Origin of the sequence: Coleofasciculus sp. G2-EDA-02 (genome assembly GCF_040226375.1) — a bacterium.
Classification (GTDB): domain Bacteria; phylum Cyanobacteriota; class Cyanobacteriia; order Cyanobacteriales; family Coleofasciculaceae; genus Coleofasciculus.
On sequence record NZ_JAVKEW010000130.1, the window covers coordinates 1 to 57,671 of the forward strand.

Annotated in this window: 39 protein-coding genes and 6 pseudogenes (1 of these 45 running past the window's edge); 20 read left to right on the forward strand and 25 right to left on the reverse strand. The window is 45.1% G+C overall.

Features of this window, described 5'->3' with window-relative positions; genetic code table 11:
- Window positions 1–707: 707 nt before the first annotated feature.
- From RLO19_RS14850 to RLO19_RS14860, 3 genes are all read right to left on the reverse strand, one after another.
- A complete protein-coding gene (locus RLO19_RS14850; RefSeq protein WP_446338456.1) occupies window positions 708–965 on the reverse strand; it encodes a type II toxin-antitoxin system ParD family antitoxin in 258 nt (85 codons plus the stop codon).
- A gap of 155 nt (window positions 966–1,120) precedes the next feature.
- A complete protein-coding gene (locus RLO19_RS14855) occupies window positions 1,121–2,164 on the reverse strand; it encodes a DNA cytosine methyltransferase (protein WP_446357552.1) in 1,044 nt (347 codons plus the stop codon).
- A gap of 486 nt (window positions 2,165–2,650) precedes the next feature.
- Window positions 2,651–3,760: an S-(hydroxymethyl)glutathione dehydrogenase/class III alcohol dehydrogenase gene (locus RLO19_RS14860; RefSeq protein WP_446357554.1), complete on the reverse strand. Its 1,110-nt coding sequence runs from the start codon at window positions 3,758–3,760 to the stop codon at window positions 2,651–2,653.
- A gap of 751 nt (window positions 3,761–4,511) precedes the next feature.
- Here RLO19_RS14860 and RLO19_RS14865 point away from each other — a divergent pair.
- The 8 genes and pseudogenes from RLO19_RS14865 to RLO19_RS14900 all read left to right on the forward strand — a co-directional run bounded on the left by RLO19_RS14865 (window position 4,512) and on the right by RLO19_RS14900 (window position 10,740).
- Window positions 4,512–7,052 (forward strand): CHAT domain-containing protein, encoded by a 2,541-nt coding sequence (locus RLO19_RS14865; RefSeq protein WP_446357556.1) that lies wholly within the window; start codon window positions 4,512–4,514, stop codon window positions 7,050–7,052.
- Window positions 7,053–7,107: 55 nt separating this feature from the next.
- The gene (locus RLO19_RS14870; RefSeq protein WP_446357558.1) at window positions 7,108–7,695 is read left to right on the forward strand and encodes a Uma2 family endonuclease; all 588 of its coding nucleotides are present in this window, start codon (window positions 7,108–7,110) and stop codon (window positions 7,693–7,695) included.
- Window positions 7,696–7,863: 168 nt separating this feature from the next.
- Window positions 7,864–8,172: pseudogene (locus RLO19_RS14875) on the forward strand (SDR family oxidoreductase); the annotation flags it as partial.
- A gap of 177 nt (window positions 8,173–8,349) precedes the next feature.
- Window positions 8,350–8,430: pseudogene (locus tag RLO19_RS14880) on the forward strand (RRXRR domain-containing protein); the annotation flags it as partial.
- A gap of 13 nt (window positions 8,431–8,443) precedes the next feature.
- Window positions 8,444–8,698: a hypothetical protein gene (locus tag RLO19_RS14885; RefSeq protein WP_446357615.1), complete on the forward strand. Its 255-nt coding sequence runs from the start codon at window positions 8,444–8,446 to the stop codon at window positions 8,696–8,698.
- Between the two features lie 299 nt (window positions 8,699–8,997).
- A complete protein-coding gene (locus RLO19_RS14890; RefSeq protein WP_446335749.1) occupies window positions 8,998–9,306 on the forward strand; it encodes a hypothetical protein in 309 nt (102 codons plus the stop codon).
- 109 nt (window positions 9,307–9,415) lie between these two features.
- A pseudogene (locus tag RLO19_RS14895) lies at window positions 9,416–9,823 on the forward strand (aldo/keto reductase); the annotation flags it as partial.
- Between the two features lie 227 nt (window positions 9,824–10,050).
- Window positions 10,051–10,740, forward strand: a complete 690-nt coding sequence (locus tag RLO19_RS14900) for a Uma2 family endonuclease (RefSeq protein ID WP_446357560.1) — start codon at window positions 10,051–10,053, stop codon at window positions 10,738–10,740.
- A 213-nt stretch (window positions 10,741–10,953) separates the two neighbouring features.
- On the opposite strand, the gene RLO19_RS14905 is transcribed toward RLO19_RS14900, so the two are convergent.
- The 5 genes and pseudogenes from RLO19_RS14905 to hslO all read right to left on the reverse strand — a co-directional run bounded on the left by RLO19_RS14905 (window position 10,954) and on the right by hslO (window position 15,372).
- Window positions 10,954–11,247, reverse strand: coding sequence for a UPF0175 family protein (locus RLO19_RS14905; protein ID WP_446335745.1), 294 nt, complete (start codon window positions 11,245–11,247; stop codon window positions 10,954–10,956).
- Window positions 11,248–11,539: 292 nt separating this feature from the next.
- Complete coding sequence (locus tag RLO19_RS14910; RefSeq protein WP_446357562.1) at window positions 11,540–11,914, reverse strand: hypothetical protein; 375 nt, start codon at window positions 11,912–11,914, stop codon at window positions 11,540–11,542.
- Window positions 11,911–12,039 (reverse strand): annotated as a pseudogene (locus tag RLO19_RS14915) (DUF5674 family protein); the annotation flags it as partial. The pseudogene RLO19_RS14915 and the gene RLO19_RS14910, both read right to left, overlap by 4 nt.
- Before the next feature lie 89 nt (window positions 12,040–12,128).
- Window positions 12,129–14,186, reverse strand: coding sequence for a chromosome segregation ATPase (locus RLO19_RS14920; protein ID WP_446357564.1), 2,058 nt, complete (start codon window positions 14,184–14,186; stop codon window positions 12,129–12,131).
- Window positions 14,187–14,457: 271 nt separating this feature from the next.
- Entirely contained in the window at window positions 14,458–15,372 is a 915-nt protein-coding gene (gene hslO / locus RLO19_RS14925) for an Hsp33 family molecular chaperone HslO (RefSeq protein ID WP_446357566.1), read from the reverse strand.
- A 211-nt stretch (window positions 15,373–15,583) separates the two neighbouring features.
- Between hslO and RLO19_RS14930 the strand changes: the two genes are divergently transcribed.
- From RLO19_RS14930 to RLO19_RS14940, 3 genes are all read left to right on the forward strand, one after another.
- Window positions 15,584–15,973, forward strand: a complete 390-nt coding sequence (locus tag RLO19_RS14930; protein ID WP_446357614.1) for a hypothetical protein — start codon at window positions 15,584–15,586, stop codon at window positions 15,971–15,973.
- 98 nt (window positions 15,974–16,071) lie between these two features.
- Entirely contained in the window at window positions 16,072–16,647 is a 576-nt protein-coding gene (locus RLO19_RS14935; protein ID WP_446357567.1) for an IS607 family transposase, read from the forward strand.
- A complete protein-coding gene (locus RLO19_RS14940) occupies window positions 16,589–17,734 on the forward strand; it encodes an RNA-guided endonuclease InsQ/TnpB family protein (RefSeq protein WP_446357569.1) in 1,146 nt (381 codons plus the stop codon). The genes RLO19_RS14935 and RLO19_RS14940 overlap by 59 nt, the downstream gene beginning before the upstream one ends.
- Window positions 17,735–17,816: 82 nt before the next feature.
- Here the strand turns inward: RLO19_RS14940 and RLO19_RS14945 are convergent, their stop codons facing one another.
- Window positions 17,817–18,527: a DUF1997 domain-containing protein gene (locus tag RLO19_RS14945; protein WP_446357571.1), complete on the reverse strand. Its 711-nt coding sequence runs from the start codon at window positions 18,525–18,527 to the stop codon at window positions 17,817–17,819.
- A gap of 240 nt (window positions 18,528–18,767) precedes the next feature.
- Between RLO19_RS14945 and RLO19_RS14950 the strand changes: the two genes are divergently transcribed.
- The 3 genes from RLO19_RS14950 (at window position 18,768) to RLO19_RS14960 (ending at window position 20,630) form a co-directional block, all read left to right on the forward strand.
- Complete coding sequence (locus RLO19_RS14950; protein WP_446357572.1) at window positions 18,768–19,427, forward strand: SDR family oxidoreductase; 660 nt, start codon at window positions 18,768–18,770, stop codon at window positions 19,425–19,427.
- A gap of 68 nt (window positions 19,428–19,495) precedes the next feature.
- A complete protein-coding gene (locus RLO19_RS14955; RefSeq protein WP_446357574.1) occupies window positions 19,496–20,131 on the forward strand; it encodes a glycoside hydrolase family 24 protein in 636 nt (211 codons plus the stop codon).
- Window positions 20,132–20,324: 193 nt separating this feature from the next.
- On the forward strand, window positions 20,325–20,630 hold the full coding sequence (locus RLO19_RS14960) for an acylphosphatase (RefSeq protein ID WP_446357576.1): 306 nt from the start codon (window positions 20,325–20,327) through the stop codon (window positions 20,628–20,630).
- Window positions 20,631–21,004: 374 nt separating this feature from the next.
- Here RLO19_RS14960 and RLO19_RS14965 read toward each other — a convergent pair.
- From RLO19_RS14965 to RLO19_RS14985, 5 genes and pseudogenes are all read right to left on the reverse strand, one after another.
- Window positions 21,005–21,271 (reverse strand): annotated as a pseudogene (locus RLO19_RS14965) (Uma2 family endonuclease); the annotation flags it as partial.
- 106 nt (window positions 21,272–21,377) lie between these two features.
- Window positions 21,378–22,043 carry a Uma2 family endonuclease gene (locus RLO19_RS14970; RefSeq protein ID WP_446357578.1) on the reverse strand — a complete coding sequence of 222 codons (666 nt, stop codon included), beginning with the start codon at window positions 22,041–22,043 and terminating at the stop codon, window positions 21,378–21,380.
- 320 nt (window positions 22,044–22,363) lie between these two features.
- Window positions 22,364–23,497, reverse strand: a complete 1,134-nt coding sequence (locus tag RLO19_RS14975; RefSeq protein WP_446357580.1) for a hypothetical protein — start codon at window positions 23,495–23,497, stop codon at window positions 22,364–22,366.
- Between the two features lie 22 nt (window positions 23,498–23,519).
- On the reverse strand, window positions 23,520–24,800 hold the full coding sequence (locus RLO19_RS14980) for an aminotransferase class I/II-fold pyridoxal phosphate-dependent enzyme (RefSeq protein ID WP_446357581.1): 1,281 nt from the start codon (window positions 24,798–24,800) through the stop codon (window positions 23,520–23,522).
- Between the two features lie 295 nt (window positions 24,801–25,095).
- Entirely contained in the window at window positions 25,096–26,148 is a 1,053-nt protein-coding gene (locus tag RLO19_RS14985) for an aromatic ring-hydroxylating dioxygenase subunit alpha (RefSeq protein WP_446357583.1), read from the reverse strand.
- Between the two features lie 159 nt (window positions 26,149–26,307).
- On the opposite strand from RLO19_RS14985, the gene RLO19_RS14990 reads away from it, so the two are divergent.
- Both RLO19_RS14990 and RLO19_RS14995 read left to right on the forward strand, forming a co-directional pair.
- Complete coding sequence (locus RLO19_RS14990; RefSeq protein ID WP_446357585.1) at window positions 26,308–27,456, forward strand: MFS transporter; 1,149 nt, start codon at window positions 26,308–26,310, stop codon at window positions 27,454–27,456.
- 534 nt (window positions 27,457–27,990) lie between these two features.
- Window positions 27,991–28,680, forward strand: coding sequence for a hypothetical protein (locus RLO19_RS14995; protein ID WP_446357587.1), 690 nt, complete (start codon window positions 27,991–27,993; stop codon window positions 28,678–28,680).
- 41 nt (window positions 28,681–28,721) lie between these two features.
- Here the strand turns inward: RLO19_RS14995 and RLO19_RS15000 are convergent, their stop codons facing one another.
- Entirely contained in the window at window positions 28,722–30,083 is a 1,362-nt protein-coding gene (locus RLO19_RS15000) for a UDP-N-acetylmuramoyl-tripeptide--D-alanyl-D-alanine ligase (protein WP_446357588.1), read from the reverse strand.
- Window positions 30,084–30,468: 385 nt separating this feature from the next.
- Here RLO19_RS15000 and RLO19_RS15005 point away from each other — a divergent pair, with 385 nt between their 5' ends.
- Window positions 30,469–31,743: a hypothetical protein gene (locus RLO19_RS15005; protein WP_446357590.1), complete on the forward strand. Its 1,275-nt coding sequence runs from the start codon at window positions 30,469–30,471 to the stop codon at window positions 31,741–31,743.
- A 109-nt stretch (window positions 31,744–31,852) separates the two neighbouring features.
- Here RLO19_RS15005 and pth read toward each other — a convergent pair whose 3' ends face one another.
- From pth to RLO19_RS15025, 4 genes are all read right to left on the reverse strand, one after another.
- On the reverse strand, window positions 31,853–32,452 hold the full coding sequence (gene pth, locus RLO19_RS15010; protein WP_446357592.1) for an aminoacyl-tRNA hydrolase: 600 nt from the start codon (window positions 32,450–32,452) through the stop codon (window positions 31,853–31,855).
- 181 nt (window positions 32,453–32,633) lie between these two features.
- Window positions 32,634–32,858 carry a DUF2811 domain-containing protein gene (locus RLO19_RS15015; RefSeq protein WP_446335727.1) on the reverse strand — a complete coding sequence of 75 codons (225 nt, stop codon included), beginning with the start codon at window positions 32,856–32,858 and terminating at the stop codon, window positions 32,634–32,636.
- A 605-nt stretch (window positions 32,859–33,463) separates the two neighbouring features.
- On the reverse strand, window positions 33,464–35,155 hold the full coding sequence (locus RLO19_RS15020; RefSeq protein WP_446357594.1) for an HD domain-containing phosphohydrolase: 1,692 nt from the start codon (window positions 35,153–35,155) through the stop codon (window positions 33,464–33,466).
- Between the two features lie 749 nt (window positions 35,156–35,904).
- Window positions 35,905–37,434, reverse strand: a complete 1,530-nt coding sequence (locus RLO19_RS15025) for a DNA phosphorothioation-associated putative methyltransferase (protein WP_446357596.1) — start codon at window positions 37,432–37,434, stop codon at window positions 35,905–35,907.
- Window positions 37,435–37,567: 133 nt separating this feature from the next.
- Here RLO19_RS15025 and RLO19_RS15030 point away from each other — a divergent pair, with 133 nt between their 5' ends.
- Window positions 37,568–38,539, forward strand: coding sequence for an NAD-dependent epimerase/dehydratase family protein (locus tag RLO19_RS15030; protein ID WP_446357598.1), 972 nt, complete (start codon window positions 37,568–37,570; stop codon window positions 38,537–38,539).
- 595 nt (window positions 38,540–39,134) lie between these two features.
- Here RLO19_RS15030 and RLO19_RS15035 read toward each other — a convergent pair.
- The 3 genes and pseudogenes from RLO19_RS15035 to RLO19_RS15045 all read right to left on the reverse strand — a co-directional run.
- Window positions 39,135–39,395 (reverse strand): annotated as a pseudogene (locus RLO19_RS15035) (transposase); the annotation flags it as partial.
- A 161-nt stretch (window positions 39,396–39,556) separates the two neighbouring features.
- Window positions 39,557–41,239 carry a methionine--tRNA ligase gene (gene metG / locus RLO19_RS15040; RefSeq protein ID WP_446357600.1) on the reverse strand — a complete coding sequence of 561 codons (1,683 nt, stop codon included), beginning with the start codon at window positions 41,237–41,239 and terminating at the stop codon, window positions 39,557–39,559.
- Between the two features lie 179 nt (window positions 41,240–41,418).
- A complete protein-coding gene (locus RLO19_RS15045) occupies window positions 41,419–42,156 on the reverse strand; it encodes an ABC transporter ATP-binding protein (protein WP_446357602.1) in 738 nt (245 codons plus the stop codon).
- A gap of 767 nt (window positions 42,157–42,923) precedes the next feature.
- On the opposite strand from RLO19_RS15045, the gene RLO19_RS15050 reads away from it, so the two are divergent.
- Window positions 42,924–52,367, forward strand: coding sequence for a CHAT domain-containing protein (locus RLO19_RS15050; protein WP_446357603.1), 9,444 nt, complete (start codon window positions 42,924–42,926; stop codon window positions 52,365–52,367).
- A 124-nt stretch (window positions 52,368–52,491) separates the two neighbouring features.
- On the opposite strand, the gene RLO19_RS15055 is transcribed toward RLO19_RS15050, so the two are convergent.
- A complete protein-coding gene (locus RLO19_RS15055; RefSeq protein WP_446357605.1) occupies window positions 52,492–55,404 on the reverse strand; it encodes a PAS domain S-box protein in 2,913 nt (970 codons plus the stop codon).
- 106 nt (window positions 55,405–55,510) lie between these two features.
- Between RLO19_RS15055 and RLO19_RS15060 the strand changes: the two genes are divergently transcribed.
- Entirely contained in the window at window positions 55,511–56,191 is a 681-nt protein-coding gene (locus tag RLO19_RS15060) for a response regulator transcription factor (RefSeq protein ID WP_446357607.1), read from the forward strand.
- A gap of 145 nt (window positions 56,192–56,336) precedes the next feature.
- Here the strand turns inward: RLO19_RS15060 and RLO19_RS15065 are convergent, their stop codons facing one another.
- Together RLO19_RS15065 and RLO19_RS15070 are read right to left on the reverse strand one after the other, a co-directional pair.
- A complete protein-coding gene (locus tag RLO19_RS15065; RefSeq protein ID WP_446357609.1) occupies window positions 56,337–56,588 on the reverse strand; it encodes a hypothetical protein in 252 nt (83 codons plus the stop codon).
- A 158-nt stretch (window positions 56,589–56,746) separates the two neighbouring features.
- A protein-coding gene (locus RLO19_RS15070; RefSeq protein ID WP_446357611.1) for a TM0106 family RecB-like putative nuclease crosses the window boundary here: on the reverse strand, window positions 56,747–57,671 show its 3' portion. 692 nt of this gene lie beyond the right edge of the window; 925 of the gene's 1,617 nt are visible here — the last part of the coding sequence; the start codon falls outside the window, past its right edge; its stop codon occupies window positions 56,747–56,749.

The following is a 57,671-nucleotide window of genomic DNA, read 5'->3' on the forward strand; positions in this document are numbered from 1 at the left end:
TTATCTTTAATCCTTAAATGTTCCCCCAAAGCAGCACCCAGCAAGGGTCACAGGGTTTTGGGATCGGCGTGCGATCGCGGAAAGTCGCACGGCGTTTGCCGTTTCAATTTTTCGGCTCTTTGAACTTCAGTAAGAAGGAACATATTGCTCCCATTAAAAGCAATAGACAAGAAATGGTTGACTTTTTCCAAAAATTAAAAACAAGGGACTTGCAGCTTAATAATGCACTAACCAAGCTTGGCTGTATTACATGAATTCAGCTTTCCTCACTGGTACTGTTTTTTCCGCAGTTCCCTAAATGGGTTCGTTTTGTGGTAAAAAAAGAGCGATCTATTTTATGCAAGTCAACCGCTCAATCAATAATGCTACCACAATTCTATCACAGTTGTCTTAAGAATTATCTAAGTGAGTCTCAACTCCTCACCCTGGAAATTTTACTGTGGCTGCTTCAAGTACACAAAGAAGTCAAGATTGAGAGATTAGCCGCGCTCTTTCCTGTACCCATCCTCTATCAAAGTAGGAGAAAACATCTACAAAGGTTTTTAGTTCTTCCCAATCTTAGTCTACCATTAATTTGGTTCCCGATACTTAAATATATATTAATAACTCAAGTTCCTCTCGGAAGTCGTGTTATTCTGGCTATAGATAGAACCCAATGGGACAGCATGCTGTCGGTGTAATTCGGCAAACATTGCTCATCAATTAGCCTAAGCGCGACGCTGTTGCAATTTCTCTTGCAGCCCAATTATAACGGTTTCTGCGTCTAACAATTCGCCTCGTTCAGCCTCTTCAACTCCAACCATAATCTCGCGGCGTAATTCTTCAAATCGTCCTTGATAAAGATTTTCTCGTTCCTGTAGCAGCTTAATACCAGCCAAGAATACTTCATCAGTAGAGGCATACTTGCCGCTAGCAACCTGATTGTTGATAAACTGTTCCAGTTCCGGTGGCAATGTAATGGGCATACTAAAATCAGCCTCAGATTAACCTGCTGCTATTGTAACGCGATCGCATCTATACTTTCCCGAAGTGCGATCGCGCTTACTTTCAGTGTATGCGATCTTTCCCTGTTCGACGGTAGGGGCGCAAGGCTTGCGCCCTTTCTCGTGTGTCCATGATATCAGTCGCCTATTTTCTGATCCCCTATAAAATTATTATCCTTTTCTTCTTCCTGACTCCCAAAAAATATTTGTTCTTTTAATTGATAAGCAATTTCAGAAACCATTGGAATGCAAACTGAGTTTCCCACCTGCTTGTAACATTCTCCTAAATTTCCGTGGAGTTTAAAATTCTCTGGAAATCCCATAATTCTATAACATTCTTTAATCGTCAATTTGCGAACGGCATTTTCTTCAGGAAGATAAATAAAGAATCGCCCCGATGTCTCTTGAGAAGGTATTGTAGGATGTATGCCTTCTACTGAATAAATTCTATTGGGTTGATGGTGAACCCTAGATAAATGATGAGTATTGGGTCTAACTCCTTTTTTCCAAATACTCTTATTATTCCGATATCCTACAAAAATTAATCCCGATTGCTGTTGTTTGGGTTGATCTATTAAGGTATAGCTGTCTGGATCTAAATATTCAAAGTTTTCAGAATCGGATAGAAAACTTTTTAATTTTGCTCTAGAGTTTATTGTTTTCAATTTATTAAAATTAAATTGTTTGTTCTTGGTAGCAACAATAATTATTCTTTCCCGGTTTTGAGAAACTCCAAAATTTTTAGAATTCAGCAGGCTATAATTGACTTTATATCCCAAATCTTCTAAGGAATACAAAATCACCTTTAGTGTTCTACCTTTATCTTGATGCATTAAATGTTTTACATTTTCCAAGAGAATAACTGGAGGTTTTTTTGCTGCAATTATTTCACAAATGCGAAAAAATAATGTACCTCGTGTATCATGAAAACCTTTTCTTTTACCACATATACTAAAAGGCTGACAAGGAAAACCCGCCGTTAAAACATCAAAATTAGGAATACTATTAATGTCTATTTTTGTAATGTCACCTGCGGGTATATCTGAAAAATTATTAAAATATACTTCCTGACATTTGGGATCAATTTCACAAGAATATACGCATTTATAGCCCGTTTTTTCAAAGGCAATTCTAAATCCCCCAATTCCAGCAAATAAATCAATAAATTTAATTTTTCCCATTCCTGTTATTCAACAAATTTAATTCTCTTATTATAAAACATAGTCGCACCTTCACGCAGATCCAAGAGGAAGCCAACACAATTATCGAGTTAACTATGCAAGGCTGCATCCCGATCGCACTTACCGTTTCAGTGGATGCGATCTTTCCATGTTCGACGGTAGGGGCGCACATCAGTGCGCCCTTTATTATTGTCGTGTATTCTATATTTAACCAACTATAAAATCACAACAATATTCACTCTAAAAAAAATTAGCGATCGCGCAATGCCCAATTAACAGACAATTGCGATCGCGCTCCCTGATTACGCTTAATTCTAGTACGATAATCTTAGAGCTGTTATTCCCATGTTCCAATGACTTCTACAATGGGGCATTTTACATTATTAGGTTTGCTCCCCTGTGGCTAAAGAAAGGGGCGGGTTTAGTCAACTTAGAGGTTGTTTCCAAAACGTTAGGGGTAAAACCCGCCCCTACCACCCGGTTGCCTTAAAATGTCACCACACTGCGAATCGATTCCCCTTTGTGCATTAAATCAAACCCCTCATTTATTTTCTCCAAGGGCATGACATGAGTAATTAAATCATCAATATTAATCTTACCTTCCATATACCAATCCACAATTTTAGGAACATCAGTACGTCCCCTTGCCCCACCAAACGCGGTTCCTTTCCAAACTCGTCCGGTTACTAATTGAAACGGGCGCGTACTAATTTCTTCTCCTGCACCAGCCACGCCAATAATCACACTCACGCCCCATCCTTTATGGCAACATTCCAAAGCTTGGCGCATCACATTGACATTCCCAATGCACTCAAAACTATAATCAGCGCCCCCTTTGGTTAACTCCACCAAATACGGAACTAAATCCCCTTCAACTTCACGGGGATTAACAAAATCCGTCATACCAAACTTTTCTGCCAATTCCCGTTTATCTGGATTAATATCAACGCCCACAATTTGACTTGCGCCCACCATTCGCGCCCCTTGGATCACATTTAAGCCAATCCCACCCAGTCCAAATACTACAACTCTGGAACCGGGTTCAACTTTGGCAGTATTAATCACCGCACCAATCCCCGTAGTTACGCCGCAGCCGATATAACAAACCTTCTCAAAGGGCGCATCTTCTCGAATTTTCGCCACGGCAATTTCTGGTAATACGGTATAGTTTGCAAAAGTAGAAGTTCCCATGTAGTGATGTAGCATTTTGCCATTACTGGAAAACCGACTTGTGCCATCGGGCATGACTCCTCGTCCTTGAGTTGCCCGAATCGCCTGACAGAGATTGGTTTTCAAACTTAAGCAATACTCACAGTTCCGGCATTCAGGTGTGTAGAGAGGAATGACATGATCACCGGGTTTAACGCTGTTTACCCCCTCTCCCACCTCCACGACTACACCTGCACCTTCATGTCCTAAGATAGCCGGGAATAGTCCTTCTGGGTCTTTGCCAGAGAGGGTATAGGCATCGGTATGACAAATACCTGTGGCTTTAATTTCGACCAGTACCTCCCCAGCTTTGGGTTCCTCTAGCTGAACCGTTTCAATCGTTAACGGTTTACCTGCTTCGTAGGCGACAGCTGCTTTAACGTCCACTTCTCCCCTCCTGCTTGTGGTCTTAATGCACTATCGTTTAGTGTATCCCTAGCCTCAGAATCTGGACAGATGCGCGAGCTGCACGGAGCCTGTCCTTTTTCCCAAGTGAAGGGTTTCGCGAACCCTGACAGATTACCTCTTTGACTGCAACTTGATATCACTTCTCCCTTTTTCAGAGTAATTTTCTGATATCTCCCTATCGTGCAACCATTGTTAAGATAAAAGAGACTTAACCCCACCGCAAGGGAGCCAGTCTGTACAATCAAAACTGAAAAACTACCTTAGGGGCAGGTTGAGTCAAATCGGGGCGGAAAAAAACGATAATCGTGAAACCCACCCCTACATCCCTTAAAAACCCTTTCATCCTGATGTACCGATGTAACGGAAAAATCCTAGATTTTCCTTAACCACTATGGCTAAAAAAAATCCCTAGCCCAAATCAGTGAGCCAGGGAACGTCAATCAGGGTGCATCTACCATTTCACTCTTCTGGAATAGGCGGGGTTCATCCGGAAAAATTCGCCAAGCCTTTCCTCAATTGGAGTTCAGTAACATCCAGAACCGAAAAATTCCAGCGTTTTCAACCATGATTAACCTCTTGTCCCTCCTCCATCAGGTCAAAATGTCTCATTGAATACCCGTGACTCGCCCCTATGTGCCTAAACTCTCTATGGAAACTTTCACAGAATTAAATCAATCTATATTTAAAGACACTATGAATGCGATAAACCTTGAAAACCCAGTAAAAACCCTTGACATTCAGCAAACTTGACCAGGCAATAGCAGTGGCACAGGAATTCCATCTCTCTGTGACCCCCTTGGGGGACGAGCAGCAGCATCTAGTGCGGATTGAACGAGTCGCACCAGGGGTGCCTTTGGCAGAAGAACAAGTCCGTTGGCCCATGGATGAGTGGTTAGCGCAAGCTAAACAACTGATGAATGATCCCCTCCTCGGCTTGTTACAAGGGGGGGCTGGCGGTATGGATGAGCTGTTTTTTTTGCCTAACTCAGATCAGCAAGTGCGTCAATCCTGTAAAAACCTGGTGGCGCTGGGTCAGGAACTTTATAATGCTTTATTTCAAGGGAGCTTGCGTGATAGCTGGATGATGGCACAAGCGATCGCGCAAAATCAACGCACCGTATTGCGACTGCGCCTGGGACTCAAAGGGAATCGCTTACCCCGCTTACCCTGGGAAGTTCTCCATGCCGGCGATCGCCCTTTGGCAACGGGGACAGATGTCGCCTTCTCCCGTTATCAACTTAGCGCCGGGTTGATGCGACCGATTCATTCCCTTCCCCCTCAACCCAATCCTGTCCTGAAAATTCTCATGGTAATTGCCGGACCAAGTGACCAAGAGAGTTTAGAACTGGCACAGGAAGCCGCACACTTACAAGAAGAACTCAAAAGCCGTTCTCGCCAAGAACCCCCAGCGATTCAACTCACCATTCTCGAACAACCGGGACGAGAACAACTCACCCAAGCCTTAGAACAAGGTCAATATCAAGTCTTCCATTATGCGGGTCACAGTAGTCTGGGGGATTCTGGCGGTGATGTTTATTTAGTCAGTAATAAAACGGGGTTAACGGAAACCTTGAACGGCAATGACTTAGCCGGATTGCTGGCAAATAACGGGGTGCAATTGGCAGTGTTTAACTCCTGTCGTGGCGCCTATACAGCCACATCAGACCCCCTAAACAATGGCAAAGAGCGCAATTTAGCCGAAGCCTTGGTCAAGCGAGGTATTCCCGGTGTCCTGGCAATGGCAGAACGAATTCCTGATGAAGTGGCACTTACCCTGACTCGCCTACTTTATCGGAATCTCAATCAAGGCTATCCCATCGATCTGAGTCTGAGTCGGGCGCGACAGGGGCTAATTTCTGCCTATGGTTCCAACCAATTATATTGGGCGCTGCCCGTGCTTTATCTGCATCCCGAATTTGATGGATTCCTCACTAATGTGGACGATGACTATCACAATCGGGAAGAACGATTACAGTTACCGGAACCACCAGACATGCCTTTAGTCTCTAACGAAAGTGACGCCGAACTATTTACACAACCGATGTTAAACACAACGTTAGAGAATGAGGATGAATTCCTGCTAGAGGATAAATTGCCCCTAGCTGAGTATGAGTATACATCGAGCCAAAATTCCTTGGATGAGACTCCCTCAGACGATGATGGGGATGATCCGTCTAGCTTTATTAAGAGTTTACTCGAACAACTCGATAGTGACCCAGAGATCGAGGAACCTAAGTTACCTCCCTTAGACGCAAAGCATCCACCTACAACGACGCCAGGGAAAGCAAATCAGGACGTATTAATCCCGCCGCCTCAAAAACCCACGGTTTTCTCAGAAGCGCCAGTACCAACACCTCCCCCAAAAACAGCTACGCCATCATCTCAACAGACGGTTACACCATTACCCCAGCCAGCGCAACCGAATCAAAAGGGGTGGCGTTCCTGGCGGGTTGCACCTAAACTGGGGATTGGATTAGGCGTCGGTGCTGTCGCGATCGCACTTTTGAGTTTCGCCTTGGTTTGGAACCGTCAGCCGCCACCTGATGATAGTTTATTACCACCGTTTGATTCTCCTGTGTCGAGTCTACCCCCATCCCCAGGCTCGGATCAGATCAACTTAGACAAAGCCGACACTAGTCGCGTTACAGCTTTAGCGATCGCACAATTAGGTCAAGGGAAGATCGAAGCCGGAACAGAAGCTGTGGAAGCTTTGCTCAATCGAGGTGCATTGTCTCAAGCTGATGCTGCACTAGGGGCTGTTTCTCCCTCCCAATTGGATAACCCAACCATCAGTTTTTTGAGAGGACGTCTGGCTTGGCAATCCCTTCAAACTGGGGATACAAACTATAATATCAGCGATGTGCGACGGTATTGGGAAACAGCAGTTAAAGCCCAACCTGACTCGGCTAAATATCATAATGCCCTTGGCTTTGCTTACTACGCAGAAGGAGATTTCGAGCGAGCTAACAATGCCTGGTTAGATGCTCTCACCTTAATCGAACAAGAGGAAATCGATGCAGATGTGGCGGGAAACGAGGCAAAGCAAGAAGCGCTAACGGCTTATGCGGGATTAGCGTTAGGATTCTGGAAATCTGCTCAACAACAGCCCGCAGAAAAGGGCACAAATCTTTTAAATGAATCGTCGAAACTGCGGCAAAAAGTTCTCCAAGATGACCCCGTAAATTTTCAACCCGACGCCCTGAGCCAGAACTGGCTTTGGTCCGAGCAGGCGATTCAAGATTGGCGATCGCTTTTAGGAGAAACGCCATAAAATCTGCATGGGTGGGTTTCAAAAATTCGATAAAATATGCTGTGCTAATACCTGTATGAATATAGCAACTATTACTCTGCCTTCTCGGATAAAATTGAGTATCGATTTAACCGATGATCAGTTCTTTGATCTGTGTCAGAGAAACCGAGATTACCGATTTGAGCGGACAACATCAGGGGAATTACTAATCATGTCACCAACGGGTAGTGAAACGGGAAATCGCAATATTGAACTCGCCTATCAACTCCAAGCTTGGAGCCGCCAGAATAATTTAGGGATTGCCTTTGATTCCTCCACTGGCTTCAAACTTCCCAATGGTGCCGAGCGTTCCCCTGATGTCTCTTGGATACGCCGGGAACGATGGGAAGCGTTAACTCCGACACAACGAAAGAAGTTTGCCCCGATTTGTCCAGATTTTGTCGTAGAATTGCGTTCGGAAACCGATTCGCTGAAAGAATTACAAGAAAAAATGAGAGAATATAGGGATAACGGGGCAAAATTGGGATGGTTAATTGACCGTAAAAATAAGCGAGTTGAGATTTATCGTTCAGGAGAGGATGTAGAAATTCTCCACTCTCCGGCTACTTTGTCAGGAGAAGATGTGTTACCGGGATTTGTGTTGAATTTAAAGGGGATTCTGTAGGTGATTGTTGCTAGTGATCAATTCTATACTAAAGCTCGAACATAACTTAAAATCCTTACCAGTAGGAGAGATGACGACGCCCCAGCTTCCGGAAAAACTGGTACGCGATCGCATCTTCCCATATCGCCTTAATCTATATAGGAAAGGTATCAAAGGAAAATAGTAACCATGGCAAAACTCCTCCTCAATGAGTTCACTCCACCGGATCTGCTGATTAATAATGCGGCAATTATTAATGACTTGGCGCCTTTTTGGGAGATTCCCAGCGAGGATTTTTCCCGTCTGATTGATGTCAATATCAAGGGAGTCGCCAATGTAATTCGCCATTTTATCCCAGCAATGATTGACAGGGGAAGCGGTATAATTGTCAATCTGAGTTCGGGTTGGGGACGCTCAACCTCTCCTCAAGTCTCATCCTACTGTGCCTCTAAATGGGCAAGTCAACTACTCACGGTTACTTCGTTGAACCGTGAGCTTGGAAAGGTCAGTTTTCAGTAAAAGTTGTCTACCGCATGAGTCTGATAATGGTACACACGTTTAGTTGTTTTCCTAGACTAAACCTCTGTAAAACCTCTGACTAGGTTGCTCTAATAAAGGACATCTTTTATCAGATGGCGGTAAGGAACAAGTAACTTTTTGTAAGGATTATCTCCTATGCAACGAGTCCCTGTAATTTCACCTGATGGGCGTCCACTAATGCCCACCAAACCTTCAAGAGCTAGGCGATGGCTCCGCTGTCCCTCCCCAGGTGGCTACGCAGAACCTGGGGAGGGACAGCGAACACGTTGAAGGCATGACGCGATCGCTAGCTCAAGAATTGCCCAAAGGAATGGCAGCGATTCCCCTGAGTCCCGGTATTATCCATACTGATATGCTGGAAGTTTGCTATGGCGAAGCAGCGGCGTCTTATACGGCTATCCAAGATTGGGTCAAACAAGCAATTCCCTTCCTGCTGCAATTGACTCCTGCTGATAATGGTCAACCCCTGAGTGTCCCTGTATGATACAATAACGGGTTCGACTCTGTGTTTGGGTGAGGTTCCAATTATCTCGCTTAAGCTGAAAAAAAGCAGGTAGCCCACAAAAGCGGGAGCTATATAAAGTTTAACAAATAAAGGCTTGGGAAACCTCGCCCAAATCAGCTAAAATCGACTAATCATGTCAAAAATTTGATAGTACGACGAAAGCAAAAAGACGAGATTGCCTTTCCTTAAGCTATGGGGAAATTACCGTTCAAAGAAAAACCCTGGACTCTAAACCAGGATTTAGTGAAGGATCAAGAATCAGGGAGGATTGAAAAGTAGTGGACAACGTTTATAAACGCCACTCTTATAAGGCAAACTTTGATCAAGCCGAACGTTACCATACCCATTGGGATGAATATTTAATTATTCCCATTTGGGAACGGAAAACAGGGCGTTGGACAGTAACTTGGCTAGAATCAGAACAGTTGCTTGAACCGACAATTATTGATCCCTTTGGCGGTTTTGATTTCCCCACAGCTCAAGCCGCGATATCAGCGGCAAAATCTCTCATTGATCATTGTTCAGATGTGGCGGCTCGGAATGCCATGGAAGATAGGCTGATAGAAATCTTAGAAGGGAAGGGATGATATAATATCTGGTTGAATAGTTACATGTTGGTGGACATATTTACAATGCGACCATAATTTGATGCTTTCATCAAAGGAATACAAGCTTGACACATTAAAAAAGCGCCACTACTGCATTGAGAATAATATATCAATCTTGGCATATTCATCCCTTGCTCAAGGATTGCTCACGGGTAAATTTAAACCCGATCATCAATTCTCAAAAGGCGATAATCGTGCCAAGAATCGTCTTTTCCAAGGAGATAACTATAAACGAGCGCAGCAAGCTTTAGATAAACTGCGCCCGATTGCTGAACGCCATAATTGTAGTCTTGCCCAATTATCCCTCGCCTGGTTAATTGCCCAACCGCAAACGAATGCGATCGCGGGGGCGCGTCATGAAGGACAATCCTCTAGTAATGCTAAGGCGGCTGAGGTAAACTTATCCCCAGAGGAATTGCAAGAAATTGACGCGATCGGACGTATTGTTACTGATCACCTGGACGATAATCCGGTGATGTGGGATTGGGATTCATAACAGACAAACAATTAGGAAGAATAAGCCGCAACACCCGATGAGGAGTTCAAACTCCGGGCTAATAGCTTAAGTCCATTAAAATGGACTAAAACACTGATCCAGTCGCATGCCAGACGAATGCCAGCTTTTGGTGTTTTGGGTTTCAACCCCAGACGCAAAGTAAGCGAGTGGTGCAAGTTTGAGTAGAATTTAGGGATGGAGACATCAACGAGTAAAAGGAGCAATCTATGGTTCAAACTCCCTTCCAGCAAGAGTCTTTGCTCCCATCCTTGGAAAGTGGCGATCGCTTAAATCGTTATGAATTTGAGCGTCGTTACAACGCGATGCCTTCTCTCCAGAAAGCTGAACTAATTGAAGGAGTCGTTTACTTGCCTGCTGCACTGCGTTTTAGAAGTCATAGTCAACCTCACGCCAATTTAATCCTATGGCTGGGCAATTATCAAGTGGCGACACCGAGTATTGAGTTGGGGATTGAACCTACTGTTCGGTTAGATTTGGACAACGAACCTCAACCCGATGCTGTACTATTGATTGATGAAAATGCCGGGGGACAGGCGAGACTCAGCGATGATGATTATATTGAGGGTGCGCCGGAATTGGTAGCCGAGATTGCAGCTAGTAGTGTGGCGATAGACTTACATGATAAGAAACGGGCGTATCGTCGTAATGGGGTACAAGAGTATATTGTTTGGCAAGTATTTGAGCAGAGACTTGATTGGTTTTACTTGCAGCAGGGTGAGTATGTATCGTTACCCGTGGATGAAGGAAATGTGATCCGGAGTCGAGTGTTTCCAGGATTGTGGTTAGCCGCCGATGATTTGTTAGCAGGGAATATGGCGAGGGCGTTGTCGGTGTTGCAGGAAGGTTTAGCTTCGGAGGAACATGCAAGGTTTGTCGAACATTTAACAGAGCAGTAGAACAACTTGGCGTTAACCTAGGCTACTGCAAGGAGCAATCCCTCTGAATCGGCACAATTAATACTAAAATAGACCAACTGATCTTTAAATTACAAATCAAACATGAATTTAAGTGACTATCCTACTAAATTTTGGCATTGTTCTGTATCTATGAACAGAAAAGATAGGAGTTTAAAAGAAAAAGTTATAATGGTGTGGTGTCACAGACAACTATCATGATTGATGTTTGAGCAGAAACTGTCTAACTTGGGCAATCTCTTGCTCTAACTCTTCCTTGGTTTGGCTAGGAAAGGTCGGTATATCATATAAATCCATTAACTCAGAAAGTTGCCAGCGATCAATGCCTAGCAGTTCAGCTGCTAATCCAGCGCTAATATCAGCATGGTTCAGGAGCGTCATGACGTAGGCTTCCCTGGCGCGTCGTTCTGCTTCTAAGCGATGGATTTCTGGAAGTTCAGGTAACTTTCCTGTCAGTTTAATGTCCAACTTGAGTTTTTGGGTTGACATATTATTCCAGAGTGGTGGTGTGGCAAGTGCGATCGCAAGATAGCCGTAGGTTGGGTTGACGCGCCGAAATCCAACATCAACGTCAATTCACAAATTGACAATGGATAATGAACAATGGATAATGACCTCTCCTTAAAAGAAGAGGATTGAAATTAAGGAAAATCTTTTTTAATTTCTTCGTAAACGAAGAGGTATTAGACCCAATTAATCAATTGTCAATTATCAATTATTAATTATCCATTGATAAGCGCGATCGCACTTCAATCAAGTCTAAGGCGATCGCACAACCAAATCAACCTTGATGAGGACTAGCCACAGGTTCCGACAAAAGTCCTGACATCTCCAACACGCGCTCCATCCAAACCCTTGCTTGTTCAGCAACATTGATGCGTTTTGCATCATCTGCCCAAATCTTTGACCAATGGAATTGCCACCGAGCGAGTTGAACTTGCAACTCAACCAACTCAGCTGCATGATCCATTCCAGCATCCATAGCTGTCCACTCAATAAAGAACTTGCTTTCTCTAATCAGATATTCCACAGTATTGCCATTAACTCCACTCTTAGTCAGAGATTTAATTCGAGCCAAGTTAGCCGCTAATCCACCTAGACGAGTTGGTACTTCATCATTTAAATACCGCCCTTGTAAAGCTTTCCAGTCTTTCATACGCCTCCTAATAAATTCTGAACAATATTAGCAACTTGCTCCCGAATCCCTAGATCAAGGATTTCCATTGAACGGTTATTTTGTCTCGGACGTATATTAATTAGAGATTCATAGGTTACCGTTTTGCTATCCGGATACCTGACATATTATTCTAGAGTGGTGGTGTGGCAAGACTATATTTTCAGGCTTTCTTGCGCCTAGAATCCTCAACCGCTTAATTATCATCCAGAGGCAATTCATGTTCGGGTGGTTCTAGTGAAAGTGGAGCATCTGTACTCGGAGGAACCACGACAAGGGGAGGGGGTGGTTCTAAAATCTTTTGCCACCCTTGAATTTGCACTTGAGCTGCATTATAGGCTTCGGTTCCCGAAGGAATCATTTTAGCCAGTCGAATCGCTTCAGTTAAACTAAAAGCGGCTCGATCTTGAGCTAAAGCCAACAGTTGATAACTCCAGCGATTAACCGCCGAGACAGCATCACCTCTAACCTTAGCTGAACTGGGAACTTGTCTGGCTAAGCGAATTGCCTCGGCAACGGCTTCAGGAGTTCCGGGAGTGGCAGCTTGATAGGCTTGTTGCAAGCGCTGTTGTCCCAAAACTTCTGTTTTCCAGCCCTTAATTAGGCTTTGTGCTTCCCCATAGAGTACCCGTCCCGATTTAATTTGTTCAGCCGCTGCGATCGCGGCGGGAAGATTGCCGGAATTAGCAAGGGTGCGAGCATTATCAAGATAGGGTTGGTCTTGCAAACGTTGAACTGTGCGCGTCCAGTCATTAATCTTACTCTGTGCTTCTGAGTAAAGAGCGCGATTGGGAGCAATGCGACGGGCTTCTTGGATTGCTTCTTGTAACGATTCTGCCCCGCCAAAGCTGGCAAGTTGGGTGGCGCGGTCAAGATAGGGCTGATCTTCTATGGTTTGAATGCGACGAGTCCATTGGCTAATCTCAGCCCTCGCTTCCTGGTAGCGGGGATTGCGGTTGGGAATCAGTTGAGCTTCTGCGATCGCAATCTGTAAATCGCTAATTAGCCCAGAACTGGCAAACGCCCTTGCCCGTTCCAGTCGAGCCACATCCTCAATTTCCCGTTGCCATCGATCAATTAATTCTTGACCTTTATCATACAGAGGACGATCAGTACCCAGTTTCTGAACTGAGGCGATCGCGATTTCTAAATCCCCAACGCTTCCAGATTCAGCACTAGATAGGGCGTTGGCTAAGTCAATCAAATCTGCCTTGACGTCTGGTAATTTTACACTAGCGGGCAACTTATTGGCAATCTCTAACACCCCTTGCCAATTCCGCTGTTCTAAGCGACTTGTCGCCAGTTTGAGTAACTTATTCCCACACTCAGCAATCAAATCTTGAGCCTCTTTGTAGGCAAAACTCTTGGGCGTGATTTTCTCAGCGGCTTCAATCGCCTTTAAAATATCATCGATTCGACCCGTTTTACTCAACCGATAGGCTTCATCCAGCTTCTGACTATCGTCTCGTCCGATTTGAATCAAATCCACGAGTTGGTTGTATTTAACGGCTGCCCAATACTGATTATCTATCGTTGTCAGCTTAACCGCTTCTCGAAACGCTAACGTCCAATTCGACTGTCTGAGTTGTTCCTCGGCTTGTGCATAAATCCCTGAAGCCTTTTGCCACAGACTTTGCCACGCCTCAATTTGTTCTTTGACCAATTTGAACGCGGGAACATCTCTCGGAATCCGGTTGGCAATCTCAATCGCTTCCTCTAGCTGACCGGCTTGAAACTTTTCTTCTCCAATCGCTAAAATCTCTACAGACCACTCTTCGATATGGCGGTTAATTTCCGGGCGCAAGGGGTGGTCTTTAGGTAAAGCGTCTATGAGCGCGATCGCTTCTAACAAATCTTTGGTGGTGCGTTTATTTGCCGCAAGCTGAGCGCAATAGAGACGCACTGATGCCGAAGCCGTGGGCCAAAAAATCGACGGACAATTTGGCAAAGCAGGTAGCTTCAGCAAAAGGGCAACAGCGGAAAATCCTATCCCACCCGAAACCAGAATAATCACCGCCACCCAAAATGCCCAGCCGCCGAACGTAAAGCGTCGTCTTGGTTCTTTGGGCTGTTTAGGAGAGGGTGGGGCTGGCTTCGTCGCCACCTTTTGGGGAGTGGTTTGACGATAAGACGCTGAATGTCCGACCTGATGAGGATTGACAGCACTCCTCTGGTGTTGCAAATCTTGACTCCAACTGGGTTGGGCAGACCAGGTAGCATGCCAATGATCGGGCACTTCTCGTTTTCTACTCATAACTCACTCCACCACTCGCTACGCCTAATGCTGTGGGTTTTATAGCACCCTCAGTTCTTGCCATCCTACTCTCGTTAGACAGAAAAATCCATACTCTTTTTGAGACTTTATTGGGAATGGGAGCAAGGGCAACCGCTGTTACGATGAGGAAGATTGGTCATAAGTTTGATGGCTAATGCCATACCTCCTTGAGAGAAAACTATCAAAATTGGGGTTCAGATATAGACAGACTAGAGGTGGTCAACTCTCACCTTTCCCATTCCCAATTCCCCTAACCCAATCTCGATGAAACGGACTCAGCCCTTAAATCATCAATCAGTCGAGCCAGTTCATCTCCACTCGCTTGGTAAACTTCTCCACAGAAATGGCAAGTCGCTTCAGCCCCTTCGTCTTTTTCAATCATATCCCGAAGTTCGGCTTCACCTAGCATCTTCAGCGCTCCCAACACCCGATCAAACGAGCAACCGCAGTCAAAACGTACCATTTGGATTTCTGGCAGAATAACCAAGCCCAAATCACCCAAAATCTGTTCAAAGATAGCCGGTAACGTTTTACCTTCCTGCAACAGGGGCGTGAATCCGGATAGTTTAGCAATGCGAGATTCCAAAATTTCCACCAAGGACTCGTCTCTAGCCGCTTTGGGTAAGATTTGGATTAATAACCCTCCTGCGGCGGTTACGCCTTCAGCACCGACAAATACACCCACCATCAGTGCTGATGGGGTTTGTTCGGACGTGAGCAGGTAATGAGCAATGTCGTCACCAATTTCTCCCGAAACCAGTTCTACGGTACTGGAGTAGGGATAGCCATACCCCACATCCCGGATTACATAGAGAAAACCGTCATGCCCAACTGCACCGCCAACATCGAGTTTGCCAGATTCGTTGGGCGGTAGTTCAATGGCAGGGTTATCCACATATCCTCTAACCGTACCATCTAATCCTGCATCCACCAAAATCCCGCCCAAAGGACCCTTTCCCTTCACCCGAATATTTACTCTTGACCCTTCACGCTTCATACTAGACGCCAACAATAAGCCGGATGACATGGTGCGCCCTAGGGCAGCCGTGGCGACATAAGAGAGCTGATGGCGCTGGCGAGCTTCTTCTGTGAGGCGTGTGGTAATCACACCGACGGCACGAATACCTCCTTCTGCTGCTGTGGCGCGAATTAACTGATCAGCCATGGAAAAACCTTACACTTCTTAACATACTCCTTTTTTATTTTAGCCAGACCATGAGAAGCCTTACGTCTCTACCCCAAGTGTTCGTTTATCCTAGAGAGGTTCCGGCGGAACCTCTCTACTAAATTCTTCTGTGTCCTAACCGATGCCAGAGGTTGCTATAGTTAAGGTTTACACTCAACCGCAACAGACCTATCGTTTTTGGACAAAGATTATGTTGGGAACCTTTCAACAAAGTCACCTCCGCATTGAACTCGAAGCCCCCCATAATGTGATCCGAGACAGTCTGCTGCATTCACAGAAACTGCGCCAGTGGTTGCCGACTCAGCGCCTTTCCCCCGGACTACCGGAACAACTCCATCCAGGATTAACCTTCACCAGTTGGATAGGTCCAGTTTCCATCCAACATCAGGTGGAGGTGGCTGAGTCTAACGGGTTGCGACTGCTATTGAGCCAGGGAATCGATGGCTATCACGAATGGTGCTGGGGTGAAGGATGGGTACAGTCTCGTTTAGAAGGTGTGTCTCTGTTGCCGTTAAATCTCGCTCAAACCCTGAATTTGCTGCGACTACGGGAATTTATCGCCGCCGAGCAAGGACGATAGGAGCAGGGGAAGCCGGGGGAGCCGGGGAAGCCGGGGGAGGGTTGACGACAGATAGCTAATATGATAATTTATGCTCATATTAGCTTATATTTGCTCACATGGGGTATATTCCTTTGAGAGAAGCCGTTAAGCGGCTTGGATTACACAAAAATACGCTAAGGAAGTACGCAGATAATGGCAGCATTCCCTCTATACGCAATCCAGCCGGACAAAGGCTTTTTGATGTCGAAGCCTATCTGGGAGCAAGTACTGGAAATGCCACTATTTGTTATTGTCGAGTCTCCAGTAGTAAACAACGAGACGACCTGGCCCGACAAGTCGCCTATATGCAGTCTCTCTACCCACAAGCCGAAATCGTCAAAGACATCGGTTCAGGACTCAACTTTAAAAGGAAAGGATTGCGTTCCTTACTGGACAGACTTCTTAAAGGGGATAAGCTCACAATTATTGTTGCCTGCAAAGACCGATTGTGTCGATTTGGATTCGAGCTTATACAGTACCTGGTCGAGCAAAACGGTGGAAGCATCGTGGTTCTCGACCAGACTGTATATTGTCCGCAATCAGAGCTTACCCAGGATTTACTCTCCATTGTCCACGTCAACTCTAGTCGAATGCATGGACTCAGAAAATACGGCAAGAAAATCAAAGAAGATCCGAATCTACCTAAACCCTGAGCAGAAAAGCCGGGTTAAAAGATGGATGGGAGTCTCAAGGTTTGTTTTTAATAAAACCGTTGAACACTTGCAGCAACCCGACACCAAAGCCAACTGGAAGGCAATAAAGGGAGGGTTGTTAAACTCCTTGCCGGAGTGGTGCAAGGAAGTCCCCTATCAAATTAAGTCAATAGCTATCAAGGACGCTTGTGCAGCCTTAAGAGAAGCCAAGAAAAAGTACAAAAAAACGGGACAAATCCAAAAAGTCAAGTTTCGTTCCCGTAAAGACAGGATTCAGTCTTGCTATATTCCTAAATCAGCCGTAACCGACTTAGGAATATACCACACAATATTGGGTAAAATACGCTACACAGAACAGTTGCCCGACAATATTGGGGATTGCCGATTAGTGTTCCATCATGGTCAACACTACATTTGCGTTCCCCATGACGTGCCACGACAAACGTCTGAGAACCAAGGACGGGTCGTGGCAATAGATCCCGGTGTTCGGTCAATCCTGACTCTGTTTACCGAAGATAGCTTTGGTTGGATAGGGACAGGAGATATTGGACGCATCCAACGACTCTGTTATTACCTTGATGATTTAATTTCCCGTATAACTAAAGCTAAAGCCAAACAGCGTCGGAGACTAAAAAAGGCGGCTGACCGATTAAGACTGAGAATTCGTCATTTAATTGACGAGATGCATCACAAAGTTGCTCGATTTTTAGTCGATAATTTTGATGTCATTTTGCTCCCGACGTTTAACGTGTCTCAAATGGTGGTTAAGTCCACAAGAAAGATCAGATCTAAATCAGTTAGGCAAATGTTGTCTTGGGCACATTACCGCTTTGAGATGTTTCTGAAGCAAAAGGCGTTTGAGACAGGCAAGGTTGTACTTGATTGCAATGAAGCCTACACCAGTAAAACCGTAAGCTGGACAGGTGAAATCATTCCCAATCTCGGTGGAAAAAAAGTCATTATTAGTGGTGATGGATTTCGGATGGACAGGGACATCAACGGCGCTCGCGGGATTTTCCTACGAGCTTTGGGAGATATCCCCTCTCTAAGAGCTTGTCTTTTAGAGTGCATTGTTAGCAAATGTTAGCAAAAATATATCGGAATTACCAATGAACCATGAACAATCAACAAATGACATCCCCACCGCTAGCTTGAGTTTTTCTCCCGACTCAACGTCGCTTTAATTTTTTGGGGATCACGATATTCATCCGATTGTGAAAGTCTTCCTGTACCTTGTGACTCAAGCGGCGAGACACTTGTCGGACGATTTGCCCCAATAGGCGATCGCCTGTACTCTGGATCAAGGATTGGGGTAATTTGTGGATAAACTTGGGAAACCGCACACCGACAGTTAAATCAAGCTCCCACTCGATACGGGTAATGGTGGGGGGAAGTTCTATCCCTTCAAGCTGTTGCTCAGAAAAATACTCGTGAGTTGGAATCGACACAAACCCTTGAGTCGCCTGAAAGTCAACCTCATAGCCGGGAGGATTGTAACCGGGAACAGGGATCGTCTGAATTTTATAGATCCCATCCTGGCGCGGGAGTAGTTCTAGTCCAATTTTTGGCTCAACTTCGTAGCCGAATGACCCAAAGCGCCCTATCGTTAAAGCATAACCATTGGCTCCAATTGGTTCAGCCTTCATCGGCTGAGCGCAGTGACGAAACCACTCCTGGTGAGTATCCAGATAAGCCGTTACTTGTTCCGGTTCGGCATACATCTCTACACCATTTTGGAAGTGACCGTAAAACTGAGTCAACTCAGGCGCTAATTGGCATGATTGGGACTCGTCCCTCTCAGGCTCGGTAAAAGTGGATTGGGTATCTAGATGCACTGGCTCGATTGCGATGGGTTGCTGGTTAAGGAATTGGGACTGCATAATTGCTCCACGGTGTCAGTTAGGGTTGGTGCCTATTGCTAGGATGCCCACTGGCGATTGTTCATTCTCTCTTTCATCTTCACGAATTTACGGTATAAATCTGCACATCTGGTAAAACTTCATTGATAATTTATAGAATTGAAAAGAGAATGTTAAGGTATCGAATCAAAAAATACGGGCTCTTTACAGCATAACTTGTGTATCTTGCCGTCAACTCTCACTGTTGAAGGAAATTTCTAGATGAAAGCATTGGTCGCCGGAGCGACAGGTCAAACAGGACGCCGAATCGTCAAGGAACTGGTCAAACGCAATATCCCTGTCCGTGCTTTGGTGCGGAACTTGGAGAAAGGACAGGAAATTTTACCCCCTGAAGCCGAGTTAGTCGTTGGGGATGTATTGAAGCCTGAGAGTCTCAGCGCTGCTGTGGGAGATAGCACTGTCGTTTTTTGTGCGACAGGTGCTACGCCTAGCTTCAACCCCCTAGAACCCTACCAAGTAGACTATGAAGGGACGAAGAATCTGGTCGATGTTGCCAAAGCCAAGGGCATTGAGCATTTTGTCATGGTTTCCTCACTTTGTGTCTCCCAACTGTTACATCCCCTAAATCTGTTTTGGCTGATTTTGGTGTGGAAAAAGCAGGCTGAGGAGTACCTCCAGAAAAGCGGCTTAACCTATACCATTGTGCGACCTGGGGGGCTGAAAAATGAAGATACTCCTGATCCTGTGGTCATGTCATCAGCGGATACACTATTTGATGGGAGTATCCCGCGCACGAAAGTGGCACAGGTTTGTGTCGAGGCGCTATTTCAAGCCGAGGCGCGTAATAAGATTGTAGAAGTGATTGCCCGTCCACAAGGGAGCGATCGCACTTGGCAAGAACTATTTGCAAATGTCGCCTAATCCAACTGTAGAGACGTTGCATGCAACGTCTCTACAGTCTATGGGATCGAATTTTATAGCCATGGGTTATGAAACGTCTAATTCAGTGGATTAATATCCTAATTTTAATGATCCTATTCCTAGAACTGCGTGAAGGATATCAACAAGGGGAATGGAGTTTTCACAATCCCAGAGGTGAAAAGGGGACTCAGCCGTTAGTCATGCGAGGCGGTGATCCTTATATTCGGGCGCTGATGCGAACAATTTCGGCAAGTGAGGCAAATGTTTCTCAACCTTATTCGGTACTGTATGGAGGGGAGCATGTTTGGGATTTGAGTGATCATCCCAATCGCTGTGTGCCCATTGTGGCAGGTCCCAATGTGGGGAATTGTACCACCGCCGCCGGACGGTATCAGTTTATTAACACGACTTGGTATGACAAAGCCAAACGCTATCACCCTCAACATTGGCAATTGTTGTGGTGGAGTAACTATAGCTTTGAGCCACAATATCAGGATGCAGTCGTTTATGCTTGGCTGAGTGATCCGCAAGCGTGGGGAATGGATATTTCCCAACAATTGCGCCAAGGTCAAGTGGATCAAGTCTTGCGGCGGTTATCAGGAACTTGGACGAGTTTAGGTTATGGTATAGAAACGAATTCAATGTCTCGATATTTACCGGGGATTTATCAGCGGATTCTTCAGGAAGAACTACAACAAAGCTGAACCAAAGTCAACAATAATGTTAGATTTATAAATTATAAGTCAAGTGCTGGGGCGGGTTTAGCCCGGTCAATTTAACCTAAGACTGCTAAACAAACTGCTCTTATTTAGAGTATAATAATCTTCTAAATAGTTTTTATTTTATTGAAGCCTTCTGCCCTATCTCCAGTAAGTATTCAATCGAACTTGATATAAAATGCAGAATCAATCACAGGAAAAAATCCGCGCCCGCGTTTTCATTTCTGGAGAAGTTCAAGGCGTTGGCTATCGTCTTTCAACAGTCAGTGAAGCTCGTCGATGGGGTGTAAATGGTTGGGTGCGAAATTTACCCGATGGTCGAGTAGAAGCGGTGTTTGAAGCGAATAAATCAGGAGTTGAGGAAATGATTAATTGGTGCCATCAAGGTCCTGCTGCTGCTGTGGTGAAAGATGTGGCGGTAGAATATGAGGAACCGGAAGGGTTAAATCATTTTGGATATAGAAACAGCTATCCGGCTCAATAAAACAAGCATAAGTTAGAGCCTTGAGCAATAAAATATAATACCAGGTAGGGTGGGTTAGGCGGTAATTCAATTCAAAAAATCACCATTTAATTCGGTGTCCGCCGTAACCCACCAATCACAAGACTTGTAGTATATTAATTAACAATACTGTGGAAATTGGCGCAAAGCGATTTTCGCGATCGCACACCTGTGATACCAAATCCGCCTTTATTACCCCCTTTTGCCACGGCGATTGAAATCGCTGCTACACAAACAAAGTCCGCCTGCGCGGACTGGGTTATAACGGGGATAGCTAACCCGGATTTGTTATGATTTACAAACGCTGTCCCAGTTTCAGCCAGGAGAATACCTGTTCAACGGTTAGCTGTAGACTTAGGAAATCTGTCCCATCGAAAGACCGCAACATCTGGCACAATAGAGCGTCCGCTAAATGTGCAGCGCAATTCGGGGAAAGCGTAAGCGATTTTTTCAGGAAATCCCACCTCGTTTATTGTATTAGCGAGGCATATTTGTAGAGTGCTGTGTTTCCCTTGTGGCATGGGTTTTTGATAGATTTTACCGTCAATAAATTCGCTAGCAGGTTGGGTTTCGGGAAGTTTGATAAAGTCAGCTAGGGTGAGTGGTTTAGTTGCTATGGTCATAGTTACTTGTTTATACGTGGGTTGACGTGCACCCGTGACTCGCGCCCACCCCGACGTAGGTTTCTAGACTTCCGGTGAAAAACTAGGGGCGTTAGTGCTATTCCTCTTAATCCAAACTTTGATTTGCCAAAATTTCTCGAATTCGCTGGCGAAATAAACGCACGACCGCTCGTTGTCCCATTGTCTTACTCTGCTCAATTAATCCAGGAATTTCGTTAATGGGTAGAAATGAAAACGTCGGACTTTGCTGAGTTTTTTCGTATTGTCCCTCTATCAGTTGATAAACCTCAATCCTATTCTGGTGATATCGCCAAATTTCTGGAACACCAAGCTCGGCATAGAGTTTAAATTTATTGATGGAAGAATTTTTATAATCGGACTCGACTACTAAGTCAGGCGGTGGGTCATCGGGTAGATTAATTTTGTCTTGACCTCTGACCCTACTTTCATTTTGAATGTAAAAACAGGTGTCAGGTTCAACAGCACGGGTTAAGTCTTCCCGTTCCAATGTTAAAGCACCAAGACTTCTCAACTCAATGCCGAGTTCGTCTACTATAACTTCAATAAAACTCTCTAGCAGTCGTTTAGGTTCTTCCTGTTTGGGTAGGGGCATCCTAATTTCTAATATTCCCTGGTCATAAGCTATCCTCCAAGCCCGATTATCTCCTACATCGTGCATTAAAGCTTGATAGGTTTGCCAACTAACCCCTCTGAGTGTAACGATTGGTTCAGCGCGAACTTGCAGTTGTTCTGTTGTTGATGTTGTTGTCACCGTCTAACCCACCATTATTAACTGTTTTAATTGTAGTGGCGTGATCTACCTCATTTGATAGATTAACCTTGTAGGGACACCATCCTTGCGCCCAGAAAACCTGCAAGGCTGGGTATCATGCCAGTAGTTCTATCCTACAGCGAAAGGAATAATGATGGCACAGATGTTCCGGCGGAACTAAATAATCATCATTTAATAGTCACAGGACTTACGCAGCTACACCATCTATAGCGGTAATAATGCGTTACGCAAGCGCTTTCACACCCTAAAAATAGAGGCTGTGCGTAAGTCCTAAGTCAGAAAAATTAGGCTGATACTGACTACAGCGTTTTTTCATAAATTCGATACGTCTTATAAATTGTCCCCCCCGATGCTTCAATCAACTTACGAGACGGAAAATTATCTTCCCATACCCAACCCAGTTCTGCTCGCTTATAGGGCTTACCTTTCTTAATTCCCCCTTGCATTCCCAAATAAATTAACGCCAGAGGCACCATTTTACGGCGATATTCTGGCAATGAAGCAATCGCAATGACCCGTCCTTGGTCAATCTGGCGACGATACCAAAGAAACTTAAGAATTCCTAGCCAGTTTAGTTTCCCCTTAACCTGTTTTAGGGGAATATTATAGTCCGGTAATCCCATAAAAAAGCCGATCATTTCACCCTTGTCTTCGGCTATGGGAAAAACATCTGGATCAACTAAACTCTGTAATGACTTGGCTTCTTCTAGAAATTCGGCTTCCGTTCTCGGCGCAGAACTCCAGTTGTTGGCAAAGGCACGGTTAAAAAGGTGATAAAGGCTGATACAATCTTGTTCAAATCCTTCGCCTTTGGTTCTAATTGGACGAAAGGTGATACCCGATTTACAAGCAATCTGATAGGCTTTCTTGAACTTATCCGATAAAGGCTTATCTAGGGGAAAATCATAAGAGTATGTATCCTTGGCTTTCTGCCAGCCCTCTTTTTCCAAAAATTCGGGATAGTAGGGGGGATTATAGGGCATCATTACCATGGGCGGTGTATCAAAGCCATCGACCAAAAATAAACAATTATTGTGGGTTGACAAATCAATCGGTCCCCGCGCCACAGTCATCCCTTGTTCCCGCAGCCACTGACAAGCCGCATTTAGGAGAGATTGCGCGATCGCAAAATCTTTGACACACTCAAAAAACCCAACTAAACCAACCCTTTTGCCCTCTCGTTCAATTAACCGTTGATTCACCGCCGCCACAATTCGTCCCACCGCTTGGGAAGGGTGGGACGAGTCCATGGCAATAAATTGCTGTAATTTTCCGTAGCTAAAAAAAGGATTATCGGGGGCAAACTGCTTCGCCACATCGCTACGCAGGGGTGGCACCCAATTAGGGTCATTCCCATAGACTCGTGCGGGTACATCCAGAAACAATTCCTGCTCTGCTGGAGTTGCCACAGTCCGAACTTTATCCTTTGTCATTTGTCATTTGTCCCAAGACAAGTTAGGCACTAATCATGGGTTTATATAATAAATCCCGTGTTGCCACCATCGCGGCGACTAATTTATCCATTTCCTCCTTGGTATGCAGGGCATTTGCCGTCATCCGGATGCGAGGTTTGGCAATAAACCAGATGGGTGACACCCAAATCCCATGGTTTTCTAACATGTAACGACCAAATAATTTTGGATTAATTTCTGAGGGTAAAATTACCGGGATAACATTAGTTTCACCAATGGCATCAAATCCCGCTTCAACTAAGCGCGATCGCAAGTAGCGAGTATTTGCCTGAAGCTTTTTCACCATATCGGGATGACGGCGCACCTGACGAACGCTCTCTAAAGCAGCGGCTGTTAGGGGTGGCGACAAGGAAACGGTGCCGATAGACGTGGGAGAAACATTTAACAGAGGAATCAATTCTGGCACATGGCTACTAATTGCTGCCCCCGCTGACGCGGCAAACTTGGAGAATGTAGTCATAATCAGCGGCACAACACCTTGCTCAATCGCGTATTGGGGTAGGATGCCAAAATGTTCGTAAACACCACCACCCGTCGCCCCTATCGCCCCACTTGCATGTGCCTCATCCATAACCAAGACACTGCCTTCGTAATGTCGCAGCACCTCAATCATATCGGGGAGTGGTGCAATATCCCCATCCATGGAAAACACGGCATCAGAAATCACCATAATCCGATCATGGGGGCGAGCATAACGACGCAGTTTACGGGATAAGTCCTCTGTATCACAGTGGCGATAGGCTCTCACCCGCACACGCGGACTATGACCAAATAACTTTCCTGAACGAGTTCCCGCATTGACGACTGCTGAGAGAATACAGCCATGGTTAAGGACATCGGTCAAAATCAGCGTCTCACGGGTATGCTGAAAACCAGCAACCGGGATAGCTAGGTGGCAGAAGGCATCCATCAAGGCTTGCATCGCCATCCAAGCATTTAAAAAGAGTTGGGTATGGGGCAGGTGCTTAAACTCAGAAATCTCTTGTTCGAGCTGTCGATGTAAATCAATGCGACCACTCAGGACTGAGGTTGAACTGTTGGACGTACCGTATTGAAAGATAGCATCAACCGCTGCTTGGCGAACCGCCTCGTTCTGAACCAAACCTAAGACATCATTCGTACAGAACGTTAGAACCGTCTGACGCTTTCCTGTGGCGACTGATTCTATCTCGACTAAATTACCTTGCTTTTGATGACAGACATATTCGTCGGGCGCTAATCCACTTTCGTACCACCGCTGAACGTACTCTTTGACAACTTCCACAACCTTACTCCTCTCACCTTTTCCTAGATAGACTACCGCTTCTAGATAAAAACGTGTGTTTTTCTCTTAAATTTAAGTGATTATCCCGACTGAATAGCAAGCTCCATGTTGGCGGTTTTATAGAGTACACGGTAATCCTACATAATACATGGTGATTGGACTGAGCGGCTTATGACAGACAATAACGCTGGCACATTGGCGAACGCTGTTGTTGGTGCGTTTTTAATTTCTGCTCTAGCAGGGTAACATAAAATTCAACCCCCTGCTGGATTTGTTTTCATCTCCAGCTCTATGTCTAGGGTTTGGTTGCTAAAGCCCGTTTATATTGACGCATAATCAGCCGCTGTATGGCAATGATCGCGGGATTGACTTCCACATAGCGACGCTGGGGATTTGCCAGATAGGTTCGCTGCTCACTTTCCATCATTTCGATATCTTGGTTGAGAAATCGCATAAATACAAACCGTTCCAGTACGGTAGACAAGATGGGAGCAAAGAGCTGGCGGAACCATTGGGGTAGGGGAACTTTAAAAAAGAATAGAGCAAAGGAGCGACTTTCTGTAAGTCCTATGGGGAGGCGCATCAGGTAGAGATTGGAGACGCCTTCTAGAGAACTGTAATAATGGGGATAGCGATACTGTACCGATATGGTGCGCCGAGTCACTTGATCCGCGCGATCGCTCAACCCTAACCATTGAGCCATACGCCCTTTATAGGAGACATCGTACTCCGCACAGACAGTATTTTCCGTTTCAAGCAAACGTTTAAGAACCGGATCAAACCATCCTTGAAGGTTTTGGTGCAAAAATCCATGAAAAACATCCATGGTATTTTCATTACAGATAGAAAAATGAGACTTCATCCTGGCACTCACGGGAACCATAAACCAATCCGGATGGTCAAATTCTGGCATATCTGGCGGTTGGCAGGTTGTGGCTAGGGCTGGATCTCCAGCAAAGATCCAAATTAGCTTGTATTTTTCCTGAATCGGGTAGGTACGGACTTGGGCGCAGGGCAGTTTCTGTTGTGGGGGAAAGTAGGGAATGCCTACACAATTGCCCGCACCATCAAACTGCCAGCCGTGATAAGGACAGGCTAAATATTCATCCTGAACAATGCCTTTGTGCAGTTCCACACCTTTGTGAGGACAAGCATTTTCTAAAGCATGGAGTTGACCCTTGGGAGTCCGGTAAACGGCGAGGGATTGTTGCCAAATCTTGACAGGCAAGATTTGACCGGGTTTGATTTGATTTGCCCAAGCCACTGGATACCAGTAGTTGGGGTTAATCCCTACTTCTCTAATCGCGTTTTGAACATTTTGGCTGGTTAGGGTTGTCGCCAGTTCCATATCGGAGCCTCTGTTGTCGATTCATTTGACATATTTATCCTGTTATTTTTTTGCAGTCAATGCATAGGGGGAGAAGGGTGAGCATGTTCCAGACTTAGCCGGCTAGGTCTGAGTGTTTAGTTGCGCTATAGTTGTCAAACTATTTAGGTATTTTAAGTTATGTTACGTGATCCTCGGCTGTTCGTGCTGCTAATCGCCGGCTCTCTCACCACCATGGCTGGGGGAGTGGTGGCGCCAATTTTGCCAGAGATGATCCAACAACTTAACCTTGATCCGGCATTGGCGGGGAATTTGGTCAGCCTGCATTGTTTAACCATTGCCCTATTTAGTCCGCCCTTAGGAATCTTGGCAGATCGGATGGGGCACCTGCGGGTGCTGATCCCATCGTTAATTCTCTACGCCTTATTTGGCACAGCTGGAGCCTTTATACACTCACTGATGCCGTTATTAGTGGTGCGGGGACTATTAGGCGCCGCCAGTGGCGGTATTGCGGCGGCGAGTTTGGGTATTTTGGGGAATATGTACGAAGGTGAGGCGCGATCGCAGGCGTTGGGCTACGCAACCAGTACACTGACCATTATGGGCATTGCTTTTCCCCTACTTGGGGGTTGGGTGGGTTCATTTCACTGGCAATGGGCATTTGGTCTGTATGGGATAGGACTACCTATGGCAATCTTAGCCGCACGGTTCTTACCGAAAAAATCCTCCCCAAAAACCAAGGTAGACGCTAAAGATGTTGCGAGTAAACTGCGTCAGGTTTTAGGACGCCCCTACACCCTACGCCTCTTATTTACACTCAGTTTGGTATCCATTGCTATGTACGCGGTGGTCATTTATGCTCCGCAATATCTCAAACAAACTATTGACGCCACAAGCGTGGTGAATGGCATCGTTCTAGCATCACGGGCAATAGGCGCGGCTGTTATATCAGCATTTGGCGCCAAAAGACTCGCCCAGGGTTTGGGACAACGCACGACGGTTGCGATCGGGTTGGGTTTGATGGCGTTAACCTTAAGTACCATTCCCGTACTGCATCAACTGGGTTGGATTTTGGTTACGGCTATCTTCTTTGGCGTGGGATTTGGTTTGGTACTTCCTACACTTTACGGCACTCTAGCGAATCTAGCTCCCCCAGACTTGAAATCTAGTGTACTCGCGGCTGGGACAGGCGCGGGGTTTTTGGGACAGTTTATATCCCCCATTTTGTTAGGACCGGTGTTAGCTTATTGCGGTTTACAGTGGGTGTTCTATGCGGCGGCAATTGTGGCACTACTTGCAGGATTGTTGCTATTTGCCCACAAGCAATAAGTTATTTGTCATTTGTCATTTTTCCTTTGTTATTGATAAGGACGACTTGCTTATCTGGGATAACTGCTTTACTAAAACTTCAAACTCTCTGCGGATAATTAAAGATTTGACTAACTAGAATCGAATATCTATCTTTTTTATTGCTAATTAGTTACCATGACAGAGGCATTAAAATACTCAATATTGGCGATAAAAAAATTCATTTATTTAATCTCGCTAGAGTAACTATTTATGACTGACTAGGATTTACCCTTAAGGGTGTATCATGCATCAATCCCTAATTTATTTCTTCGGAAGCCTATACTCTTTGTGACCTCGGATTGAAAGATATACCCAAAAATAATGGTAATTGATGTAAGTTCTAATCCTTTCAAAGATTTCAGAGTTTTTTTAGACTACATTAAAACTAGAAAAGACAACAATTCTATTAATGGTATTAGGCAGCACCGTCTTTTCAGAAGTGTAATTAATACCACTAATTGGCTTGAAATTCAGTCTAAATATTATCAGGATTCAATTTTTAATGATATTGATTTGAATGAGACTATTTACTCACTCACGCAGAAAGGAATTTCCCTAAACCTTAACCTTCCCTTACAGGTTATCGAAGAAATCCGAAACTTAGCGCTGGCAACTCCTTGCCATGAACCCAACAATACCCAATTCAGTTTTTATGCATCTGAAAAAAAACAAGTCATGATGCAAACTGAAAAACCATTAGTTCGGGGTATTTATAACCATAGTATATGTTTAGATCCAACGATTAAGAAACTAGAAAGCGATCCAATACTATTAGCAATTGCCGCAACCTATCTAAACGCCGAACCGATTCACCAAAACACTCAGCTTTGGTGGAGTTTTGCTGTAGAGTCAACTCTCTATGAGCGACGCCAAGCGACTCAGAGGTTTTATCGAGGCACTATTACCCCTCGGAGCTTGACTTTTTACTTTTATTTAACAGATGTGGATTTGTGCAGTAATCCTCACGTCTGTGTGCTGGAGAGCCACCGGAAGAAAAAACTTGCCTATCGATTTGTGAAGAAAGACTATTCACTCCAAGAAATCAGCAAATATTATGGTTATCCAAATATAACCTCTATTTGCGGTAAGGCGGGTTTTGGATTTGTGGAAGATGCCCGTTGCTTCCATAAAAAAATCTCTCCTAGCAGCAATGATCGCTTAACCTTAGAACTTAAATTTGCCGCCAAGCCTCGTTCGATTTAAGTTTCGAGATTTTCCGAAATTAGGGGCGATTCCTGACACAATTAGCCAGACATCAACTCTCGAAACTGATGCAAAACCAGATCCAAACCAACAGAACGCGAGGCTTTGAATAGTATGCGATCGCCCGGTTGAACCAATTCCTGTAAATGTTGCACCAAAGCGTCATCCTGGGCAAAGCCTTCGCTGGGTAATGTAGAGATTCCCCTAGTAATTGCTTCGGCTTCTTGATCCTTAAGAGTAATTAACACCGCATCTAATTGGAGTTGCTGGGCTTTTTGTCCAACTTGCTGGTGTAGTTGTTGCGAATGATCTCCTAATTCCTTCATTGAACCCAAAACAGCAATGCGTCGCTTACCCGGCGTCTGGGCGAGGAGGTGCAACGCTGCGATCATGGCTTCAAATCCAGCATTATAGGTTTCATCAAGAATCACGATATCATTGGGTAACTCATAGCGTTGCGATCGCCCCCCAGGCATCTGAACCGCTAATCCTTGAGTTAGGGGTGTCCAGTCAATCTGGAGATGTTTTGCCACAGCTAACGCGGCTAAATAGTTAAGGGCATTATGTTCACCCGGTAAGGGTAAGGGAAACGTCATACCGTCTACTGCTAGGCGAAACAGGTCAATAAGTTTCCCTTGTACATCGCCACCGTTTAAACCAAACGTCAGGGTTTCCCCTTGCCAAACCGTAGCCGCCGTATCCATTAAGCGTTGGTTATCATGATTGAGAATAGCTACACTGCTCTCAGGCATTTGCGCCAATAACTCACACTTAGCTTTTGCGATCGCATCCTCAGATCCTAACAATCCAATATGTGCCGTCCCCACATTTGTAATCACACCAATCGTCGGACGGGCAATTTGGGTCAACAGGGCAATTTGCCCAGAACCCCGCATCGCCATTTCAATCACAGCATAATCATGGTCTGAATCTAATTCCAGTAACGTTTTTGGCACACCAATTTCATTATTGTAGTTCGCCTGGGTTTTCAGTACATTACCTTGATTAGACAAAACCGCCGCGATTAATTCTTTCGTCGTCGTTTTTCCAGCAGAACCCGTAACCGCAATCACCGGAATATCAAACTGATCGCGCCACCATCGAGCAATTTGCTGATAGGCTTGTAGAGTGTCATCGACTTGAAGCTGCGGTATGCCCGGAAGTTGGCGAGCTTGGTCACGGTTGGTAATTACTGCGATCGCCCCTTTCTCAATCGCTACTCCAGCATAATCATGCCCATCAAAGGTTTCCCCTCGCAGCGCCAAAAAGATTTGACCCGGTTCGAGGTGACGAGTATCAGTGGTTATACCGCAGACTGGGTTAACACTCATCTGCGCTGACAGATTAACCGGGGTAGCAGCGAGTACCTCAACGAATTGAGTTAAAGAAAGCTGACAAGGCATAATTCCAGGGTGGTGAATACGTTGTGGCTAGTTACGGTGGTGGGAGTGGGCGAGCAACACTCATCCCCTACCCAATTCCCAACTTCTTCAACAAGTCGGGGATCTAATTGGCGATTTTTCGCTATATTCACCCAATCTTCACACTTTTGCGGCATAATTTTACAGAATGATCCATACTTAGTTTAGTATGCTTATAGGTAGAGATAATATAATTCATTAGATTTAAGCAATCCTTGACCAAGCTCATTTAGGCGGGGTAATTGATAAAGTGCATCAGGGTTTTCGGTTGTTGCGGTGCAGGGCAAGTCAAATTTGAGCTTAGATCTGCCACATTCCATTCAAATCGATCAGCCCACGGCGTTTGCGCGTAGGGAGGCGGACTGAAGTGACTACTAGTACTTGGACAAATTCCGACATCAGACAAACTAGCTCACAAGAGCAACAACTGTACGACCATTTTCTGTATTGTGTACAGATAGAATCTCCTAGTCAGACGCTCGAACGCTTCAAACAGCTATTCATGGACGGCTCTAGATATTCAGAGCCGGAAATCTGGATGGTATTGGAAAAGCTGGCAATGGATAAGCAGGCTGAGCAAGAGTTCAAGTTTATCCTGAATCGTTGTTGCCACATCCTGATTAACCGTTGGCAAATACAACCGCAACTGCAAGGTGCTATTCCTGAGTTGGTAGCATTACTTGATGATATTCCACCAGCAACCGGGGTTTACTCGCGCGGTTCTAGGCGTCTACGACACCTGCTACAGATTTTCAAAGAGACTGAGCAATATCTCACCCTGCATCGCTTATCTCAGGTGGTTGGTGAAACATCCACCACTTCTAAAGAAGTCGGAACTCTCATTCAGCGATACCCCTATCTGTACGAACACTGTTTGCTGAGTGAAGATAGTAGTTACGAACATCGGCAAACCGTGCGGCAAATTCAATCCCGGCTCCAGCGGCGCTTCGAGCTAGATTTATCACAGTACGTTACTTATCAGGTGCGATGCGCCCAACTGAAACGTAGGAACCAGAAAGAAGCTTCAACCAAAATTATCCAGCCTGTCAAAAATCCCACCCTTTTAACGGATCATGAGTTGGGAACGGCTCTTAAACAGTTTGTTGGCAAAGTCCAAGGCTCTCATACTTGCAGGGATGTGGCTCAAAGTTTCCTAACCCATAGCAGTCAGGCGCCTTGCTACAAAGACTTTAAGGACGATTTGTATGAGTATCTGACGGCTTCCATTGATCCAGCCTACGGAAAACGGCAGTTTAATAGTCGGTTGCATGAGCATATGAAAAATACCTTACCTGACAGCGATAATCAGAAGCCCAGCGAATTTCTGATTTTGCGAACCTGTAGCCAGTTATTAAATTTTCTCGTTGTGGAGAGTTCTGTTCGCCCTAAACATTTTGTTTTTGTCGATCTAATTACGAATTTAGGTGCAACGGTTACTACTATGTTGCTACTCAAGATTGTGTTGCTGTGTCGTAAAGTTAAACCCTATTTGGAAAAGCGATTTTCCATTTTGTTCAATCATTATGAGTCTTCAACTAGAGACGGTGTACCCTGGTTAATTAAGTCTCTGGAAAACTTGAATGTTGCCTTTAGTATTCATTTTGGCAGAGCTGACCTTTCCTGTCTGAATCAAATTATGTAGATTCGTCATTCATCATTCGTCATTTGTCACTGTTCCAAATCTCTTGTGAAAAGGAAACGATAGTAGTAAAACCAGCCCCTACACAAACCTGAAAAATTAAAACTCAAAACTAAATTATGCGGCTGTTGTAGAGGCTCATTGCCTTTTCGACGCCTTGCTTAAGCGAGAGTTCTATGGCGTCAACGGCGAGTTGGATGACTTCGGAGATGATCTTAGATTCTTCAGGAGAGAATTTGCCTAAGACGTGACTCACGGTGTTCTTGTCGGGGTCAGACTTGCCAATCCCAATGCGTAGGCGAGGGAAATTTTGCGTTCCTAAATGAGCGATCGCGGATTTCATGCCGTTGTGCCCTCCCGCCGAACCAGAAAGGCGTAGACGTAGCCGCCCGACGGGTAAATCAAGCTCATCATAGACGATGAAAACTGACTCTGGGGGAATTTTATACCAATCTATCGCGGCACGAATTGCTTGCCCAGAACGATTCATGTAAGTTAGGGGCTTGAGTAAACGTAGTTTGTCACCTGTTAAGCCACGTCCTTCCCCCAACACCGCTTGGAATCGACGATTTTCGCTCCAAGAAATTTGCACCCGACGGGCTAACTCATCGGCGACCTCAAAACCAATATTATGACGGGTTTTGTCGTATTTTGGTTCGGGATTACCCAAACCTACAATTAGTTGAGGAATCACTAAAGTGTCATTCGTCATGTGTCATGTGTCATTTTTCATTTTTTAGGGAACAGGGAATAGGGAAAAGGAAATAGGGAATAGGGAACAGCTTATGATCTTATTTCATTGGTGAGTAGAGAAATTCTCCCTTGTCCTCCCCAGCTCCCCCAGCTCCCCCAGCTCCCCCAGATTCCCCAGCTCCCCCCGCTCCCTGCTTCAATCAGGCAGGAGACTGAAATAGGGATTCTAGGTAGACACGAGCGCAAGCACGATAGGTCTGGGAGGCTTCGGCTGTCTTGCCACTACCATTTTGAAGCAGAAACAGCGATAGCGCTGCGGCAAACACCCGATCTTGATCCCAAGTGGGATGGGTTTCTAGGTAGCGCTTGAGAGACTCGTGTAGGTCTTCAGGGATTTCTGCCAAAATGCTGACGGTTGCGTTCATAGTTACCTCTCTATCGAATAGCGTGTTGGGACAAAAGCCACCTTGCTCGCTCTCTACGTGTCTGTGGAAATCGGCTACTGTAGCTAAAACCTTACGGCAAATAGACGAAAGACACAGCACCCACTGCTCTTGCCGCTTTGAGATGTCTCAAGTTTTTTTATGGGTAGGTCGCACTATTCTCAACTGAGATGGGGTGGGGTTGTCAATGATACGAAATATTGCAAGGTCACTCAAATTGCCTAAATGCTAACGATAAAATCAGCCTTTGAACCCGATATTTGTTACATAACTTTACATAAATATCATCAAGGATCGTCTCCGAATCCTGGGTAGGGAAAATCCCCAACATGAGGGGATAGGCTCGATCCCGCCGTTCATCCCTGTGGAAAACCGTTGGTAATTTGTGGAAAACTTGGAAACCTCATGTGGAAATACTGGGGAATCTAGTGGGGAAAACTCGGCTAAAAGATAAGAATTGCAAATTGTTTGATCGTCTATGGATCAATACTACAAAGGATCAGCTCTAGGGCTTTGCTCCAGTAACCCCAGTTAGCCGTAGAGACGTGCCATGGCACGTCTCTACATTGCTCTGGAATTTCCCCAGGTCAAGCCACAGAGTCAACGTTGAGGGAATGACCCAAAACGCTAAAAACCTGGCGTTGCTCAAATAACTCCACTAAGTCGCCGTTAATTTTGTTTTTGGCAGCTTCTTGTCGCAGGATTTTCATGGCTGTTTCAATAGGTAGCCGACGCTTGTAGGGGCGATCGCTGGCGGTGAGGGCGTCATAAATATCGGCAACGGTGAGCATTTGGGTTTGCAGTGGAATTTCATCTTGCTTTAAGCCCCTAGGGTAGCCGCTGCCATCTAGTTTCTCGTGATGTCCATAGGCAATCATCGGAACGCCTTTGAGATGCTTTGTCCAGGGAATGCGTTGGAGAAAGTGGTAGGTGTGAGTAACATGAGATTCAATACTCAAACGCTCTTCGGGGGTTAAATTCCCTTTTGGCACGAGCAATTGAACCATCTCTGCCTTGGTAATCAGGGGTTTGATTTGACCATCCACATCTCGATAGGTGTATTGAGACAGAGCGGTCAGTTGAGTTAATGTCTCCTCTGTAAATGCCTGAAAATCACGAGTGAGCAGTACCTCTGGCTCATTGAGTTTTTGCACAAATTCCCGATAATGCTTTATTGTTTCAATAGCTTGAGCCAGTTGTGTATCAAGCTGTTCGAGTTTGTGGCAGTGAGGACAGATCGAGGTTGAACTATTCTTGTTATGGCGATGGTCAGGATGTTCGAGTAAATACTGAAACTTCTTTTGAGCGCATTCCATTTCCAGAGTGCGCTGTGCTAGAGCAAAGCGATGGAGAATTACCTCTAGCTGTGAGGGATAGAGTTTTTTGCGCTTGCCCAAAATGGCTTCTGGGACTCCCACTTTGCCAAAGTCATGTAATAAGGCAGCATAGCGAAGTTCTCGGATTTGGCGATCATTCAAATAGGCTTTACTCAGTGGACCGTGGGTGATTGCACAAACCTCTTCACTCAGTCGCACGGTGAGTTCTGCCACCCGTTCCGAGTGACCGGAGGTTGTCGGGTCTCGTGTCTCAATAATTTGCACAGAGGCTCTGACAAAGCCCTCAAACAGATTTTCGATACTTTCTTGGAGATGATGGCGTTCAATGGAAATCGCCGCCTGAGAAGCCAGCGATCGCACAATCCGCTCCTCCCAGTCTGAATAGGGCTGGGTCACGTCTACAGCGTTCTCTGGTGTGAGCGTGACATCGGGGCGACTCTTGCGATTAATCAGTTGTAATACGCCAATAATTTCCCCGTCTGGCTTTTGCATCGGCAAAACCAGTACCGAGCAAGTCCGATAGGGCATGTTTGTGTCAAAACTGCGGTCAAGGGCGTAAGGTACGTTGGGGGGCAATTGATACGCATCCGCCAATTTTAAGCTTTCACCCGTTAGCGCTACGTACCCCGCCAAACTTTTACGGTTCAGAGGCATTACAAACTCGTTGAAGGGCTTGTGGGGTAGCGAATCATTCTGTGCCACCTTGAATAACAATCTCGGTTCTGTCTGAGTGTGATTAATCAGATAAAGACTACCTGCATCGCTAAACGTAATTTCCCGGCTTTTGGATAAAATAAGTTTAAGTAATTCATCCAAATCATTACTACTCGAAAGGGCTGTACCAATTGCCAGTAACTGCTCAATCAGTTCTACCCTCTCAGACGATTCTTGTAAAAATTCTTGACTCTCAAGGTTTGAGATATGGACTGGGGCTAGTTTCATAAGGTTTTCCACAGATATAAATGATCACCTTTTACCGAGTTCTAGTGGCTTCAATCTCTTGAAAATAAAGTATCTAATCACTCTTGAAAGATGGATATATTTTTATATTCCAATCTAAAAATGAGTGAAAGTATCAAAGATCTAGTATAGCTACTAAATTTATCAAATAAATCAGCCAGATCTTGTATTTTTTCAATGAAGCCGCACCTGTTTTTTATCTGAACAAAGAAAAATACACCTTGATTAGACATAACATTATTGGAGAATGAAATTACTTTTTAGACTTTTCAATTCTAATCTATTAGGATAGTTTATTGAATAGAAATATATTGGCAGCTAATGAATATTTTTTGTAGATTCAATTTAATGATTATTTTTTAAATTTAAACAAAATACGAGTAGTAATATTAGCCATAAAATGGCATATAAAATCAATGATATTGCCACAGTAATCACTCATCTTGTTTATGGACTTGACTTAAACGGTATAAGGTTTTGACCCTAAGATACCTGGCAAACAGACCCATACAGATGCCATGGCTTTACAGCTCAATCATCGGCATCAATAAAATGTCGTGTAATACCCTTATTCAAGGGTTTTCGCGAAAACTCCGGAAATTTGGGCAAAATTGTTGACAACAACACAGCTATAACAAAGTGAATTTATCATACCCATAGTTATTTGCGAAGGAAGCATTACCCTTCTACCCTCTGGTCACTATACAAGTCCGATGCTACCGGACTTGATATCACACCTTATGTTTAGTCCGTTGACGGTGTGCTGCTTGTCGTAGTTTAAGGCGGTAAGGATCAGCATCTTTGCGCCAGATGACGCGGTGACCTTGGAGTTGGACACAATGGTCGATTAGGCATTGTTGCCAGCCTTTGCGCGTACCGATAGTTTGGGTATTATCCAGCAGTCCCCAATCTTCTTCCTGACGAGTAAGTTTGGCAAATTTTTCGTACAGGGGATAATCTGGGGTGACAAAGGTTTCTTTACGGTGCAAGATAGGGGGATTTCTGGAGGTGTCGTAGTGGCGATAGGTAACCTGTAAATCCTGCAAGTCAATGTTCATGCTTGTGTGTAGTTCTGGATGCGGTTCAGTGTCGAAATTGGGATAGAACAGGTAGGAGATTTTGGGTTGATTAATATGAAACTTGACTAATGTTGCCCCCTCTAAGCGACCAACAGTACGGCTGGCGCACCCTTCGTAGAGTCGGAGTGGGGCTTCGAGGGCTTCGAGGGCACAAACATGGACGTAGAGGGCGGTGGGGAGGAGTTTGCCGACTCGAGATCGCTGGCAGCAATTGGCAATTAAGCTGGGATTGCCCACACTTAAGAGGATTAAATCAGCCGCAGCACAGGCTTGTTGATAATTACCAAAGAAGGCTCTAATATCATTTTGGACTAAAGGATCTAATTGACCAAACTTGGGGCGATCATTGAATTTAGCCAGGGCGAGATAGACAAGAAAATCATGGCGACGTTTGTCTGCGATCGCATCCCATTCGTTTTGCTCAGTCACTTGTAAAATAACCTTAAAGGCACGGCGTAGGTTGCCGAATTCTTCTATAATTTCTTCGGTATTAGGGAGTTCCAAGGGGCTGGGAAGGCGTCCCCGTTCGGTGATAAATGCCATCAGGGGGGTAAGCATGTCTTGATAGTCCTCGAACCGCTTCACACTGAGGCGGATTCTGGGGATAGTTGTGCGAGAACGGAAGCGGGATGCCCGGAAGCTTTCAGCTTGAGTGGAATCCCGAAAGATAAAATAGATGCCTAAGTCAACGGGAATGGCATCAACACCTAATACTTGGTCAATATAGGCTTTGAGTTCTTCTTGTTCGTAGTATTTCTGAAATGTATTGCGGCGGGTGACAATACCATCACCATAAGCAATTTGCCCAGAATTACGGTCATCAATTAAAACTTGGGCAGAGACAATCAGCACCTTTTGGGTGAGTTCCCAGGCTTTCAGTAAGGCTTGGCGACGTTCTCCTGGCTTTTCAATTACATTGATTACATAGCCCAGGTTAACGATATCAGAGGGGACTAGAGAATTGCTGCCATGGTAGTAGGGGTCCCAACCTGCACAGGTATAGCTTTGCCGACGCAGACGGTTAATGTCACTACCACGACCGCAGCCGTAGTCAAAAAAGGAAGTATCTTTAGTTAGAATTGCACTTTCTAGGGCTAATCGCACTGGCTTCGACAAGTTAGTGCGGACTATTGCAGCCCTGTGACGCTCGATTTCAGTACTGTCTGGGATAGGAGCAACCATAGCTGAGTCGGCGAGCTTTTTGACTAATATACTGTGTAAATCTCAGTGAGCGCTACTATCGAGAACACCAGTCTAGTTATAGAATCCTTGTCGTGGGGAATGCCTAAATGTCACTTAAAAGCCAGGAGGCGTAATGAAAGCCCTAGTCACCGGAGCCAACGGATTTACAGGTTCTCATTTAGTTAAAGCCTTAGAACAACGGGGGGATACCGTTGTCGGTTTCGTCCGCAAGTCTAGCAACCTTCAGCGTCTCTCAGATTCTCAAGTTCAACTGATTTACGGCGATATCACTGATCGCGACGCCCTGAAAACAGCCATGACGGGTGTAGACTGGGTATTTCACACCGCCGCTTATGTGGAATTAGGACTCGTTGATGCCAAGAAAATGGAACGGGTGAATGTGGAGGGAACCCGCGCTGTTTTAGAGGTGGCTCAAGCTGTTGGTGTATCCAAACTCGTCTACTGTAGCACCATTGGCGTTTTTGGTGACACCAAAGGTCAAGTCGTCAATGAAACCTTCCAACGCCAACAAACCGACTTTTCTAGCGCTTATGACAGCACCAAGTACCAAGCCCAACAAATTGTAGACCAATTTGCCGCCCAAGGCTTACCCGTGGTTAGTATTCTCCCGTCTGGTATCTTTGGTGCAGATGACCCCCATTTTGGTCCGGTACTGAAGCAATTTCTCAAAGGCGGTTTAAAGGTATGGGCGGGGGGCGATCGCATTACCGGGATTGTCCACGTCGATGACTTAGCCAACGCCATGATTCTGGCAGCCCAAAAGGGTCAACCTGGAGAAAAATATATCATTTCGGCGGGTGATCTTTCCACCCGTGAGATGTTCACCCTTATCAGTCAAGACACCGGCATTCCGGTTCCGGCTGAAGCCCCCAAACCCTTGGTGAGACTCGCTGGAAACCTCCTTGACCCCATCGGACGCCTGTTGAATTGGCAACCACCTCTGAGTCGGGAACGGGTTCATTACGTCTATGATCGTTGCGTGCGCGTCGATGCAACCAAAGCACGTCAAGACTTAGGCTGGAATCCGCGATCGGTATCGCAAACCCTCAGCGAGATTGTCAGGATCATGAAAACTCAATCCTAGATGAGTAGATGGGTAGGGTGCGTTAGGCGCTGGTTTGCTGAAGATAAAGAAGATTTATCCTTTTTTCGGCGCAACGCACCGTTATAATCTGGTTTGAAGTTAATCGATAAATTTGGGTGGGGATTAGGGCGGGTTTCGTTGTTGAGTTTGAGGTGATTAGTTCATTTAATCCCTAAACCCGCCCCTACATCTTTTTTGGATGCGATCGCGCCTTGAAATCATCTAGGTTTTCTTGTCCGGTTTCCGGTTAATCTATCTATCGGATATCGGGGCAAAAAATCTAATGTAGGGGCGGATTTAGGGACAAACTCAACCGACCAACCCATAACCTTTCTACAAAACCCGCCCCTACACCTTTTGGGTGCGATCGCGCCTTGAAATCATCTAGGTTTTCTTATGCGATTTCCGGTTAATCTATCTATCGGATATCGGGGCAAAAAATCTAACGTAGGGGCGGGTTTAGGGACATAATTAACAGACCAACCAATCACCTTTCTACAAAACCCGCCCAGCCCCAACCTTAATATTTGCTTTTTCAAGGTTTTTTTTATATTTAACTATGACGCCTTGCAAACTAAGAAGTTGAGTAAGCTGTCTCTTCATTTTTCGAGTGTGTTTGTTTAGGCTTGAAGATTTTACAGAGTAGAGGAAATGTGATGTTCTTATAGAGTCCATAAGCATTCACCGAGACAATACCGCGATCTATTTTTCCCACACTCCCTAAGTATTGCCGGGGCAAATAATCGGTTTTATTCCCTTTTTTTCTATCTCCTGTCTCATCAATTATTACAGTAATTTTTTGACCTTTTAAGGCTTCTAGAGTTTTTTTCAATCGGCGAGATTTTAATTCTCTGACTAACTAAACGAGAATCGCCGTAGCGAGCGTCTCGCTCGCTATTGGTTCGTTCAAGGGAGGCAGAGCCTCCCCGGAGGCATTCCCTTTTCAGACCTGGGAACGAGAGCAACGAAAGCAGCTCCCCCAACTCCCAGACGTGCCATGGCACGTCTCACCATGAATTACCCACCCCCAAATTGTTGGCGCAATTCTTCTATTTCCGTATCCTCTAACTTGCGAAATAGAGGAGGTGGAACATCAAAAGAACGACCCGCTGCCAATGCATTGAAATCCACCGCCTGAGTTAACTTTATCGTTCTCTCTGTGTCTGATAACTGCAATGCATCAAAGATTTTCTCAGCCGTAAAGGGAATTAAAGGATTAGACGCGATCGCATACAGCCGAATCAGGTTAATACAGGTGCGAATCACCAACGCTGCTTCTTCCTTGTCTTGCTTAAACAGCGCCCAAGGTGCGCGTTCGTCAATATACTGATTCCCCACCGTCCACAGCGCACATAGGGTTTCTGCGGCTTTGCGAAACTCCAGGTTTTGCAAACAATTACTTAGTTTAGTCGTCAAACTAGCACAACTTGCTTGCAACCGTTCTTCCGCTTCTCCTGGCGTTCCCCCTTCTGGAATTACTCCTTTAAACCGACTATTGGCAAACTTTAATGTCCGGTTAACAAAATTACCTAGAGTATCTGCCAAATCCTTGTTTATCTTAATTTGAAATAACTCCCAGGTAAAAGCCGAATCGGAAGACTCTGGTGCCATCGCAATTAAAGCATAGCGCCAGTAATCAGCCGGTAAAATATCTAAGGCTTGGTCAGAAAAGATGCCACGCTTGGAACTGGTGGAAAATTTTCCACCATAATAGGTTAACCAATTGAACCCCTTAATATCATCCGCCATTGTCCAGGGTTCCCGCGTTCCCAGAATCATCGCGGGCCACATAATTGTGTGGAAGGGCAAATTATCTTTTGCCATGAACTGCACATAACTAATATCTTGGGCATCGCACCACCACGGTTTCCAGGCATCGGGTTCAGATTGCTGACTTGCCCATCCTTTGGTGGCGGAAATATAGCCAATGGGGGCATCAAACCAGACATAAAATACTTTACCCTCAAATCCCGGACGGGGTACAGGGACACCCCAACTTAAATCACGGGTAATGCAGCGGTCTTGTAATCCTTCATTTAACCATTTGAGGGCAATGGATTTAGTCAGAGTCGTCCACTTTTGCTGATTATCCACCCAGGAACGCACCTCATCGCTAAGGGCGGTAAGCTTTAAGAATAAATGCTTAGTTTGGCGAACTTCTAAATTTGTACTGCCTGATACAGCAGAACGGGGTTCAATTAGATCTGTAGGATCTAACACCGAAGTACAATTCTCACACTGATCTCCTCTGGCGCGATCGTATCCGCAATGGGGACAGGTTCCAATAATATATCGGTCTGGCAAAAAACGACCATCTTCATGAGAGTAAACCTGGCGGATTTCCCGTTCCTCCATGAAACCATTTTCATCGAGGCGCTGATAGAAATGCTGGGTCAACTCGTGGTTATCTGGGGATGAAGTGCGACCAAAATAGTCGAAAGAAAGTCCAAACCCGCGATAGATTTCGGCTTGCCGTTCGTGTTGTTTTTGACAGTAGGTGGCGACATCTAATCCGGCTTCTAATGCAGCTAATTCAGCCGGTGTACCATGTTCATCCGTGGCACACAAAAACAGAACAGATTCGCCTTCCTGTCGCAGGAAACGGCTATAGACATCTGCCGGAAGCATAGAACCGACCAAATTGCCCAGGTGTTTAATCCCATTGATATAGGGCAACGCACTTGTAATCAGATACCGCATAAATTTTACTTAAGGTGTGCCAAAAGATACAGCGCTACTAGTAGACCAACCCATACTTGAACCCGTTTTAACCGAGATCTGGCATCATTTTCAATCAGATCCTGTCCCCTGGCAAGAACTCAAGCCAAATAGTACAGAAAAACTCCTGTTCTGGAGTGCCTCTGTGGTTCCTTTCCTGCTCAAATCTTTAAAATCCCGTCTTCGAGATAGGTTACTCGGTCAGCGACATCTAGGATGCGGGGATCATGGGTAACCATAAGTACTGTACACCCTTCCTCCTTTGCCAACCGCCGCAATAATTCAATCACCCGATGTCCACTGGTCGAGTCTAGTGCTGCCGTTGGCTCATCTGCCATAATAATCTTAGGATGACCGGCTAAGGAACGTGCGATCGCGACTCGTTGCTTCTGTCCCCCAGACAAGTTAGCAGGGCGTTGATTGGCGTGCAACCCTAATCCCACATGTTCGAGCAACTCCTGCGCTTGATGTCGCGCTTTCCTCCCCCTAATCCCTTTTATATTCAGCACAACTTCCACATTCTCCGCTGCCGTTAGCGCCGGAAACAGGTTAAAATGCTGGAAAATAAAGCCAATTTTATGTCGCCGAAAGCGGGCTAGCTTGGCGCTGGACATTTTGGTTATCTCTTCTCCGAGTAGGGAGACATTACCTACTGAAGGCGTCAGTAGTCCTGCCAGAATAGAGAGTAACGTCGTTTTCCCTGAACCCGATGGTCCCATGAGAATTTGAATATTGCCACGCTTAATTTGCCAGTCAATCCCTTTGAGCACTTGATAGCGCTGATTGCCTGACTTATATTCCATCGTTACCCCTTGAGCAATGATGGTATCCGATTGCTCCTGTTTTAGATCGCTTGAGTGCCAATCAAGCTGGTTTCGGCTTTTTATAGACACAACCATATTGATGTAAGCGACAGTCGGGGTGTATATGTAAAGAAATATAACATAACTAGCCCAAATTAAACTCTCTTCAGATAAAGAGCCATGATTGGATGATAGCGAATTCTGACCAGTCAGATGGGTTGCCGGGTGATAGTTATGATAGTGTCAGGGGGTGGCTTGAAAATGGGAACTGAGGAAAAGTGACAGCAGTAGGGGTTTGGTAACCAAACCCCTACTGCTCGGAGTTCAACTTGATTGTACTCCAGTTGTTAATTTTGCCGAGCGGCTCGCTTCTACTACTTAATTTATTTTGTGCCGATTAGGATCATCTCAATCAACTATTGCTATTCATTCTAAATATAAAGTTACATAGTTACTTGACTAATTTGAGAATTGTTAATCTTTTGCGATTCGGCTTGACGATCAGGTTGAATCTGATTAAAGTCGGTGATCATGGCATCAAGGAGTATTGTGAGTAAAGTTGCCAGCCCAGTGGATTGCCCAATACCAGATTGTAGTGAGTGGCGTGATACCCAAATTTGAAACCTCGTAGGGGCACCATCCTTACGCCCAAAGCCAAAGGTTGACGCCCAGAGTTTAGCGTCCAGAAAAGCCGTAAAATCTATGTTTGTACAATGCCAGTAGGGTGGGATTGTTAGCGTAAAAAGAGTGAGCGCGATCGCAGCGAAAGCAGATGTGCTAGAGCCAATATGTAGATCGCAACAAAGCGAGTATTATTAAAAGTCCCCTTGAAACCCAACCTGTGCTGGGTCAACGAATCAGCCATGAACAGAGTACATGTTTTAAAAGCCGGTGTTACCGGATTTTGGCTTTGGATTTTCAGCCTTGGCACATCCTCTGAAATCCTAGTTCTGGCGCAGCCAATTATCCCAGCCGCAGACGGTACAGGTACAATTATCACACCGGATGGAAACCGCATCGATATTTCTGGTGGTAGTCTTTCGGCTGATGGGGCAAACCTCTTCCACAGTTTCCAGCAGTTTGGCTTAGATACTAACCAAATCGCCAACTTTCTAGCAAATCCTAATTTAAACAATATCCTTGGTCGCGTCGTGGGTGGTGACGCCTCTGTAATTAACGGGTTGATTCAAGTCACCGGCGGCAATCCCAACTTATATTTAATGAATCCGGCGGGGATGATTTTTGGTGCAGATGCTAGATTAAATGTCCCAGGTGACTTTATCGCCACCACCGCCACAGGTATAGGGTTTGGCAATGGCAATTGGTTTAATGCCATTGGCGCGAATGATTATCAGAACTTAGTCGGGACACCCAACCAATTTGCCTTTGATGTATCCGAGGCGGGAAGTATTGTCAATGCAGGCGACTTAGCCGTATCAGAAGGTAAAAATTTAACCCTACTCGCAGGAAATGTAGTTAACACCGGGAAACTAACCGCACCAGGGGGAACCATTACCGTGGCGGCGGTTCCCGGTTCTAATTTAGTCAAGATTTCTCGCCCCGGGGGATTATTGTCTCTGGAGGTTGAACCATCCAAGGCTAAAGACGGGTCAATATTACCAGTCAAACCTGGGGATTTAGCTGAATTATTAACCGGGAAGGGGGAAGAGGTTGAAACAAGCGTCGAGGTTAACGAATCGGGCGATGTAACACTGGCAGATACTGGAGTCACCTTACCCAAAGAGACAGGAGTCGCGATTGTATCAGGTGAAATTGATGTATCTAGCGTAGGGGCGCACCGACGTGCGCCCTCATCCACCCCATCCACCCCATCCTCAACTGGGGGTGAAATTAATGTCATTGGCAATAAGGTTGGTCTAATTGCCGCCAATATAGACGCATCAGGAAGCCGTGGCGGGGGTACTGTACGAATTGGCGGCGGTGAAAAAGGACTTGAACCGATTCCCAATGCTGATGTGACTTTTATTAGTGAAGATTCAAGGATTAACGCCGATGCTTTAGATGAGGGCGGTGGGGGTCGAACCATTGTCTGGTCAAATCAGACGACTCGAACTTATGGTCATATTAGCGCTAGAGGTGGAGAACGTGGGGGCAATGGCGGTTTTGTCGAAACCAGTAGTGCGGGATTTTTAGATGTTCCTTTTGCGCCCGACATCACCGCACCGGCTGGGGAGGGAGGAACCTGGCTAATTGACCCTTACAATATCGAGATTAGTGATAAGGCTGATAGCAATAGTGGCACCACGCCTAATTTTACCGCTGCGGCGAATGATTCCGTACTCAATATTAATACCCTCTTAGCTGGCTTAACTGGGGGTGATGTCACTATATCTACAGGAAAGAAAGGGACAGCAGGTACTCAACCGGGCGATATCACTCTAGCTACACCCTTAAATTTCAACAACAGGGGCGTTCATACTCTAACTTTGACAGCGGCTAACAATATCATCATCAACGGGCAGATATTTGATAGCGATACGACAAATACACCAGGGGATGGATTGAGCTTAGTTTTCGATGCTGGGGGTGCTGTTCAACTCAATCAAAGTATTTCAACTAGAGGGTTTAACCTTTTAATTGAAGCCAATGGTGCAATTACACAAGGGACTGGGACAACATTAGATATTGGTGGTAGAACCCGGTTAGCCGCAGGTGCAGCAAATAACATCACCCTCAACAATGAGGGGAATAACTTCAATGAGGTTTTAGTCACCCGTGCTAACAATGTCTCACTCAGAGATGATTTCAATGATAATAAGAACATTGCAATACAGCTAGGAAGTTCCGATAAATCAGCCCCTTTTGACCAAGCTTTTAACATTTCTGGTACTCTTAACATCACCGCTAATGGCGATATCACCAACTTGGAGAATCTCACTGTTTCTGGTGTCACAACATTAAATGCCAATGGCAACGATATTACTCTAAACAATGCCAATAATAATTTCAGCACAGTAGTCGCCAATGGCGCAAATGTTACTCTTAACGATACCAATGCCATTGATTTAGGCGCTTCGAGTATTTCTGGCACATTAGGTGTGACTGCCGGGGGTGCGATTACCGATAGTGGCGCTTTGAGTGTTACGGGTGGCACCACCTTAAATGCCAATGGCAATATCACCTTAGATGATGCCAATAACTTCAGCACAGTAGCCGTCACCAGTGGCGCAAATGTTACCCTTAACGACAGCGATACTATTGATTTAGGCGCTTCTACTATTACTGGCACATTAGGTGTTACTGCCGGGGGTGCGATTACCGCTAGTGGCAAACTGACTGTTACGGGTGGCACGACGACATTGAATGCCACTGGCAATGATATTACTCTAAATAATAATGCCAACAACTTCAGTACAGTGGTTGCCAATGGCAAAAATGTTACCTTAAACGACAGCAATGGGATCGATTTAGGCGATTCTAGTATTACTGGTACATTAGGTGTTACTGCCGGGGGTGCGATTACCGATAGTGGCAACCTCAGTGTTACGGGTGGCACCACCTTAAATGCCAATGGCAATATCACCTTAGATAATGCCAATAACTTCAGCACAGTAGCCGTCACCAGTGGCGCAAATGTTACCCTTAACGATAGCAATGCCATTGATTTAGGCACTTCTACTATTACTGGCGCATTAGGTGTTACTGCCGTAGGTGCGATTACCGGGAGCGGGAACTTGAGTGTCGCTGGTGTCACAACATTAAATGCCAATGGCAACAATATCACCTTAGATAACGCTAATAATTTCAGCACAGTAGCCGTCACCAGTAGCGCAAATGTTACCCTTAACGATAGCAATGCCATTGATTTAGGCACTTTTAGTATTACTGGAACTTTAGGTGTGAGTGCCAATGGAGTGATTACCGATAGTGGCAACTTGAATGTCGCTGGTGTCACAACATTAAATGCCAGTGGCAATAATATCACTTTAGATAATGCCAATAACTTCAGCACAGTAGCCGTCACCAGTGGCGCAAATGTTACCTTAAACGACAGCAATACTATTGATTTAGGCGCTTCTAGTATTACTGGCACATTAGGTGTTACTGCCGGGGGTGAGATTACAGGTAGTGGCGCTTTGAGTGTAGCCAATGGCACAACAACATTAAATGCCAATGGCAATATCATCTTAGATAATGCCAATAACTTCAAAACAGTAGCCGTCACCAATGGCGCAAATGTTACCATTAACGACATTAGTGCGATTGAGTTAGGCGCTTCTAGTATTACTGGTAATTTAGGAGTGACTGCCACCGATGTGAATATTAATGGTACAGTGACAGCGGCAAATGCCACCTTCAAACCAACTAGCCCTACCTCAACGATTGGTATTGGTGATAGTGCGACGGGTACTTTTAACCTGAATGCTACAGATTTAAGCAACTTGCAATCGAATGGTACAGTCACAATTGGCAGTGATAGTGTTACAGGAGACATTTCGATTAATGATGTTAACCTGAGTGGTGAAACGTTTAACCTGACAGTACAAGGTGGCAATCCCACATTCACGGGTATCCTCAACCTACCTAAGAACCTAAATGTTACGGCTACTACAGGTAATATTACCCAAACCAGTGGTGGTATAACCGTCAGTGGTGTAGCGACACTGGCGACAGGAATTAGCAATGATATTACCCTGAATGATGCTAACAATAACTTCAATGAAGTGATTATCACCAATGCCAGAGATGTAACGTTGAATGACACCGACAATATTCTCCTCAGAGATTCCACCATTTCTCGAAATTTGAACCTAACCAGCAAGGAAGATACGGTTCTGGGCACTGCCTCTATTTCAGGCAATCTAAATGTGACGAGCAACGGCGGTGAAATTCGTCAAAATACATCAAATGATACCTTGATCGTTAATGGTATAGCGACCCTGGCAGCAGGAACAAACAAAGCAATTACTCTTGATAATACGACCAATAACTTTAATGAAGTCGTCATCACAAAGGCAAGAGATGTAACGTTGAATGACACCGATAATATTCTCCTCAGAGATTCCACCATTTCTCGACATTTGAATCTAACCAGCCAGGGAAATACAGTTTTGGGAACTGCTTCTATTTCGGGCAATCTAAATGTGACGAGCAACGGCGGTGAAATTCGTCAAAATACATCAAATGATACCTTAACCGTTAATGGTACAGCGACCCTGGCAGCAGGAACGAACCAAGCAATTACTCTGAATAACACCAATAACAACTTTAATACTGTAGCCGTTTCTCAAGGCAATAATGTCACTCTCAAGGACATCAATAATCTTAACTTAAATTCCACCTCGGTTGCTGGAATCCTAGAAGTTGCAGGAGCAACGATATTGACCAATGGAGTAATTAATGCCGGAGCTGTTAATTTAACGGGCAATAACGGAATTACTCTAAACGGTACGATAAAAACGTCAGATATCGTTGACAACAACGTTACCCTAAACGGAGCCGTGACTTTAGGGGCAAACGCGACTATTGATACTGATAATGTCAATAATGATGGCATTATCAGTATTAATCAATCGATTAATGGCGATCGCAACCTGACCTTGAATGCTGGAAGTGGTTCTATAAATGTAGGTCAAGCAATTGGTAGCACCACAGGACTAAGCAACTTAACCTTAAAAGCAAGGGAGATTACTCTATCTAGTATTGGGGGTGGGGGTATAAGTCAAGGTGTTAACGGCGCAGCGACACTCGATGCTACAGAAGCCATTAATTTTACAGGGACAACGTATAATGCCCAGAATCAAAATTACACCGCAGGTACAGCCTTTAATCTAAACAATACCACGACATTTAGGTCTAATGGTGGTGCGATCGCGTTTAACACCGGTACGATTCAGGGAACTAACCCAGCCGATCTAACCCTGGATGCAGGTACAGGTAGGGTTACGGTAAGCGCGATCGGCAATGGGAATCAAATTAACAACCTGACGATTCGGGGAAGTAGCGGAATTACGCTCAATGGTGACATCACCACATCGGATGCACCTAACAATACTATCAACCTCAACAGCCCAGTCACTCTAGGTAACTCTATTATCCTTACCAATAAGGGGGGTGCGATTAATTTTAACAGTCCCGTAGATGGGACAACACCAAACAGTCAAGATTTAACGGTCGAAGCCGATAATAGCACAGTAGTTTTTGGGGGGGCTGTAGGCAATAGCATACCTTTAAAGAATTTAACGGTTAATAATGGGGCATCTGTGACCTTTAATAATCGTGTGACAGTGGCAGAAAATATTAATCTAAGCGCTGATGAAATTGACTTCAAAGGTGGAGCTAACTCAGTCAGAACCCCAACTCAAGGAACCATTTCCCTGAAGCCAAAAACCGATAATGTTTCTATTGATATTGGCTCACCCCCTAGTGGAACAGGCACTTTAGATATCAGCGATACAGATTTAGCCGCTATAGCCAATGGCTTTAGCCAAATTACAATTGGACGAGAGACAGGTAATGGCACAATTGTCATGGATTCTGGGGGTGTTAGTTTCCAAGATCCGGTGACGATTAAATCACCCGCAGCAGGCGGCAGAATTAATGTGAATGGCAATCTGACAGGAACAGATAATGCTTCCATCACAATTAATGGTGAAAATGTCTATCTAGGAAACCAAGATAAGCCGCAAGTCGAAATCACAACAGAAGGACGTAATATTATTATCGGTCAAAATGTACATCTACATTCTGATCTGGTGGAGGTCAAAACGGGTGCGGAAGGCGGTGACATTACCTTCATGGGTGATGTTAACGGAGAAACGGCTGAAGAGCAAAGTCTTACCGTTGCACCGGGTACAGGGAGTGTTTCTTTTGAAGGGGAAATCGGTCAGGATGTTCCATTAAAGCAATTGCGGATTGGTGACGATACCACAATCAACGCGGATATTGTCGGCACTTCGACAACTATTTTTAACAGTTTATTTGTTAATGCCCAACAGAGCCGAGTCGCGGGTATTATCAAAACCCGAGGTGGTCCGATTGAATTTACCGGTGATGTAATTCTGGTTACGGATACCACATTCGATACATTTCCTGAAGAATCACCAGGAGTGAGGGGAGGTGATGTGATCTTTCGTGCTACCGTATCTAGCTCCAAGGAAAATATACCCAATCAATCCTCTACGTCACCCTTTGACTTGACCATCAGCACTGGCTCTGGAACAGTTACATTTGGTGGTGCTGTCGGCGCTCAAAACTTTGACAATGGATTGCAAACAACAGACTTGGGTGCGCTGACGATTACCCGTGCTGGAAATGTGGTAGCTAATTCAACAATTACAACGATTGAGTCAGACGGCATTACGATTACAGCCGATACTATTGATCTTCAAGACGATATCAATACTACTCAGGGTAACGTGAACCTCACCGCTAGCCAAGGCGATATTACGACAGCGGATATTCAAATAACTCAAGGAGTGGTAAATCTAAACGCCAACCAGGGAAGTGTGACGACGGCGAATGTAGAATCGCCAACAGTGAACATTACGGCGAATAAGAACATCAACACCGCCAGTGTTACCGCCACACAGGAAAATATCACACTCAATAGCCAAACCGGTTCTATTAATACGAGTCAAGGAACACTCACAGCGATTCAGGGTGACGCAAACCTCAGCGCTAGCCAAGGTGATATTACGACGGCGAATATTGAAACAACTCAGGGTGACGTAAACCTAAGGGCTAGCCAAGGTGATATTACGACGGCGGATATAGAAGTAACCGAAGGCGTGGTGGATTTAATCGCCACTCAGGGAAGTGTGACGACGGCTAATGTGGAAGCGCCAACAGTTAACCTTCAGGCAAATAATGATATCAGTACCGCCAGTGTTACCGCCACGGAGGAAGATATCACACTCAATAGCCAAACTGGTTCTATTGATACCAGTAAAGGAACACTCACAGCGATTCAGGGCGACGTAAACCTAAGGGCTAGCCAAGGTAATATTACGACGGCGGATATAGAAGTAACCGAAGGCTTGGTGGATTTAACCGCCACACAGGGAAGTGTGACGACGGCGAATGTAGAAGCGCCAACAGTGAACATTCAGGCAAATAAGAACATCAACACGGCTAATGTTACCGCCACGGAGGAAGATATCACATTCAATAGCCAAACTGGTTCTATTGATACGACTAAAGGAACACTCACAGCGATTCAGGGCGACGTAAACCTAACGGCTAGCCAAGGTAATATTACGACGGCGGATATGGCAGGGGAAAGCATCAACCTCCAGGCAAATAACGAAATTACCACGGCTAATGTCTCTTCAACCGATCGCGGAATTACCTTGAGCAGCCAGTCAGGAGCTATACAAAGCGGTGACTTAACTGCCAAGGGAGAGACTGAAGAGGAAGAGAATACAGTAACGCTGACTGCTCCAAGTAATATAACCACGGGTAATATCGATACGTCTTCAGCAACGAGTAAAGGGAATGCGATCGCGCTGATGAGCGAAACCGGAGATATTACCAGTGGCAATTTAAACTCATCGGGTTTATTAGGTGGGGATTCTATCGATGTTTCCACCCTGGGTAAAATCACACTCGCAGAAGTTAACTCAAGTTCTACTGGTGGTTTAGCTGGTTTAATCACCCTCAACAACGCTCAACCTGAATTTAGACGAGAAGCTCCTGGTATTGATCTGAGTTTTATTAATGCTCAAGGTTTGCCGAGAAACCCAGCAGCCATCGCATTAAGTCCAACAGAAACACCAGGGATTGAAATTACCATTAACATAACCACGGATGGTTATTTGAGAGCAACAGGTACATTCGTTGCTCAAACTGGCATACAAGCGACGCTTGCCACAGGTGGTGATCCGATTGTGATTCGCCATGGTGGTGGTACTGCCTTCGATCCCTTTGAAGTCGGAAATCCTACTAAAAATGGCACAGCCGGTGCAATTACAAATGGTAATGGATTTACCGGAACAATCTTACCCGTTCAATCCTTTACTCGTCCGGTTCGACAAGAAAACATTGAAATCATTGCTCGAATACCCTCTCAGAACAATCTGCCAATAACTAGCCTCTATGGTAACCTTTCAGTCAGTAGCCAAGTCGCGGATGCTGATCTAGAACTTTCCACGCTAGACAGTGTTCTCACTGATGCATTTTCGGGATATTTGGGACCAAAACCCAGTGTTAACAATCCCGCCGACGCTGCCAAAATTTTGGAGCAAATTGAGCAGCAAACCGGTGTAAAATCAGCATTTATTTATGCTACCTTTGTCGGCGATCGCCTAGAACTGAAAATGGTATCCGCTCAGGATAAAAAGATTGTCAGTATACCTGATACAACCCGGGATACTATAGTGGAAACGGCGACAAAATTACGCCGAGAAATCACCAATCCCATTAAACGGAGAACTACCAGTTATTTAGAGCCAGCTCAACAAATGTATGACTGGTTAATCGCCCCCTTACAAGCTGAGTTAGACGCCCAAGGGATTCAAAATCTGGTTTTCATCATGGATAGTGGCTTGCGTTCCTTACCCGTTGCAGCGCTCCATGATGGTCAAGGCTTTTTGGTGGAAAAATATAGTGTAGGGTTGATGCCCAGTCTCAGCATCACCGATACTAGCTATAACAGTATTCAAAATGCTCCAGTTTTGGCAATGGGAGTCGCAGAATCCAGTGATCTGGCAAAGGAACTAAATCTGAGTCCTTTACCTGCCGTACCCCTGGAACTTCAAACGATTGAAAGTATTCGACAAGCACAATCATTCCTGAATGAAAAAGTCACCCTAGAATCACTCAAATCACAAAGCCAAAATGCTTCTATTGTGCATTTAGCCACCCATGGTGAATTCAAATCTGGTCCTCTAGAGAATTCCTATATCTTATTATGGAATGAGCTACTGCGCCTAGATCAACTGCGAGAATTAGGCTGGAATAATCGTCGCACCCCGATTGAATTATTAATCCTTTCAGCCTGTCGCACAGCAGTTGGTGATGAAAAAGCCGAGTTAGGTTTTGCTGGATTAGCCGTGCAAGCGGGTGTCAAGTCGGCGCTGTCGAGTTTGTGGTATGTCAGTGATGAAGGAACTTCTGGATTGATGACGGAGTTTTATCGACAGTTGCAAACCGCTCCGATTAAAGCCGAAGCTTTACGACAAGCACAGTTAGCTATGCTCAAGGGTGATGTGCGCCTCGAAGGGGGGCAATTACGGGGAAGTGGACAACCTGTTCCTTTACCGCCAACATTAGAGAATCAAGACGACAGATCTCTTACCCATCCCTACTACTGGGCTGCATTTACCATGATTGGTAGTCCTTGGTAAGGAGTAATTTGTAGTCAACGCAAGTAGGTTGGGTTGAGGAACGAAACCCAACTTATATCATGTCCTGACGATAATTGACTAAATTGGCTTGGACGTACAGAATGTTTTTAAACTTCAGTATAAGTCATGCCGATGGCAATGGTATCGTGATTGTCATCGTTGTACCGACTCCCACTTCACTATTGACTGAAATCGTACCGCCTTGTATCTCTAGGCATTTCTTGACAACAGCTAATCCTAATCCTGTGCCGGGGATATTGCCAATATTTGTGCCACGATGAAATATAGTAAACAACTTTTTTTGATCCGCTGAGGGAATCCCAATACCTTGATCTTTGATTTGAAACGTTGCCGTAGATTGACTATAGGTCAATATCAAATCTATTTGACTACCTATCGGGGAATATTTAATCGCATTAGAAAGCAAATTAATTAAAATAGAACGCAAGAATTTTTCATCCAATAAAACAATAGGAGGTTGATGTTGAGTAATAAAATTAATTGAATAATTTTCTCCCGCATTCACTTGCATCTCTTCCACTAAACACCGGCAGAAACTTTCTAACTCAATGGGTTGAGGAGTAAACTCTAATTTTCCAGTTTCCGCTCGGCTGATTGTTAAGATGTCACCCAAAAGCTGAGTCATGGTTTTAGCTGTTGTCTCAATGCGGTTAATATTGCGACAAATTTTCTTATCTGTTCCTTCTGGATAGTAATATTTCAGCAATTGGACACTAGCTAAAATAGTACTTAAGGGCGTGCGAAATTCATGGGATGCCATAGAAAAAAAGTTAAGCTGGAGTTGTCTGAGTTCCTGCTCTTGTGCAAGTGCTAGACGTATTGATTCTGCCTGCTTGTGTTCTGTAATATCTTGAGCAGTACCGAGAATTTGCTGGGGTAAACCATCAGCCGTGCGAGTGAACACCATCTCGCGACTATACAGCCAACGCCATTCCCCTGATTTATGTTGGATGCGATAGTCTGTCTCAATAATTTCTCCCTCTTTAGCCGTGGCAAATCGTTTAATGGCGGTGGTACATTTGGCTTGATCATCTGGGTGAATCAGATTTTGAGGAAATGTCGGTGCCATCTGTTGGATTTCTTCAGGGGAGTAACCGATGAGTTGAGTAATCTGTGGATTGCTGTAGATATTGCGCTTTTCAATTAAGTCGTAGAGATACAAAGCAGTTGGCATGGCGTGAGCAATGCGTTGAATAAACCGTTCACTTTCCCGGAGTGCTTTTTCGGCGCGTTTGCGTTCAGTTATATCACGCCAGATAGATAAATGCTGTCCAGGAAGAAAGTTGGCTTTGGCTGTATATTCCACATCTCGCATTGTACCGTTTGGCTTGAGGATACGGACTTCTCCGGTGAACCTTTGCTGCTGTTGGAAGAGGCACCACGCTGCTTCAAAATCAAAACCTGGTTCCATAAACTCAGCAATTCGTTTGCCTAAAAGTTCATTTACAGGTAAACCAAATAACTGACAAGCCGCTGGATTAGCTTCTATATATCGACCCTGATCATCGGCAATTGTAATGGCATCTAGGGCGCCTTCAAAGATTGATCGCAACTGTTGTTCCCGAATCCGAATATCGGTAATGTTGGTGGCAGCACAGGTAATACCAACCACTTCTTCGGCATCGTTTCGTAAGGGTTCTACGGTTAAGTCATAGTACCGGACTTTGCCGTCTACGATAATTGATATCTCTTGGCGCTCACCTACTCCTGTAGTCAAAACTCGATGCTTAACAGGAATTAACTTTTGGGCATTTTCTGGTGAAAACATTTCCAATTCTGATTTTCCGATCAGTACGTCGGTATTAATCCGACTCGCCGGATTATAGACCCAGGTGTAGCGCAGATTTGTGTCTTGATTAAATACTGTAATTGGTGAGTCATGGAGAGCAACCCGAAAGCGTTCTTCACTAATTTTTAATGCGGCTTCTGCTTCCATGCGTTCATGAATTTGAGTCTGTAGATCAGCGTTCATATGTATCAGTTCACCAGTACGTTCTTGAACTCGGATTTCTAGTTCATCGCGAGCTTGACGCAGTTGGGCTTCAATCCGTTCGCGCTCACTCAATTCATTCTGAAGCTGTTGATAGAGTTGGGCTTGGTGAATGGCAATGGTAACTTGTATAGCTAATTGAGAAAGTAAGTCAATTTCTAAGGGTTGCCACTGTCGGGGTTGAGAACAGTGATGGGCAATCATCAGTCCCCAAAGCTTTTCTTGTTGCAGAATGGGTACGACGAGTTTAGATTTGACACCTAAGTGCTGTAGAAATTCCACCAAGCAGGGAGCAACTCCATCGGTTTCTGGATTGACTACAGTGCGAATCCGTCCTTGGCAGTACAATTGATGCATCTGTTCGGGAAAAACTTCAGCCGGAAAGGTTTGTCCCAGAATGGGTGGGGTATCAGGAGTGACAGATTCTGCTACGGTACTTCCTGTACCATCAGACCAAATCCGATAGACTAACACTCGATCCACACCCAGAAATTCTCGTACTTCGGTGACTGTGGTTTCTAGAATGGTGTCCAGATCTAGGGTTTGGCGGATACGTTGAGCGCTACTGAGGATGAGTTGCTCTCGTTGCGCCATTTGTGTTCGGCTAGTCTGTGACTGTTGGCTTCCGCCGCTTAACTCTGGCTGGAATCGAGGGTGCTGCTTCAGGAGCAACCCGCACAGCACCATCAGAATCGCTAAGCTGCTACTATGCCCCAGAATCATAATCAAATGGGTTCTCTGAATCTGAGTCACCACAGTCGCTAACTGCTCTTGTAGCACCTGTTGTTCTTTCGCTTGGATCTGCCTCAGGAGCGATTGCTGTTGTTGGGCGATCGCATTGGCGCTGTTGAGCTGAGACAATAAATCTTTCAGATGTTCCTGTAACTTGTAACTATAGTCCATCGACCGGGGAAGTTCCATCAGTTGAGTCAGGTGACTATAGGAAATAACACTAACACCAATAAAAATAAGTAATGCCAGACAAAAACCGCCGATAACAATTTTGATACTGATAGATTTTTGCATCTGAGTTATCCTAAAAAATCACAGCCGCTAGCTATTCGTTCTCTTGAGCAAGTTTTTTTTAGACCGGCTCGTGATAAATTCATATAAGGGAATAGTATGTCAATAAGTGAGAATTCTTCTAGTCGAAGATGATATCTATCTAGCTGAAGCCCTGGCTGAAGCCTTGGCTATACAACGGTATGCCGTCGATACCGTTTCCGATGGAGAGTTTGCCTGGGTGCAAGTGAATACCCTGGATTACGACCTAATTTTGCTTGACATGATGTTGCCGCAATTGGATGGGATTCATTTGTGTCAACGCTTGCGCTCCTATGGTTATCAGATGCCAATATTGATGATCACGGCTCGCGATACCAGTACGGATAAAGTGATCGGTTTGGACGCGGGCGCCGATGATTATATGGTTAAACCTCTGGATATTCCAGAGTTACTGGCTAGGATTCGAGCGCTACTGCGACGAGGGCAAACGGTTTCACCCCCCATTTTAGAATGGGGACAATTGCGTTTAGATCCAGCAACTTATGAAGTCTGCTACGGCGAGCAAACTCTACGCTTGACTCCCAAAGAATATAGTCTTTTAGAATTGCTCATTCGCAACGGACGCCAAATTATGAGTCGGAGTGCCATTATTGAACATGTTTGGTCACTAGAGAATCCTCCGAAAGAAGATACGATCAAGGTTCATATTAAAAGCCTGCGCTCCAAACTTCGATCAGTAGGCGCTCCAGATGATTTAATTGAAACTGTACACGGTTTAGGTTATCGTCTAAAATCTCTTGGTGAATAATTCTATTCCCTATTCCCTATTCCCATTAAAATACCCCAGACTAAAAGCTGGGGCATTCATTTATTAAATTTTTTCTGTTATAGATTGGGGAAGTAGAATCTCTGGCTGAATGAATGATAGTCTGAAGTAGACCTCAAGGAAAAAATCATCGTCTTTTGGTAGGAGAGAGAGTAACCAATTCTGCGGCTGTTTTCCGGAAGGGATATAACCGTTCGATGCCTAGGAGCGATAGAACAATCAAAACCTGAATAGCCCACGGTGCCATAGCAAACCCAAAGATTAAGCAAAATATGGCGCTACCTATAGCTAAAACCCGGGAAACTTCGTGAGAGGCGCGTAAAGACAGCCAGAGACTTGCGATGGCGCTGATCAAAAGAATCAGGAAGATGGGAAGCATAGCGATCACCTCTTAAAAGTTCCTAGAGGGCTGCCATCCGATTCAACGACTGCGAAACCCTCAATGTTATCTACGCTAACATTGATTCCTTAGAGAAAATTGTAATATTAATAACGAGTTCTGATTTTTTCAGAAATCTTTGCATAACTTTGCATTCTTTAGACAGAGGTAAGAGTATTTGCTTGCAAAAATCCCCATAACCAGTTTTTCAGGTGATACGTAGCGCGGCAATCATCTTCATTGTAGCGTTGGATAATCTCCAGTACGGAGCGATCGCCTGTTGTCAGCCACTGCTCATAGAGACAGACGCATTGAGAACCCGTTACCCCTGCATCGCGCCACTCAAAACCTAACCACCGCGCTAAATGTTTGAGCGAGTAGCTTTCTACGGGTAGGGTAACCCTACTCATCACCTGCTTATGAACATCGACAAAGCGCGACAGTAAGGGCTGTAGGTGGGTGAATGGGGTTTTGTAAAGTTTAGCTAAGCGTTTGACGGTTTCGACTTCATAATCAGAAAAATGGAAGATGGGAGCATCGGGGTAGAGCCAAACCAACTCTAAAAATTGCTGCCAGATGACGGCTTCATCGTCGGGATGTTCTGCCAATAATGGGTGAAATGTCTCGGTATTACTCGATCGATCAATCACCAAGATACCCAGTAAATAGTCTAGATTTAAGTCGGGTTGAGCCTCGATATCAAAGAAGAGTTCGACAGAGGCTTTGGGTAATATATCCGTATATTCCCTGGAAGGCTGAGACTCTGAGAGAGAATTGACTCGATCACCATTCAAGTTGTTCTCAGGTTCCTTACACTTGTCGAATGGGGGAATCTCCCTAGCTGGATCAAACCTCTGACGTAGAATCACGCGATTTTGCTGAATAGATTGAGCCTGTTGCCGCAAATTCGATGCCACTTCGCTGCCAAACAGAAGTGCCAAGGTGCTAATCTCAGCTTGGGCAAGGGATTCTACCGTGGTTATCCCTAACTCCTGCAAACTCTGGTAGCGATTTGGGGTAACACCGGGTATCAAAGAAATATGCTTTTGAGACTGCGCGATCGCATAACAGCTACTATGCCAA

Coding starts and splice junctions, on each gene's coding strand:
- RLO19_RS14940 (WP_446357569.1), top strand. CDS start 16,589: ATGGACTCAGAAAATACGGCAAGAAAATCAAAGAAGATCCGAATCTAC.
- RLO19_RS14910 (WP_446357562.1), bottom strand. CDS start 11,914: ATGAAAGACTGGAAAGCTTTACAAGGGCGGTATTTAAATGATGAAGTA.
- pth (WP_446357592.1), bottom strand. CDS start 32,452: ATGACGAATGACACTTTAGTGATTCCTCAACTAATTGTAGGTTTGGGT.
- RLO19_RS14920 (WP_446357564.1), bottom strand. CDS start 14,186: ATGAGTAGAAAACGAGAAGTGCCCGATCATTGGCATGCTACCTGGTCT.
- RLO19_RS15045 (WP_446357602.1), bottom strand. CDS start 42,156: ATGGTTGTGTCTATAAAAAGCCGAAACCAGCTTGATTGGCACTCAAGC.
- RLO19_RS14950 (WP_446357572.1), top strand. CDS start 18,768: ATGAAAGCATTGGTCGCCGGAGCGACAGGTCAAACAGGACGCCGAATC.
- RLO19_RS15030 (WP_446357598.1), top strand. CDS start 37,568: ATGAAAGCCCTAGTCACCGGAGCCAACGGATTTACAGGTTCTCATTTA.
- RLO19_RS15055 (WP_446357605.1), bottom strand. CDS start 55,404: ATGCAAAAATCTATCAGTATCAAAATTGTTATCGGCGGTTTTTGTCTG.
- RLO19_RS14870 (WP_446357558.1), top strand. CDS start 7,108: ATGAATATAGCAACTATTACTCTGCCTTCTCGGATAAAATTGAGTATC.
- RLO19_RS15020 (WP_446357594.1), bottom strand. CDS start 35,155: ATGAAACTAGCCCCAGTCCATATCTCAAACCTTGAGAGTCAAGAATTT.
- hslO (WP_446357566.1), bottom strand. CDS start 15,372: ATGGCTGATCAGTTAATTCGCGCCACAGCAGCAGAAGGAGGTATTCGT.
- RLO19_RS14850 (WP_446338456.1), bottom strand. CDS start 965: ATGCCCATTACATTGCCACCGGAACTGGAACAGTTTATCAACAATCAG.
- RLO19_RS14960 (WP_446357576.1), top strand. CDS start 20,325: ATGCAGAATCAATCACAGGAAAAAATCCGCGCCCGCGTTTTCATTTCT.
- RLO19_RS15050 (WP_446357603.1), top strand. CDS start 42,924: ATGAACAGAGTACATGTTTTAAAAGCCGGTGTTACCGGATTTTGGCTT.
- RLO19_RS14990 (WP_446357585.1), top strand. CDS start 26,308: ATGTTACGTGATCCTCGGCTGTTCGTGCTGCTAATCGCCGGCTCTCTC.
- RLO19_RS14985 (WP_446357583.1), bottom strand. CDS start 26,148: ATGGAACTGGCGACAACCCTAACCAGCCAAAATGTTCAAAACGCGATT.
- RLO19_RS15065 (WP_446357609.1), bottom strand. CDS start 56,588: ATGCTTCCCATCTTCCTGATTCTTTTGATCAGCGCCATCGCAAGTCTC.
- RLO19_RS14975 (WP_446357580.1), bottom strand. CDS start 23,497: ATGACAAAGGATAAAGTTCGGACTGTGGCAACTCCAGCAGAGCAGGAA.
- RLO19_RS15015 (WP_446335727.1), bottom strand. CDS start 32,858: ATGAACGCAACCGTCAGCATTTTGGCAGAAATCCCTGAAGACCTACAC.
- RLO19_RS14900 (WP_446357560.1), top strand. CDS start 10,051: ATGGTTCAAACTCCCTTCCAGCAAGAGTCTTTGCTCCCATCCTTGGAA.
- RLO19_RS14945 (WP_446357571.1), bottom strand. CDS start 18,527: ATGCAGTCCCAATTCCTTAACCAGCAACCCATCGCAATCGAGCCAGTG.
- RLO19_RS14855 (WP_446357552.1), bottom strand. CDS start 2,164: ATGGGAAAAATTAAATTTATTGATTTATTTGCTGGAATTGGGGGATTT.
- RLO19_RS15025 (WP_446357596.1), bottom strand. CDS start 37,434: ATGGTTGCTCCTATCCCAGACAGTACTGAAATCGAGCGTCACAGGGCT.
- RLO19_RS14955 (WP_446357574.1), top strand. CDS start 19,496: ATGAAACGTCTAATTCAGTGGATTAATATCCTAATTTTAATGATCCTA.
- RLO19_RS14905 (WP_446335745.1), bottom strand. CDS start 11,247: ATGTCAACCCAAAAACTCAAGTTGGACATTAAACTGACAGGAAAGTTA.
- RLO19_RS14935 (WP_446357567.1), top strand. CDS start 16,072: ATGGGGTATATTCCTTTGAGAGAAGCCGTTAAGCGGCTTGGATTACAC.
- RLO19_RS14930 (WP_446357614.1), top strand. CDS start 15,584: ATGTTGGGAACCTTTCAACAAAGTCACCTCCGCATTGAACTCGAAGCC.
- metG (WP_446357600.1), bottom strand. CDS start 41,239: ATGCGGTATCTGATTACAAGTGCGTTGCCCTATATCAATGGGATTAAA.
- RLO19_RS15000 (WP_446357588.1), bottom strand. CDS start 30,083: ATGCCTTGTCAGCTTTCTTTAACTCAATTCGTTGAGGTACTCGCTGCT.